General features: G+C 70.2%; 50 protein-coding genes (1 of these 50 running past the window's edge). 21 read left to right on the top strand and 29 right to left on the bottom strand.

Annotation, left to right across the window (positions count from 1 at the left end; genetic code table 11):
- The 3 genes from JM949_RS05795 to JM949_RS05785 all read right to left on the bottom strand — a co-directional run.
- A protein-coding gene (locus JM949_RS05795; protein ID WP_203147409.1) for an RNA polymerase subunit sigma-70 crosses the window boundary here: on the bottom strand, positions 1–173 show its start. Its footprint begins 529 nt before the window's first position; the window shows 173 of its 702 coding nt (coding positions 1–173); the start codon lies at positions 171–173; its stop codon lies off the left edge, out of view.
- A 204-nt stretch (positions 174–377) separates the two neighbouring features.
- The gene (locus tag JM949_RS05790) at positions 378–1,040 is read right to left on the bottom strand and encodes a response regulator (protein WP_407664698.1); all 663 of its coding nucleotides are present in this window, start codon (positions 1,038–1,040) and stop codon (positions 378–380) included.
- A complete protein-coding gene (locus JM949_RS05785; protein ID WP_309232022.1) occupies positions 1,028–2,128 on the bottom strand; it encodes a sensor histidine kinase in 1,101 nt (366 codons plus the stop codon). The genes JM949_RS05790 and JM949_RS05785 overlap by 13 nt, the downstream gene beginning before the upstream one ends.
- A gap of 191 nt (positions 2,129–2,319) precedes the next feature.
- Between JM949_RS05785 and JM949_RS05780 the strand changes: the two genes are divergently transcribed.
- The 3 genes from JM949_RS05780 (at position 2,320) to JM949_RS05770 (ending at position 3,878) form a co-directional block, all read left to right on the top strand.
- Positions 2,320–2,721 carry a DUF6069 family protein gene (locus JM949_RS05780; protein ID WP_203147406.1) on the top strand — a complete coding sequence of 134 codons (402 nt, stop codon included), beginning with the start codon at positions 2,320–2,322 and terminating at the stop codon, positions 2,719–2,721.
- Positions 2,718–3,182, top strand: a complete 465-nt coding sequence (locus tag JM949_RS05775) for a hypothetical protein (protein ID WP_203147405.1) — start codon at positions 2,718–2,720, stop codon at positions 3,180–3,182. The genes JM949_RS05780 and JM949_RS05775 overlap by 4 nt, the downstream gene beginning before the upstream one ends.
- A gap of 84 nt (positions 3,183–3,266) precedes the next feature.
- Entirely contained in the window at positions 3,267–3,878 is a 612-nt protein-coding gene (locus tag JM949_RS05770; RefSeq protein WP_203147404.1) for an SMI1/KNR4 family protein, read from the top strand.
- Positions 3,879–3,908: 30 nt separating this feature from the next.
- Here JM949_RS05770 and JM949_RS05765 read toward each other — a convergent pair whose 3' ends face one another.
- Both JM949_RS05765 and JM949_RS05760 read right to left on the bottom strand, forming a co-directional pair.
- Entirely contained in the window at positions 3,909–4,604 is a 696-nt protein-coding gene (locus JM949_RS05765; RefSeq protein ID WP_203147403.1) for a VOC family protein, read from the bottom strand.
- A 69-nt stretch (positions 4,605–4,673) separates the two neighbouring features.
- Positions 4,674–5,888 (bottom strand): hypothetical protein, encoded by a 1,215-nt coding sequence (locus JM949_RS05760; RefSeq protein ID WP_238432648.1) that lies wholly within the window; start codon positions 5,886–5,888, stop codon positions 4,674–4,676.
- A 137-nt stretch (positions 5,889–6,025) separates the two neighbouring features.
- Between JM949_RS05760 and JM949_RS05755 the strand changes: the two genes are divergently transcribed.
- From JM949_RS05755 to JM949_RS05740, 5 genes are all read left to right on the top strand, one after another.
- Positions 6,026–7,255: a cytochrome P450 gene (locus tag JM949_RS05755; RefSeq protein WP_203147401.1), complete on the top strand. Its 1,230-nt coding sequence runs from the start codon at positions 6,026–6,028 to the stop codon at positions 7,253–7,255.
- The gene (locus JM949_RS05750; RefSeq protein ID WP_203147400.1) at positions 7,252–7,479 is read left to right on the top strand and encodes a ferredoxin; all 228 of its coding nucleotides are present in this window, start codon (positions 7,252–7,254) and stop codon (positions 7,477–7,479) included. The genes JM949_RS05755 and JM949_RS05750 overlap by 4 nt, the downstream gene beginning before the upstream one ends.
- Positions 7,480–7,665: 186 nt before the next feature.
- On the top strand, positions 7,666–8,931 hold the full coding sequence (locus JM949_RS36525) for an AAA family ATPase (RefSeq protein ID WP_238432647.1): 1,266 nt from the start codon (positions 7,666–7,668) through the stop codon (positions 8,929–8,931).
- Positions 8,910–10,505, top strand: a complete 1,596-nt coding sequence (locus tag JM949_RS38975; RefSeq protein WP_309232023.1) for a LuxR C-terminal-related transcriptional regulator — start codon at positions 8,910–8,912, stop codon at positions 10,503–10,505. The genes JM949_RS36525 and JM949_RS38975 overlap by 22 nt, the downstream gene beginning before the upstream one ends.
- A 121-nt stretch (positions 10,506–10,626) precedes the next feature.
- Complete coding sequence (locus tag JM949_RS05740; protein ID WP_255545528.1) at positions 10,627–13,464, top strand: ATP-binding protein; 2,838 nt, start codon at positions 10,627–10,629, stop codon at positions 13,462–13,464.
- Between the two features lie 25 nt (positions 13,465–13,489).
- On the opposite strand, the gene JM949_RS05735 is transcribed toward JM949_RS05740, so the two are convergent.
- From JM949_RS05735 to JM949_RS05700, 8 genes are read right to left on the bottom strand one after another with little or no spacing between them, the layout of a single operon-like run.
- Positions 13,490–14,311, bottom strand: a complete 822-nt coding sequence (locus tag JM949_RS05735; protein ID WP_203147397.1) for an ABC transporter permease subunit — start codon at positions 14,309–14,311, stop codon at positions 13,490–13,492.
- Positions 14,308–15,342, bottom strand: coding sequence for an ABC transporter ATP-binding protein (locus JM949_RS05730; RefSeq protein WP_203147396.1), 1,035 nt, complete (start codon positions 15,340–15,342; stop codon positions 14,308–14,310). Before JM949_RS05730 ends, JM949_RS05735 begins: the two co-directional genes overlap by 4 nt.
- Positions 15,339–16,598 (bottom strand): zinc metalloprotease, encoded by a 1,260-nt coding sequence (locus JM949_RS05725; RefSeq protein ID WP_203147395.1) that lies wholly within the window; start codon positions 16,596–16,598, stop codon positions 15,339–15,341. The genes JM949_RS05730 and JM949_RS05725 overlap by 4 nt, the downstream gene beginning before the upstream one ends.
- Entirely contained in the window at positions 16,595–17,617 is a 1,023-nt protein-coding gene (locus JM949_RS05720; protein ID WP_203147394.1) for a thiopeptide-type bacteriocin biosynthesis protein, read from the bottom strand. Before JM949_RS05720 ends, JM949_RS05725 begins: the two co-directional genes overlap by 4 nt.
- Positions 17,614–20,343 carry a lantibiotic dehydratase gene (locus JM949_RS05715; protein ID WP_203147393.1) on the bottom strand — a complete coding sequence of 910 codons (2,730 nt, stop codon included), beginning with the start codon at positions 20,341–20,343 and terminating at the stop codon, positions 17,614–17,616. The genes JM949_RS05720 and JM949_RS05715 overlap by 4 nt, the downstream gene beginning before the upstream one ends.
- 9 nt (positions 20,344–20,352) lie before the next feature.
- Positions 20,353–20,490, bottom strand: coding sequence for a hypothetical protein (locus tag JM949_RS05710; protein ID WP_203147392.1), 138 nt, complete (start codon positions 20,488–20,490; stop codon positions 20,353–20,355).
- Entirely contained in the window at positions 20,466–21,959 is a 1,494-nt protein-coding gene (locus JM949_RS05705; protein WP_238432646.1) for a nitroreductase family protein, read from the bottom strand. Before JM949_RS05705 ends, JM949_RS05710 begins: the two co-directional genes overlap by 25 nt.
- A gap of 14 nt (positions 21,960–21,973) precedes the next feature.
- Positions 21,974–23,878, bottom strand: a complete 1,905-nt coding sequence (locus JM949_RS05700; RefSeq protein ID WP_203147390.1) for a TOMM precursor leader peptide-binding protein — start codon at positions 23,876–23,878, stop codon at positions 21,974–21,976.
- A 190-nt stretch (positions 23,879–24,068) separates the two neighbouring features.
- Here JM949_RS05700 and JM949_RS05695 point away from each other — a divergent pair, with 190 nt between their 5' ends.
- Complete coding sequence (locus JM949_RS05695; RefSeq protein ID WP_203147389.1) at positions 24,069–24,221, top strand: hypothetical protein; 153 nt, start codon at positions 24,069–24,071, stop codon at positions 24,219–24,221.
- A 241-nt stretch (positions 24,222–24,462) separates the two neighbouring features.
- On the opposite strand, the gene JM949_RS05690 is transcribed toward JM949_RS05695, so the two are convergent.
- The 9 genes from JM949_RS05690 to JM949_RS05650 form a co-directional block, all read right to left on the bottom strand.
- Positions 24,463–26,565 (bottom strand): TOMM precursor leader peptide-binding protein, encoded by a 2,103-nt coding sequence (locus tag JM949_RS05690; RefSeq protein WP_203147388.1) that lies wholly within the window; start codon positions 26,563–26,565, stop codon positions 24,463–24,465.
- Between the two features lie 234 nt (positions 26,566–26,799).
- Entirely contained in the window at positions 26,800–27,948 is a 1,149-nt protein-coding gene (locus JM949_RS05685) for an iron-containing alcohol dehydrogenase (protein WP_407664696.1), read from the bottom strand.
- Between the two features lie 61 nt (positions 27,949–28,009).
- Positions 28,010–28,159, bottom strand: coding sequence for a hypothetical protein (locus JM949_RS05680; RefSeq protein WP_203147386.1), 150 nt, complete (start codon positions 28,157–28,159; stop codon positions 28,010–28,012).
- Positions 28,156–29,616, bottom strand: a complete 1,461-nt coding sequence (locus JM949_RS05675) for an NAD-dependent succinate-semialdehyde dehydrogenase (protein ID WP_203147385.1) — start codon at positions 29,614–29,616, stop codon at positions 28,156–28,158. The genes JM949_RS05680 and JM949_RS05675 overlap by 4 nt, the downstream gene beginning before the upstream one ends.
- 254 nt (positions 29,617–29,870) lie before the next feature.
- Positions 29,871–30,947, bottom strand: a complete 1,077-nt coding sequence (locus JM949_RS05670) for an ABC transporter ATP-binding protein (RefSeq protein WP_203147384.1) — start codon at positions 30,945–30,947, stop codon at positions 29,871–29,873.
- The gene (locus tag JM949_RS05665; protein WP_203147383.1) at positions 30,947–32,014 is read right to left on the bottom strand and encodes an ABC transporter ATP-binding protein; all 1,068 of its coding nucleotides are present in this window, start codon (positions 32,012–32,014) and stop codon (positions 30,947–30,949) included. Before JM949_RS05665 ends, JM949_RS05670 begins: the two co-directional genes overlap by 1 nt.
- Positions 32,014–32,925, bottom strand: coding sequence for a carbohydrate ABC transporter permease (locus JM949_RS05660; RefSeq protein WP_203147382.1), 912 nt, complete (start codon positions 32,923–32,925; stop codon positions 32,014–32,016). Before JM949_RS05660 ends, JM949_RS05665 begins: the two co-directional genes overlap by 1 nt.
- Positions 32,925–33,833, bottom strand: a complete 909-nt coding sequence (locus tag JM949_RS05655) for a carbohydrate ABC transporter permease (protein ID WP_309232020.1) — start codon at positions 33,831–33,833, stop codon at positions 32,925–32,927. Before JM949_RS05655 ends, JM949_RS05660 begins: the two co-directional genes overlap by 1 nt.
- Before the next feature lie 38 nt (positions 33,834–33,871).
- Positions 33,872–35,236 carry an extracellular solute-binding protein gene (locus JM949_RS05650; protein ID WP_238432645.1) on the bottom strand — a complete coding sequence of 455 codons (1,365 nt, stop codon included), beginning with the start codon at positions 35,234–35,236 and terminating at the stop codon, positions 33,872–33,874.
- A 415-nt stretch (positions 35,237–35,651) separates the two neighbouring features.
- Between JM949_RS05650 and JM949_RS05645 the strand changes: the two genes are divergently transcribed.
- The 3 genes from JM949_RS05645 to JM949_RS05635 all read left to right on the top strand — a co-directional run bounded on the left by JM949_RS05645 (position 35,652) and on the right by JM949_RS05635 (position 37,816).
- Entirely contained in the window at positions 35,652–36,305 is a 654-nt protein-coding gene (locus JM949_RS05645; RefSeq protein WP_309232019.1) for a GntR family transcriptional regulator, read from the top strand.
- A gap of 88 nt (positions 36,306–36,393) precedes the next feature.
- On the top strand, positions 36,394–36,963 hold the full coding sequence (locus tag JM949_RS05640; protein ID WP_203147378.1) for a DJ-1/PfpI family protein: 570 nt from the start codon (positions 36,394–36,396) through the stop codon (positions 36,961–36,963).
- Positions 36,964–36,982: 19 nt separating this feature from the next.
- Positions 36,983–37,816 (top strand): alpha/beta fold hydrolase, encoded by an 834-nt coding sequence (locus tag JM949_RS05635; RefSeq protein ID WP_203147377.1) that lies wholly within the window; start codon positions 36,983–36,985, stop codon positions 37,814–37,816.
- 14 nt (positions 37,817–37,830) lie between these two features.
- Here the strand turns inward: JM949_RS05635 and JM949_RS05630 are convergent, their stop codons facing one another.
- The 3 genes from JM949_RS05630 to JM949_RS05620 all read right to left on the bottom strand — a co-directional run bounded on the left by JM949_RS05630 (position 37,831) and on the right by JM949_RS05620 (position 41,035).
- The gene (locus JM949_RS05630) at positions 37,831–38,529 is read right to left on the bottom strand and encodes a hypothetical protein (protein ID WP_203147376.1); all 699 of its coding nucleotides are present in this window, start codon (positions 38,527–38,529) and stop codon (positions 37,831–37,833) included.
- A gap of 80 nt (positions 38,530–38,609) precedes the next feature.
- Positions 38,610–39,137, bottom strand: a complete 528-nt coding sequence (locus JM949_RS05625; RefSeq protein WP_203147375.1) for a hypothetical protein — start codon at positions 39,135–39,137, stop codon at positions 38,610–38,612.
- Between the two features lie 557 nt (positions 39,138–39,694).
- Entirely contained in the window at positions 39,695–41,035 is a 1,341-nt protein-coding gene (locus JM949_RS05620; RefSeq protein ID WP_203147374.1) for an FAD-binding oxidoreductase, read from the bottom strand.
- A 47-nt stretch (positions 41,036–41,082) separates the two neighbouring features.
- On the opposite strand from JM949_RS05620, the gene pdxR reads away from it, so the two are divergent.
- The 7 genes from pdxR (at position 41,083) to JM949_RS05585 (ending at position 51,228) form a co-directional block, all read left to right on the top strand.
- Positions 41,083–42,513, top strand: coding sequence for a MocR-like pyridoxine biosynthesis transcription factor PdxR (gene pdxR / locus JM949_RS05615; RefSeq protein WP_203147373.1), 1,431 nt, complete (start codon positions 41,083–41,085; stop codon positions 42,511–42,513).
- Between the two features lie 903 nt (positions 42,514–43,416).
- On the top strand, positions 43,417–44,655 hold the full coding sequence (locus tag JM949_RS05610; protein WP_203147372.1) for an MFS transporter: 1,239 nt from the start codon (positions 43,417–43,419) through the stop codon (positions 44,653–44,655).
- 42 nt (positions 44,656–44,697) lie between these two features.
- The gene (locus tag JM949_RS05605; RefSeq protein ID WP_203147371.1) at positions 44,698–45,681 is read left to right on the top strand and encodes an Inducer of phenazine A; all 984 of its coding nucleotides are present in this window, start codon (positions 44,698–44,700) and stop codon (positions 45,679–45,681) included.
- A 108-nt stretch (positions 45,682–45,789) separates the two neighbouring features.
- Positions 45,790–47,985 carry an iron-containing redox enzyme family protein gene (locus tag JM949_RS05600; protein WP_203147370.1) on the top strand — a complete coding sequence of 732 codons (2,196 nt, stop codon included), beginning with the start codon at positions 45,790–45,792 and terminating at the stop codon, positions 47,983–47,985.
- Positions 47,978–49,813, top strand: coding sequence for a carbamoyltransferase family protein (locus JM949_RS05595; protein ID WP_203147369.1), 1,836 nt, complete (start codon positions 47,978–47,980; stop codon positions 49,811–49,813). The genes JM949_RS05600 and JM949_RS05595 overlap by 8 nt, the downstream gene beginning before the upstream one ends.
- Positions 49,814–49,822: 9 nt before the next feature.
- On the top strand, positions 49,823–49,993 hold the full coding sequence (locus tag JM949_RS05590) for a hypothetical protein (RefSeq protein WP_203147415.1): 171 nt from the start codon (positions 49,823–49,825) through the stop codon (positions 49,991–49,993).
- Entirely contained in the window at positions 49,990–51,228 is a 1,239-nt protein-coding gene (locus tag JM949_RS05585; RefSeq protein ID WP_203147368.1) for an ATP-grasp domain-containing protein, read from the top strand. The genes JM949_RS05590 and JM949_RS05585 overlap by 4 nt, the downstream gene beginning before the upstream one ends.
- A 25-nt stretch (positions 51,229–51,253) precedes the next feature.
- On the opposite strand, the gene JM949_RS05580 is transcribed toward JM949_RS05585, so the two are convergent.
- Positions 51,254–51,913, bottom strand: a complete 660-nt coding sequence (locus tag JM949_RS05580) for an MSMEG_1061 family FMN-dependent PPOX-type flavoprotein (RefSeq protein ID WP_203147367.1) — start codon at positions 51,911–51,913, stop codon at positions 51,254–51,256.
- A gap of 213 nt (positions 51,914–52,126) precedes the next feature.
- Between JM949_RS05580 and JM949_RS05575 the strand changes: the two genes are divergently transcribed.
- Positions 52,127–53,017, top strand: a complete 891-nt coding sequence (locus tag JM949_RS05575) for a LysR family transcriptional regulator (protein ID WP_238432643.1) — start codon at positions 52,127–52,129, stop codon at positions 53,015–53,017.
- Between the two features lie 86 nt (positions 53,018–53,103).
- Here the strand turns inward: JM949_RS05575 and JM949_RS05570 are convergent, their stop codons facing one another.
- Positions 53,104–53,526, bottom strand: a complete 423-nt coding sequence (locus JM949_RS05570) for a VOC family protein (RefSeq protein ID WP_203147366.1) — start codon at positions 53,524–53,526, stop codon at positions 53,104–53,106.
- A 548-nt stretch (positions 53,527–54,074) separates the two neighbouring features.
- On the opposite strand from JM949_RS05570, the gene JM949_RS05565 reads away from it, so the two are divergent.
- The gene (locus JM949_RS05565; protein WP_203147365.1) at positions 54,075–54,824 is read left to right on the top strand and encodes an alpha/beta fold hydrolase; all 750 of its coding nucleotides are present in this window, start codon (positions 54,075–54,077) and stop codon (positions 54,822–54,824) included.
- 282 nt (positions 54,825–55,106) lie between these two features.
- On the opposite strand, the gene JM949_RS05560 is transcribed toward JM949_RS05565, so the two are convergent.
- Both JM949_RS05560 and JM949_RS05555 read right to left on the bottom strand, forming a co-directional pair.
- Positions 55,107–56,489, bottom strand: coding sequence for a poly(ethylene terephthalate) hydrolase family protein (locus JM949_RS05560; protein ID WP_203147364.1), 1,383 nt, complete (start codon positions 56,487–56,489; stop codon positions 55,107–55,109).
- A gap of 83 nt (positions 56,490–56,572) precedes the next feature.
- A partial coding sequence (locus JM949_RS05555) for a non-reducing end alpha-L-arabinofuranosidase family hydrolase (RefSeq protein WP_203147363.1) occupies positions 56,573–57,671 on the bottom strand: 1,099 nt, incomplete at its 5' end.

The raw sequence follows: 57,671 nt of genomic DNA, 5'->3' as shown, positions 1-57,671 counted from the left end.
TGCGTCATGTCCTGGGCATCCTCGTAGTTCGCGAGCATCCGGTAGCAGTGCACCTGCAACTCACGCCGGTGACGCTCGGTGAATCGTGCGAACCGCGCCGTGTCGCCTGAGCGGACCGCCGCGATGAAGGTGGCCTCGTCGGCGCCCAGCGGTCTAGCGTCGGTCATGGTCATGGATCCTTCCATCGGTGCGAGGGGTGCCACCAGAACTGACGGCGTGGCGGAGGGTTTCTGATCGGTGCAGTCGCTGACACGCTGAGGTAGCCGACCTGTCTCGTGGAACGTGCCCTGTACCGCGCTGGCGCAGCAGGTCGGGGTGGTCGGTCTCACACTGCTCGTCCGGCTGGACCTGCTGGCTCGGCGAGCCGACGAGGCGGGTCAGAGGAGCCGGCCGTCGTGGGCGAGCAGGGCGATCTGGGTACGGTTGTCGAGGTCCAGCTTGGTCAGGATGTGCGAGACGTGGGCCTTCACCGTCGTCACGCTCATTAACAGTTCGCTGGCGATCTCGGCGTTGGAGCGTCCCTGCGCGATGGCCAGTACGACGTCGCGTTCCCGGGGTGTGAGCAGGGCCAACCGTTCGTGCGCCCGCTCGTAGGACTCGGCCCCGGAGGCGACCCGCTGCATGAGGCGGCGGGTCACGCCCGGAGACAGCATCGGGTTGCCGGCGGCCACCGCGCGCACCGCTTGGCTGATCTGCTTGGGCGGGGTGTCCTTGAGCAGGAAGCCGCTCGCGCCGGCGCGGAGGGCTCGCAGCACGTGCTCGTCGGTGTCGAACGTGGTGAGCACGATGATCTCGGGTGGCCGGTGGCGGCGGCGCAGGCGCTCGGTGGCGGTGATGCCGTTGACGCCGGGCATCCTGATGTCCATCAGCACCACGTCGGGCAGGTGCCGGTCCACCGCGGTGATCGCCGTGGCGCCGTCTGCGGCCTCGCCCACGACGGCGATCCCGTCGGCGCCGTCGAGCATCAGCGTGAGCATTCCCCGGACGAGGGGATCGTCGTCGACGATGACCACCCGGATCGGGGCGGTCACGTCGGCCACGGCAGCCACGCGGTCAGGTGGAACCGGCCCGCGGCGTCGACGTGGTGGGCGACGCGACCCCCGGTGAGCGCGGCCCGTTCGGCGAGGCCGATCAGTCCGGTGCCGGCGCTGCCGTTGGCGCCGCTGTCGGGTGTGGTCGGGTTGCTCACCGCGATGCTCAGGCCGGCGCCGGGCGCGCCGCCGAGCACCAGCCGGACCGGCTGCCCGGCGGCGTGCTTGCGGGCGTTGGTGAGTGCCTCCTGTGCGATCCGGTAGGCGGTGCGGCCCACCGTCGGCGGAATCTCGGCCGGCGGACCGAGCGGGTCGTCGACCTCGATCTGTTGCCCGGCGGCCCGCGCCTCGTCGACCAGGCGTGGCAGGTCGGTGAGGGTCTGCCCGGGTGGCGCGTCAGTCGGTGACTCGGCGTCGTCGCTGCGCAGCAGGGTGATGACCTCGCGCAGCTCGTCGAGGGCGTGATGGGCGCTGGCCCGGATCACCCCGGCGGCGGCGCTGAGCCGCTCGGGCGGCGCGTCCGGCCGGTACTCCATCGCACCGGCGGCCGCCGCCAGCAGCGAGAGCCGGTGGGCCAGCACATCGTGCATCTCCCGCGCGATTCGGCTGCGCTCAGCCGCCCGCGCCTCGCCAACCCGTCGCTCCTGCTCCTGCTCGGCCCGCCGGGCCCGTTCCCGTAGCGCCGCCAGCAAGGCGTGCCGGGCCTGCGCCCAGGTGCCCCAGCCGAGCAGGGCGGCGTAGGCGACAGTCATCAGCACCAGCCGCCAGCCGTACGGCAGGCTGGGCACCGGCCGCCAGAACGCCTGCACCGCCTCGCCCGCCACGCCGACCGCCGCCACCGCCGCTGCCTGCCGAAACGGCCTGTTGCGGGCGGTGAAGAGCACCGCGAAGCTGGCCACCGGCGTGGCCACCGCCGACAGCGCGACGAGTAGGCCGGCCAGCACGCCACCGATGCGCGGGTGGCGGAGGACCACCGGAACGAGGATCAGGGCGGTCACTGCCAGCGCGACGTCGAGGCCGATCAGATCGGCGGAGCTGGAACGGGTGGCGGACCACAGCATGGTCGCGACGAGGACGCCGACCGCCACTGTCGTCACGCCCACCGGGACGGAAAGCCACGCCCTCGGCTGCCTGACCTCGCACGTCGCCGCATCCACATCGCGCAGGCTACTGGGCTCGCGGTGGGCCGGACCACCTTCTTTGGTAGTACGCCGGGCCGCCCGGGGACGTACCCGCCACGGCGTCTTGGTCGACGTGTCCGACCCGGCCCGGTCCGCAGACTCAGACCATGACGAACAACATTCTCCTTGGCCGAGCCGCGGTGGCGGCCGGCGCGGTCGTGGTGGCGGTGGCCGAGTTCGCGCTCCTGCACTCGGCGGCCGGCGTCGACCTGGCGGTCCGGTCCGGTAGCTCGACCCGGCAGGTCACGGTGGCCGCGGTCATCGGGGCCGCCGCGGTCGCGGCAGTGGCCGGCTGGGCGCTGCTCGCCTCGCTGGAACGCCTGATCAACCGCGCCCACGTCTGGTGGACCTCGATCGCGGTCGCGGTCCTGCTGCTGTCGCTCGTGGTCGGCGCATCCAGTGGCGTCGGCGGTGGAGCGAAGGCGACCCTGGCGCTGCTGCACCTGAGCGTCGGCGTCATCCTCATCCTCGGCCTGCCCCGGCCGCGTCCGGAAGGGGCGAACCGATGACCGCGCTGACCGTACGCAAACAGGACGGAGCCTTCGCTCTCCACTCCGGTGCTGCGGGGCCGCGCGCCTCGCTGCGTACCGGCTGGACCTGGCGGTGCGGCGAGATCCGCACCGGCACCGGCCGCTGGACGGTCGAACCGACCGGCCGTCGACGCATCGGGTTCATCGCCCGGGGCGAGCACGGGGTGGCGGTGCGGCTCGACCCGGACCGGTCGCACGTGCCGGGGCAGGGCGGGGTGGCCCGCTGGACGCCCGGTCGTTGCGGTGGTGAGCTGGTACGCGACGGGAACCGTCTCGCGGTGCGCCTCCCCGGCCGACTGGGCGGGCCGATCCGCGTCGATGTCACAGGCGAATGGGCCGAGGTGGAGTTGGTGGCGCTCACCGCCTGTTTCGCGCTGATGAGTCGGCGGCGGCGGCGCACCCTGATCATGATGGCGGCCGTCAGCGGGGGGAGTGGGTGACCGCCCGCCCGCCGACAACGGGGGCGCGTGCTCGGACGATGCAACAGATCTCCGGCTTGACGAATGGTTACCTACACTTCGCCAGTGACACCAGTGACGGAGGCGTGGGTTCGGATTGAGGGCTGGTTGCGACGACACCCGCCCGCGAGCATCGATGTGCTGGCCCGACCAGCGGCCCAGGAATCCATCACCGCCGCCGAAGCCGAGCTCGGCCTGTTGTTTCCCGCGGAACTGGCTGAGTCGCTGCGCCGGCACGACGGCCTCACCGAGTGGGCGAACATCCTGCCCGAAGCGACTCCGCTCTCCGTCGCAGGCATCGTGGAGCATCGCCAGATGCGGATGGATATCGCGCCCGACGTCGATGGCTTCGCTCGGCATGGCGCCGAGTCAGAGCCGTGGTGGCATGAACGTTGGCTTCCCTTCGGGGACGGCGACTGCGGTCTTCAAGTCATCGACCTGCGACCCGGACCCGGATTCGCGAGCGTGGGCTGGGCGCCGACCAGCAACCCCGCGGACTTCTCGGACGCCTGGCCGTCGCTGGGGGCGTACCTGACGACGGTCGCCGACGCCCTCGAGACCGGTGGCGCGGTAGGCGTCTGGTGTCCGCACCTGACCATCGATGGCGTGCTCTGGTGGAGCCCGGGGGAAGCAACCGAGCTCAATGGTGAGCCCTTGCGCCCTGCTCCTCAGGGCTGAATAGCCACCCTCGTTGCCGGGCCGTCCGGTCTACGAGTCGTCTCGGCCCTGCCAGGTCGTCACACAAGCCTCGTTACCCTCGGGATCGGCGAGAACCCAGAAGGCGGGAGCATGGGACGCGGATACAAGTCGGCCACCGGCCGTCAGCGCCGCTTCGATCCGCCGTGGTGCCTCGTCGTGCGGGACGCAGATGTCGAAGTGGATGCGGTTCCGGTCCGGGCGTGGCTGATCCATCTGCTGGAACCACATCGCCGGACCCTGCCCGACCGGGTCGACGATCGGATCCTTGGGACCGTCGGCTCCCGCCTCGTCCGTGTAGCCCAGCACGGCCTTCCAGAACGGTCGGACCGCTGCGATGTCGAGCGCGTCGACAGCGATCTCCACGAGCTGGACCGACCGCGGTGCTCCCGTACCAATCTCAGGCTCCGTCCGTAGCCCGACGTCCCGCATGGCGGCGGAGAGTCGATGCGCGAGGTCGATATCGCAAGCGGTGAGCGCCGCCTGATCCAACGACTGCAGGGTCAAGACGACCCGGTCTGGCCGGATATCAGCGCGTAGGTGCCCATCGGCGTCGCTACCGCACGCCGCCACCACGCGCGCCGCCACCTCGGTTGCCTGGACCAGTGAGCCGACGGGGACCGACGTGCGCAACGCGCCTAGCAGATACCGCCATCCCTGGTCGCTGATCGCGTCCGAGGCCGCCCGCCGACTCAGTGCCTGTTCCACGTAGGCATCCTCACATTCACCCCTGACGAGTTTCGTGCGAAGGTTGGCAAACCATGGCGGAAGACCGCGTCACTGCATGGCGGTGGCCGGGGGATGATCGAATGATTCGGGGCAGCGGAAGGTGTACAGCGAGTAGCCACGCCCGATTTGCACGCCGACGGTGTCTGGGGAGGCGGTCGGGTTCTCCTCGGACGGGCGCCAGCTGCAATGCATGCCGTTCCAGTCGCCCGAATCCACAGTGAAAATCAAGGTCATCGTGGTGCCGCAGGCAGCGCAATTCATCGGGTACGGATCGGTCAGTGACCAGTTCGCGTACCCGCCGACCTTCCACCCCGGCGCCAGCGACAAGTCGCTCTGATAGTGGGCGCGGCTCTCGTCTTCGTCGTCATCCCACTCGTCGAGCCGCTCGCGTAGGTCATCGGGGAGCAGATCGGCGTACTGGTACTCGCGGACCTGCTCAGGGTGCACCACGCACGGGACCGGCAGGTACATGTCGCTGATCACGGGCGGCTCGGGAGGCGCTTCAAGCAGCGGGCCGACGCCGACGGCGGAACTGTCGCGCCAGTAGAGGAAGACGCGAGGGCTGTAGTGCCGATCCGAGTGGTCCACCGGGCACCACAGCACCTGGAGCAGGTCGGTGCCGTCCGGACCGGCGTAGTCCGGGACATCTCGTCGGTACAGCTGCGCGACCGGGACCAACGGGATGGGATCCTCGATCAGGTCATCCAGGTCCAGAGCGTCGGCCGCGTCGAGCTCGGCCCGCTCCTCCGCAGTCAGGAAGTCCCCGCCCGGCAGCGACTCCCGGGCGTCTGCGATCGCGAGGATCTCCCGCCTGCGGTGCAGGGCGGCCGGGGTCGTCAGGTTCCATGGCTCGTGCGCCCCGGCGTCGTCGCAGACCGGCCACACCTCGTCGGCCGGCCACAGCAGTGGTCCGCCGACCGAGCTGTCCGTGACGGTCGGAGCGCCGGGTCGGGGATGCAGGCGGGTTGCGGTGATGGAATGTTCCCGCAGTTCGGGGAAGAGCGCGGTGATGTCCAGGGGACGCGGAGGCGTGGTGCGGACCATGGGAGCGGATCCTATGACCCGCGCGGAACCCGCACCGGTCCGTACCAACGGGCACCACATCACCGGTGCCGGCGGTGCGTCCCGAGTCTCTGCGGAGGACCTCGCCGTCGCCGTTTCCGACGAACTGGAGCGCCCGGGCGGGGACAGACACTTCACCGTGGGATGAGATTGCGCGTCCGCGTGCGGAGGCGGGTCGACTGCCATGGCGATCATCGACATCTCTCGCTACGATCCGATACCGATGCATTACTGAGCGTTGATATGTGCTGTTCGCAAGCCCTGGACGCTGACAAGCCGGCACCGCGACGAACGTGGTGCGGCTTGAGGTTCATGGCGTCTCGACGAAGGGAATCCGGATGACGGAGAGCGCGCAGAGCACCGGAAGTCGAACCGTTCCGCCCGCGCGGCCGTACCCGTTCAGTGTGCCCGACCGCCTCGTCGTCGACCCGACCTATGGCGAGCTGCGCGAGAACGAGCCGATGACCCGGGTGAAGCTTCCCTACGGTGAGGAGGCGTGGCTCGCCACCCGGTACGAGGACGTCCGCACCGTCCTCGGCGACGTCCGGTTCGGCCGCGCCCCGGCCGTTCAGCGCGACGAGCCCAGGCTCACCCCGCGCCAGCAGTACAGCGGCATGCTGACCATGGACCCGCCCGACCACACTCGGCTGCGCCGGTTGGTGGCGAAGGCGTTCACGGCACGTCGGGTCGAGGCGCTGCGGCCCCGCACCCAGGAGATCGCCGACGCGCTGGTCGACGACATGGTCCGGCACGGTCCTCCGGCCGACCTGGTGGAGCACGTCGCCACGCCGCTGCCGATCCAGGTGATCTGCGAGCTGCTCGGAGTCCCGTACGCCGACCGCGACCGGTTCCACGTCTGGTCCGAGGCGATCGTCTCGACCACCTCCCTGCCCCTGGAGACGATCCAGGAGTACCTGAACAGTCTCTGGGGCTACATCGGTGGTTTGGTCGCCGAACGCCGCCGCGAGCCCGGGATCGACGACCTGCTCGGCGCGTTGGTGCGGGCCCGCGACGAGAATCAGGACCGGCTCAGCGAGACCGAGCTGGTGGAGCTGGCCGGCGGGCTGCTCGCGGCCGGCCACGAGACCACGGTGACCCAGATCCCCAACTTCGTCTACGTCCTGCTGCACAATCCGGACCAGCTCGCCCGGCTGCGAGCTGACCCGTCGCTGGTGCCGGCCGCGGTCGAGGAGCTGCTGCGGTACGTGCCACTCGGCGTCGGCTCCTCCTTCGCCCGGTACGCCAAGGAGGACGTCGAGGTCGGCGGGGTGCTGGTCCGGGCCGGTGAGCCGGTTCTCGGCTCACTGTCGTCGGCGAATCGGGACGGTAGCGTCTTCGCCGACCCGGACCGCCTCGATTTCGACCGCGGGCAGAACCCACACCTGGGGTTCGGGCACGGCGTACACCACTGCGTCGGCGCGCAGCTGGCCCGGATGGAGTTGCAGGTCGCCGTCGCCACAGTGGTGACTCGCCTGCCCGGATTGCGGCTGGCCGTACCGGACGCCGAGCTGGAGTGGAAGCGCGGCATGTTGGTGCGGGGTCTGCTCGGCATGCCGGTGGCCTGGTGAGTACCGCCTGGCGGATCGGGGTGGACGCGCGTCGCTGCATCGGCACGAGCATCTGCGCCGGTACCGCGCCCGAGCACTTCCGGCTGGTCGACGGCCGGTCCGCGCCGCGGGCCGACGTCGTCGCCCCGGCCGAGGTCATCCTCGACGCCGCCGACTCGTGCCCGGTGGAGGCGATCACGGTCCGCGACGCCACCGACGACCGGCTGATCGCGCCGCAGGAGTGACCTGACATAGAGCCCGGCCGTCTGCAGCGGTGGGCTGGGCAGGTGCGGAAGTTCGGCAGCTCGGCGACGAGGCGGTCGCTCTGCCGCGGCGGAGCGCGACCGCCGATCACCGCGGCTGGCTGACGACAAGATCCCGGATGTGATTGGCTTCCCGTCCGATATGGTCTTGGCGGGGAGGTCGTGCGAATGATTGCCTCGAACGCGGACGTGGACGTGCGCCACGGCCTACTCGGACGAAACGCCGAGGTGGCCCGGATGCGCCAGCTGATGACCGCGCCGGGAGTTCCGGTGTTCGTCGTGGTGACCGGCGAACCGGGCATCGGAAAGTCTCAGCTCCTCGCCACGTTCGCCCGGTTGGCGGCCGACCGGCCGGCGCTCGTCGGTCGGGCCACCGAGTTCGAGCGCAGTGCCCCGCTCGGACTGGTTCTCGACCTGCTCGGCGACGCGGACAGGCACCCGTCTCTGGCGCGCCACGCGGCCCGCATGCGGGCCGCGCTCGCCGCACCGGCCCGGCCGAGCGGTCCGGCCGGCGCGGTGGAGCGGCACCAGTTGCACGGGAAGATCCGCACCGTGCTGGAGACCAGCGCCACGACCTCGCCGCTGCTCCTCCTGCTGGATGACGTGCAGTGGGCGGATGACGCCTCGATCGCGCTGATCGACTATCTGGTCCGGCACCCGCCCCGCGCGTCGGTGATCACCGTCCTCGCCGTCCGTACCGGGCGTCTTCCGGCTCAGTTGATCCGTTCGCTGGCCACCACCCGAGCGTCGGTGGTGCAGATGCCGCTGGGTCCGCTGTCGCCCGCCGACGCCGACCTGCTGCTGTCCGGCCGGCCGGCAGCCTACCGGCGGCGGCTGTACCAGGCCGGTGGCGGCAACCCGCTCTATCTGGAGATCCTGGGTCAGCTTCCCCCTCGGGTGGTGGAAGAGTTGGGCAGCCGGACACCGGTCACCGGTGACGGCGGGCAGGCCGCGGTCGGGCTGGACGTCTTGATCGCTCGTGACCTGCAGTCCCTGAGTGGCTCGTCGCGACTGGCCGCGCACGCCGCGGCGGTCACCGGCGCCGAGTTCGACGCCGCGCTCGTCGCGGCGGTGGCCGATGTCCCGGAGGAGCAGGCGCAGGCGGCGCTGGACGAACTCGTGACACGCGACGTGTTGCGGGTCGCGGACGGGCAGCTGACGTTCCGGCACCCGCTCGTGCGGGCGGCCGCGTACCAGATGGCGGGGCCGGCCTGGCGAGCCGCCGCGCACGGCCGCGCGGCGGCGTACCTGACCCGGCAGGCGCACCGCTGTACCGCCGGGCGGAGCACCTGCGGCACGCGGTGCGCCCCGGTGACCTGGCCGGGGCGGAGTTGCTGGCCACGGCGGCGGCCGTGGTCCTGGAGACCGCCCCGGCGACGACGGTCTGCTGGCTGCGGACGGCGTTGCGGGCCATGCCGGACGGTGCTGCGCTGACCGAGCGGCGGGCCGAGCTGAGCCTGCTGCTGGCGAACGCGCTGATCAGAACGGGACAGCTCGGCGAAACCCGGGAGATCCTGCACTCCCTGGTCGCCGGCGACAGCACGTTGCGGTACCGGGCGGTGGAACTGCTGGCGGTCACCGAACGGGCGGTCGGTCAACTGGCCGAGGCCCGTGCGTTGCTCGGCGCCGCGCTGGTTCAGGCCGATGTGGACGGCAGCGACGCCAGAGCCGGCCTGCTGGTCGAGTTCGCCGCCACCGAAATGCTGCAGGGAAACTGGCGCGCCGGAGCCGAGCGGGCCAGCCAGGCGGTCGCGCTGGCCGGTACCGGCACGCGACCTGGCATTCCGGCCGCGGCTACCACGTTGCTGGCGCTCAGCGAGCTCTATCAGTGTCGATTCAGCCGGGGGTACGCGCTGCTGGAGGAGGCGCGCCTCGGTGTTGACGCGCTGACCGACGTGCAACTTCGCGACGATCTGGGCATGGTGGCGGCGCTGGCCTGGGCCGAGTTCCTGGTCGACCAGCACCACGACGCGCTGCGGCACGTGGAGCGCGGTCTGCGGATGGCGCGCAGCTACGGACGTACCGCCCACGAGGTGTCGCAGCTCTACCTGGTGCGGTCGATAGTCCACGCCCGCACCGGACAGGCGGCGCTGGCGCTGGCCGACGTGGAGGACGGTGAGGAGACCGCCCAGCACATCGACAGCCCGGAGTTGCGGGCCTTCACCCTGGCGCTCAAGTCCCGGCCGCTGCTCTGGCAGCAGGGTGCGGATGCGGCCCTGCCGATCCTCGCCGAGCTGCGCCAACAGCGGAGCATCCGCTCGGCGTGGTGGCGCGGGATCGCCGATCAGCACCACGCCGAGGTGCTCTACTTCGTCAACCAGATCGGTGCCTGCCGCGACCTGTTGGCCGAGCGGGTGAGCGCCGAACCGGCTGGGTTGGGCCCGTACGCGCCGTCGGTCTACGCGCTCCGGTCGCAGGCGGAGGTGGCGTGCGGTGATCTCGCGGCCGGTTGGGAGTGGTACGAGCGCGCGGTGGCGGTTGCGGAAACCGGGGCGCCGCCTGCCCAGTTCGGCTGCGTGGCACGCAACCAGGCGGTGTTGTACGCGGCCGAAGGCCGGTACGCGCAGGCCCGCGCGGCGGGCATGAACGCGGTCGAGCAGTTCGAGGCCGTCCGGCTGCCCCTCGGCGAAGGGCTTGCCCGGACGGTGGTCGCCGATATCCTGGCCCGCTCCGGCGACCAGGCGGCGGCGAGAGACCAGTTGGGTCGGGCCCGCGAGGCGTTTGACGGCTGCGGCGCGCCGTGGCTCAGCAACTGGGTCGGGCGTGAGCAGCGTCGCACCGGGGCGCGCCAGCCCCGTGAGGCTGACCGGGACCGGTTGTCCGGCCGCGAGCGTGAGATCGCCGAACTGGTGGCCCAGGGTTTGACCAGCCCGCAGATCGCCGGCCAGCTGTTCCTCAGCCCCCGCACGGTGGAGTCGCACCTGAACCGCATCTTCGCCAAGCTCGGCGTGAGCAGCCGGGCCGCCGTCGCACGGATGGTCACAGCGGAGTCGACCGCTGGTCAATGACCCGTCAGACCACTGTGGACGTTGTGTTGCGTAGTCTTGCGGATGTTCGCTACCGGGTTGGACCGGCAGCCTCTCTCCTGTGGATCGCCCGCGTTGGGCCGAAGAACGGGGACAGGCTGAGATGGGGCAATTGGTCGCACAAGATCGGTTGGTCGGCCGTGAGGACGAGCGCGTCCTGTTGGAAAAGACAATCGCCGAACCACCCCGTCGCTCCATTGTCGTGACGGTCGAGGGTGACACCGGAATCGGGAAGAGTCGACTTCTCGCCGAGTTCATGGACACCGCGATCGAGCGCGGCTATGCCGTGCTACACGGCCGCGCCAGCCAGTTCGAGGTGGGGCTGCCCTTCGGCCTGCTCCTCGACGCGCTGGCCGGGGACGGACCGCGGCACTTCGACAATCGACGCCGTCCCGAGTGCGAGCCCCTGGTGCAGCTCGCGCACTCGGTCGGCGCTACCTGGCGTACCACCGGCGCCGCACCGGCCGTCCTTGACGCCGAACGTCACCAGCTCTATCGGACCGTACGGGAACTGCTCACCGAGACGGCTGGGGGCGGCGGCCTGGTCGTGGTGCTCGACGACGTGCACTGGGCCGACGAGGGGTCCGTCGAACTTCTGGACCACCTGGTACGCCACCCCGCGGACGGTCCGGTCATCTTCGTCCTGGCCTACCGCAGCGGGCAGTGCCCGGTACGGCTCGCCCTGCAACTCGGCCGTGCTGAGCCCGTGCCGACCCGGCTGGTCCTCGGTCCGCTCTCGCCGTTGGCGGTTGACGCCTGGCTCCCGGAGATCCCGCCGCACCGACGCCGGGTGTTGTACGAGGTCAGCTGCGGCAACCCCCTCTATCTGGAGATCCTCGCGGCCGGCACGGATGAGGTCGTGTTCGACGCCGACTCCGCGCCGGCGGTGGCGGACCACCGCGTCGCAGCCGCCCTCGACGCGCTGATCAGCGCCGAGCTGTGCGTCCTGTCCGGCGCGGAGCGGCTGACCGTGCAGGCCGCGGCGGTCGCCGGAGAGGACTGTGATCCCGCGCTCGTCGCCCGGGTCGCCGGGGTCTCACCGGCCGTGGTGATCACCGCCCTGGACGGCCTCGTCCGGCGGAGGATCCTCCAGCAGGCGGACGGTCGGATCGTGTTCCGTCATCCGTTGCTCCGAGCGGCCGCCTACCAGAGCGCCGGGGCGGCCTGGCGGATGGCCGCGCATGGCCGGATGGCCCGGCACCTGGCCGAGGAGGGCGCCGGCCCGGTCCGGCAGGCGCAGCACCTGGAGCACTGCGCGCGCGCCGGAGCCGAACAGGCCGCCGAGGTGCTGGCGGCGGCGGCCGAGGCAGCGCTCGACAGTGCGCCCGGCACCAGCGTCCGCTGGTTGCGGGTCGCGCTGCGGATCATCCCCGAGCGCGGCGACACGGCCGACCGCCGCGCGGCTCTGCAACTGACGCTGGCCCGGGCGCTGATCATCTCCGGCAGTCTGGGCGAGAGCCAGCAGATCCTGCACGAACTGATCGGCGAGGCACCGAGGTACCGGTGTGCGGCGACCGAACTGCTGGCGGCGACCGAACGGATGCTGGGCCGCGTCAGCGAGGCGCGGGCGTTGTTGTCCGGCGAACTGTCCCGGTTGGAGGACGCCGGCGCCCGCACGGAGGCCACCTTGCGTCTGGAGTTGGCGACCACGGAGATCCTGGCCGGACGGTTCGCGGACGCGGCGGACAACGCGGCCCGGGCGGGTGGGTTGGCCGAGCGGGACGGTCGTCGTGGGATGGCCGCCGCGGCGAGCACCCTGCTGGCCCTGGCCTGGCTGCTCGACCGGCGGTCCGGAGCCGATGCCGGCGGGCAGCTCTCCCGTGCCCAGTGGGCCGTGGACGGCCTCGACGACGGGGCACTACGCGACGTGATCGACCTTGTCCCGGCGCTGGTCTGGACGGAGCTGTTGGGCGAGGCGCAGGACGCGGCGCCACGGCACCTGGCGCGGGGCTTCCGGGTCGCCCGAAGGTACGGCCGCGGCCACGTCCTGCCCGAGCTGTACCTGGTGCGAGCGGTCCTGCACGGCCGGCTCGGTGATCTGCGGCAGGCGCAGCGTGATGCCGAGGATGCCGAGGAGATCGCCGGGGCAGTGGGCAGCGACGAGCTGCGACGGTTCGCGATGGCCATTCGGGTGCCGTTGCTCGTCTGGCGCGATGGCCCCGCCGCAGCCGCCGCACCCCTTGCCGAGCTGCGGGTCAGCGAACCGCTGCGCTCGCCATGGTGGCATTCGATGGCCCGGGTCGGGCTCGCCGCGGCACTGATCGAGTTGAGCCAACCGGAGCCCGCGCTGGCGCTGCTACTGGACGACGGTGTGCCGGTGGCGACCGCGGAAGGGTTGGCCCTCGCGGCCCGGGCCCAGGTGCTTCGCGGCGACCTCGCCGAGGCTGAGAAGCAGTTGGCCCGAGCCGCCGAGTCGGCGCAGCGCAATGGGTTGCGCGGTGAGACGGCGACGGTCGGGCAGGCGCGGGCGGAGTTGTTGGCGAAGCGCGGGGACCTGGTGGCGGCGGTGGACGCCGCCCGGCTGGCGGCCAGCTCCGCGGCGCTCACCCATCAGCCACTGCGGGAGGGGCAGACCCTGGTGACCCTGGCCACGATGCTGCATCACGCCGGCGACCTGCCGGGCAGCCGGCAGACCCTCGCGGTGGCCAAGCAGCGACTCGGATGGTGCGGGGCGGACTGGCTGGTGGGCCGGGCGACCAACCTGCAGCGGCGGTTCGCCGCCGCTCACCCCCGCTCTCGGGAGGACCGGCCAGACCCGTTGTCCGCGCGGGAACGGGAGATTGCCGTCATGGTCTCCGAGGGACTCAGCAACCGCGCCATCGCCACCCGGTTGTTCCTCAGCACCCGGACGGTGGAGTCGCACGTGGCCCGGATCTTCGTCAAGCTCGGTGTACCGACCCGCGCCGCGTTGGCGCGGCATGTCTCGCTCGCCGATCGCTGACCTCAACCCGGGCGACATCGCCGTCTCAGCCAAGATCGCGGCGGCGGAAGATGACCAGAGCGGTGGTGAGTGCGACCACCGTGTATCCGGCGAGCACCGCGGCGGCGACCGGGCCGCTGGTCACCGGATCCACCCCGAATCCGCTGGCGCCCAACGCGGCCGCGACCGAACCGGAGCTGGTGCTGAGCAGGATCGAACCGACTGCGCCGAAGAGGGGTATGACTGCGCCGAGGCCGTTCACCAGGTTCTCCACCATGAGGGTCCAGAGCAGCCCGATGCCGATCGCGGCGGCCAGGTTGCGGGTGGCCAGGGCGAGGGTGAATCCGACCGCACCCCACGCGGTCACGATCAACCAGACCGAGACCAACGCGACGGCGAGCCTGCCCGGCCCGGGCCACCGGATCGCCTCGCCCTCCGCCGCGGCGATCGCTGCGCTGCACAGCGCGCTGAGCGCGATCGTCAGCACCGACAGGAGTAATAGCACCAGGACCAGCGCGAGGAACCTGCCGAGCAGGAACGCGGTCCGGTCGGCGAAACGCGCCAGTACGGTGCGGGAGCTTCCCCACCGCTCGTCGCCCCCCGCGACCAGAGCCCCGAGGATGAGCATCACCGGGCCACCCCACATCGGCAGCGCGCCCACCACCGTACGGTCCGCGCTGGCGGGCAGCAGACTGGTCAGTAGTTGTCGCAGCTCGTCCGGGGACTCCCCGGGCACGGATCGGTAGACGATGTACGTGATCAGGTAGACGAAACAGATGATCTGGAGCGCCCAGACCGCGGTGAGTACCCGGAGCGCCGGTCGACGGCGGAGCGTGAAGAGCGCTCCGCGTAGGCTGCGTGCCGTCATTCGCCACCGTCCTTCGGGTCGACACGACGAGCACCCGCACCCGGCGCCGTCGGCCCGGCGGGAGGCGACCCGGCACTGGTGGTCGGGCCGGTCAAACCGAGGAAGACATCCTCCAGCGAGCGGTGTGCCACGGTCAGCTCGCTGACCCGGACCCCGGCGAGGACCAGCGTCTCGTTGATCTCCGCGGCCCGGTCCCCGGGGATTTCGAGTTCCAACAGGTCACCGTTGGTGCGGATGGGGCTGAGGCCGGGGACGGATCGCAGGCGGGCCAGCGCGGTCTCCACCGGCTGCGCCCGGACCGACACCAGGCCCGGCCCGCCGAGCTTGGCCTGGAGCTGAGCCAGGCTCCCCTCCATCACCAGCCGCCCGGCATGGATGATGCCGACCCGGTCGCAGACCTGCTCGACCTCGTCGAGCAGATGACTGGAGAGGAACACGGTGCGCCCCCGCGCGGCGAGCGCCCGGAACAGGTCGCGCATGGCAACCATGCCGGCCGGATCGAGCCCGTTGGTCGGTTCGTCGAGAATCAGCAGTTCAGGATCATTGAGCAGGGCTGCGGCCACCCCGAGCCGCTGCTTCATACCCAGGGAGTACGTGCGGAAGGGGTGGTTCGCCTGCGCGGTCAGTTCCACCTCGGCGATGCCCGCGTGCGCCTGAGCATCGTCGACTCCGAGATATCGGGCCAGCAGCCGGAGGTTGTCCAAGCCGGACAGGTGAGGCTCGAACGCGGGCGACTCGATCAGGCTGCCCACCCGGGCCAGCGCGCGCGGATCACCGAGCGGACGACCGAGCACCCGGCCGGTGCCGGCACTCGGGCGGACCAGTCCGACCAGCATGCGCATCGTGGTGGTCTTGCCGGCGCCGTTGCGCCCCAGGAACCCGTAGACCTCGCCCGGATTGACGGTCAGCCGCAGATCGCTGACGGCTCGGATGTCCGGCGGGTAGGACCGGGTCAGCCCATCCGTTTCGATGACCGGCGCGGTGCGGGCGGCGGAGGACGTCCGGCCCGGGGCCGTACCGAGGGCGCTCATCCGGCCTGCTCTGGTTGACCTGCGGCGAGCCGGGCGCGCCGGCGCCGGAGGTACCGGATGAGAAGGGTGAGCCCGACCGCCTCGGCGGCGAGGAGGGTCACCGCGGCCGGCGGGTTGACCCACCGGCTGAGATTCACGTACCAGGCCGTGAGCACTGCCACGGACAGCGTCCCGGCAAGCAGGATGACGGTGAGCCCGTACAGCACATGGATCGGACGGTCCCGGCCCCGGAAAGATTCGAGGCCGCGCCGGCGCAGCAGCGCGGTCCAGAACCGGTACGTCTCCTGGCGCAGGTCGAGCATCCCGACCGCGTGGTTGAGCATGAAGTACCCGTCGAGTCGCAGCACCGGCAGCAGGTTCAGCAGCACGGTGAGCGTGCCGTACAGCAGCAGCGAGCCGGCCAGCGCGTGCGCGTGGCTGCCGGGCGTGCTCAGCAGCCAGCCGACGGTGAAGGGCACCAGCGCGACAAGGTTCACGAAGACCCCGGCGAAGGCGGTGTAGACCCGGTGTCGGCGGCGGGCGAACAGCACCACGTCGTCGGTCTTGCAGTAGGGCGTGAGCAGGGGAAACCGCCACAGGACGCCGAGTTCGGTGGCCGCTCCGCCGAACCGACGGCAGGTCAGCCCGTGCGCGACCTCGTGCAACGCGATCACCAGCCAGGTGGTGGCGAACGACACCGCGGCGAGCGGGTGCCCGATGTTCATCCGGGACGCGGCGTACAGATCGCCAGCTCTGCTGACCGCCAGCACCACGCAGACGGCAGCCGCGACCAGCGCCGGCACCACGAACCAGGGCGAATACCACCAACCCAGCCGCGGCGCCAGCCAGCGCAGGAACCGGTCGGGGTTCACGATCGGGAACCGCGCGTACCACAGCCGGCGCCGCCCCGAGCGGCGCTGCTGGTCCGCGCGGTCCCGCAACTCGACCAGCTCGACGTCGTCATCGACCACCGCACCGGCCTCGGTCTGCTCGACGAGCAGTTGTCGGCGACGGAACATGTCGAGCAGCGCCGTCCAGTGTGCGGAACCGAGCCGGCGGCCGAACCGGTCCGCATACGCCGTCTCGACCTCCGCCCTCGTCTGCCGTCCATCCAGCTGGGAGAGGAGAAAGAACTCGCGCCCACCCAGTTGGTAGAACCAGCCGGTACGCGGATCCTTCACGAAGTGCACTGTGCTGTCGCCCCGACGCAACGGGGCGCCCAACACGATGTCCGCACGCACTCGCGGCGGCAGCTCGTGGAGGCCGGGAACGGTCATGCCGTCACCGCCTCGGCCTCGGTCAACGCCCGCTCCATCAGGTACGACAGGTAGATCTCGTCGAGGATGCTCGTCCCGATCCGGTTGTTGGTCATGTGCACGTACGAGCTGAGGAGCACTGTGAACGCGATGTCCGGGTCGCTGACGGTGGTCGGTTCGCTCTGGCCGCGCCGCCCGAACACCAGCTGACCCGTCTCGGCGAGCCGGACCACCTCCTCCCGCAGGAGCAGCGCGTGGCGAGCCCAGTCGCGTTCGAGGGCGGTCAGTCCGGGGTGGGTGGAGTCCCGGCTGCCGTCGCGCAGCCGGGCCAGATGTGCGCCCAGCCCGACCGCCACCCGATCGAAGCCCGCGTCGAAACGGTCGTGGTGGGCGTCGCTGCTCTCCTGGTACAGGTTCTCCCAGAACCGGCGGTAGTCGGCGAAGAACCGGGCCACCCGCAGGGCGTCGCCGAGGAAGGCGAAGCACAGCACCGCCGCGAACCGTGCGGAGCTGCCCAGCCGGACCGAGCTGACGTGCATGTTTGTCGTCGCGAGCAACCGCAGGACCAGATCACTGGAGACCTCGAAGTGCCGTTCGGCCAGTTCGACGCCGGCCGGGCCGCCGTACCTGTCGTACTCCGGCTCGTAGGGCTCCAGGTGCACGCTGTTGTTGGCGCGGAGCGGCATCTCCTCCAGTTGGCCGTACCTCTCCCGCCACTGTTCCTCGCCGTACTCGGCGAGGAACAGTTTCCGGTACACCTCACCGGCGTTGGCAGTCGACGCGTCGTAGAGGGCTGGCCGGTGCTTGAGGAAGGCGCCGATCGCCTCCTGTGCCACGAGCTGGACCTCGGCCGACGCGGTCTCGTCCGTCGGCAGCAGGCGCAGGCGCACGTGCGGACCTTCGAGCCAGTAGCGGATGAAGAACCAGCGCCGCAGCAGCCCCCGGCCGCGCAACTCGGACACCAGGGGCTCGACGCACTGCGACAGCAGTGGATCGCTGTTGCTGGCGTAGTGGATGTGCAGGCTGATCCACCTGGTCATCGCGCCTCCCGAGGGGTTGCGTTGAATGCGAGGACGAGTTCGCTGACGTGCGCGCCGTCCCGGTCGGTGAGCCACTGTTGACAGTGGTCCGGCAGCATCTCCGTGAAGACGAGGCGGTTCTCCGCGGCCCGGGCCACGGCCGTCAGTAGGTTCAGCGAGAAGTAGCTGTCGAAGTCGATGTAGAGCGGTTTGTGGGTGCCGAAGGACGGGGCGCTGCCGGCCGCCCCGCCGAGGGCGTCCGGGGTGACGAAGACCCGCCGGGGCAGCCCGTGCCGGCGCCGCCAGCGGGCCCACGCCAGCATCGTCTGGCTACCCGGCGCGTCGGCGGCGGATGTCGGGAGGCAGTCCGGGTGGGCCTTCCACATTCGTCGCTGGAGCACGACATCCCGGTAACGGATCCGCGGATAGCCCACGATGCCCCGGTCGGGCAGCGGCACTGTGGTGCCGGCCCACAGGTCGATCGGGGCCATCCCGGTGGGGGAGAAGGTCATCAGCACCTGCTGGATCTCGGGCAGCGCCATCGGTAGCAGGAAGCCCAGGTAGACCGGGACCACCTCGACGCCGAGCCGGCGCGAGCGGAGCACCAGTCGGTCCTGGGTCGGGTCGTCGTACAGCACCAGGTCATCGATGGCGATCTGCTCGTCTGCGGGGCGTGAACTGATGTCACCCGGACAGACCAGCTCGTACGGGGTGGCGGCCGGGTGCAGGTTGAGGTTGGTGTCCTCGTGGCCCCCCTTCAGCTCGGCGAAGACCACCCCGTGCGGTTGGGCGGCGGACAGGCCCCGGGCCAGCAGGTCGCCGTCGTCGCCGCCGAGCCACCGGGCGAACCGGGAGAGCATCAGCGCCGGCCCGGTGAACGCCTTGTTGACGACGCCGAGCGGGCCGTCCGTCGTACGCGCCAACTGGAGGAAGAAGCCGTGCGCCTCGACCGGTCCGAGCGTGGCGGGCACCCGCTCGCGCAGCTCGGTGAAGAATTCGTCGTCGAGGACCAGTTCGGTGGCGTCCGGCGGTAGCGCCGCGTATGCCGCGTTGACCAGGCGGCCGGCCGCCTCGCGCGCGTCGTCCAGTGCGTCGATCTCGGGTAGCTGGAACGTGTTGGCCTGCGGGACGTACCGGTTCTCCCGGTCGAACGGGCGGCGGCGCAGCTGGCTGCTGACGAAGTGGTCGAAGAAGTCGTCCAGGTACTCGTGGGCGAACGTGAGCAGGTCATCAGTGTGCCCGCCGGCACCGTACCGGGCGCGGAAGTATCCCTTGGTGACCAACCGCCGGCTGAGCTGGACGTCGAAGACCGGCAGGACGCCGGCGACCACTGACAGGTCGGCGGTGAGCCGGCCCCAGGAGCGCCGGTCGGCGGTGACCCGCGCGGGCAGCACCACGTCCTCGTACAGGAGTGTCGCGGGCAGTGTGACGTCCGGTTGGTCGAGGTCGGCATGGGCGCGCACCAACTCGGTCCCGACGGCGTCGAGCAGGTCGCGCCGCCGGTGCAGGCCAGCGGCGGGGTACGCGCTGAGGTGGTGGTCCACCGCGTCGAGTCGGTCGGCCAGCAGGTGGGCCCAGGGCTGGTCCAGGTCGCGCAGTGCCGACCGGAAGCCGGCCAACGGGTCCGGATGGTGGATGTCCACCCGTAGCGCGGGTGCCACCAGCAGACCCAGCCGCAGCAGATGGTCGAGGTAGCGTTCGACGTCGGTCGGGCTGCGGGTGCCGGGGGCGAGCCCGACGAGCGCGTCCACCACCTGCCGCAGCGGCCGCGTCCGACCATTGCCGAGCAGGCCGGTCAGATCCCGCATCAGTTCGCTGGTCGGCAGGTGGAACAGGCTCTCGTGCACCCGGCTCAGCTCCATCGCGCCACCGGTCCGGCTCGCCCTCGCCTCGCGGCGCAGGTACGACAGTCGTTGCGCGCCGGAGCGCAGCCCGGTGACGAGTCGGACGGGAAGCTCGGACCGGATGTCGGCGCGGGCGATCACCGCGTTCGCCAGCCGACCGAGCGTGGCTACGTTGAGCCGGACGTGGTGCTGCTCGCCGGCGTGCTCACGGACCAGCCGCAGCGCGGCTCCGGAGCCGTCGTCGAAGGACCCCTCGCAGACGGTGGTGAAGGTGGAGAACGGGCTGGTCTTGGTCGCCGCGCGGTAGACGTACTCGAGCAGGGAGCGTTCGACCCGACGGGCGCGTTTGTTCAGCGGCGCGTCCCCGGCCTCAAGATAGCGGGGCAGTTGGCGGTCCAGGGTCCGGGAGGAGAGCAGCAGCCCGTGCCGCAGCGCCGGTTCACCGGCGACATCGCGCAGCGCGGACCGCCGGACCGGCCACTCCAACGCGAACAGGGCGTCCCCGGCGGCCAGCTCGTCATCGAACCGGTGCCGGGAGTCCAGCCAGTCCCGGTACTCCGCGCTCACCTCGGGCGCTCCCGCCGCCAGGACTGCGGTGGCCGCCGAGGGGTCGCGAGGCCGCCGGTTGTTGAACACCTCCCGGCGCAGGTTGATCAGCGGTGTCCGCAGCGCCGAATCGGCAGGCTGGGCGGCGACGGCGGCGGCGAGCAGATCGGCGATCCGTTCGCCGGTGGCGAGCAACTCCGCCTCGATGTCGACCAGGCGGTTTGCCCAGGCCGCGGTGCGGGGGAAGGCCAGCCGCTCGGTGGTGTCCAGCGGGAGCCCGCCGATCCGGGCCAGGAAGCTGTCAGGTGTGGCGAACTCGGGCCGCTGGCCACGACGGTCGGGTGCGGTGACGGTCATGCTGCCTCCTCAGCTCGGCTGTGCGGTGCCGGTCGGCGGGGCGACCGGGTAGTCGAGGCCGCCGTGAGCTGGGCGGTCGTGTCCGATCAGGGTGAACAGCAGGGTTCGGTGACCGGTGCCGGTCAGTCCGAGCGCCTCGTCCAGCACCTGGTTGTCCAGCCCGAGGACGGTGCCGCACCCCACCCCGAGGACGTCGCCGCCAGGTAGGTGACCTGTGCCGAGCTGCCGGCGACCGCGTTGAGCAGTCGGTATCCGCGCGGGCCGAAGTGGTCGAGCGCCTCGGCCAGCCGGCCGGAGATGGCGAGTACCGCGGCGACCTGCTCCATGTTGTAGTTGTTGAGTTCGTAGGCGCGCTGGAGCAGCCCGGCCATCGGCTCGACCCGTACCGGTGTGAGTCGATGCCCGGCGGGCTCGTAGGTGTAGCTCCCGGCGGGAAGCCCGTCCACGTCGTTGACCACCGCGTGTAGCCGGGCGAGCGGTGCCGGGCCGGTCAGGTCGGTGGGGAAGGCGAGACCGGCGGCGGCGCAGCGCAGGATCCCGCCCAGCTCGGCCGCGGTGAGCCGGCGGCCCCGGCTGAACTGGCCGAAGCTCGACCGCCTGCGGCGTAGCGCCGCGCTCAGGTCGGTCCGCCACCGCTGGGCCGGGAGTTCGGGTAGGGCGAGCCCGGTGCCGTGCGGGGCGGGTGGCGGCTCGACCGGCAGCGCCGCCGGTCGTGCTTCGGTGGTCAGCAGTGTCGCCCGGTGCACAGGCGCCAGCAGTTCGGGCTGGAAGGCGCGGCTGGACCGTTCGAAGCGGGCCGCCCGCACCGCCGCCGCGGCCGGCGGATTGCCGGTCGGCGGCGGCCCCGGCAACGGTACGACAGCCAGCGCGCTCTCCGACTCGGTGACCAGCCCGAGCCGCGTGTTGATCGTCTCGTCGGCGAACCAGAGCACCGGTCGCAGCTGCCGGCCGAGGCCTCGGCCGATCAGCTGCCAGGACCCGAGCAGCGCACCCAGGTCCTGGGTGACCACGTGGTAGCAGAAGTTGTGGTATTTGTAGGCGTTCTTCCAGAACCGCACCGTGACCACCAGGAACTGGTCGGCCCGTTGTCCGCCGGTGTCGCCGAGGCAGGCGTCACTGATGGCGCTGGCGTGGTCACCGTTGGCCAATCGCTGCCAGGCCCGGTGCGCGGTGTGGAAGTGGTAGACGCCGGGGCGGGTCGGGGCACCGGCACCGGCAACCCAGTAGATCTCCAGTGGGTACATGCCGCCGCCGGACGCGGTGCCCCGACTCCAGGTCGCTTTCGGATAGTGCGTCTGGGTGAGCAGGTCCTGGTTCCAACTGGCGGCCACCCGCCGCTCCTGGACCGCGTACGCGAGGCTGGCCAGCGTGCTCACCTCGGCCGCTGTCCACGGCCTGTCGGTGTCGTCGCCGGCGGCGAGCAGGTCGGGCAGCCGGCCCAACTGGCGGGCCGACCAGCGCGGTGCGGCGAGCATCGGTGCGCCCGGGTAGGTGGTGTTCTTCGGTGGGGCGTCGGACCAGTCCACCTCGAAGCCGGGAGGCGTGAGGGGCTGGCTGTACCGCCGGAAGACGGCCTCGGCGTACTCCCGTACGACCTGCGTGGACTCTTCTGTCATCGGGTACGCCTGTCTCACGGGAAGGGGTGTGGGTGGAGGTTCGCGGTGGCGCGGGTGCGCTTCAGCCAGGTGGCCAGTCGCGGATGGTGCAGCGCCCGCTGGCGGGCCCAGCCGAAGTCGATGGGGAGCAGCCCCGGGGCGACGACCGCGCTGGTGTGCACCCCGCAGAGGCGCTGTTCCGGGCAGGTCTGGTCGACCACGAGCACGTCGGTGCCGAGCGCCGCAACCTGGTCCACGACGTAGCGCAGATCGTCGGTGAGATCGTGGTTGACCGGTCGTTCGGCGAGCCAGTCGTCGTACAGCTCCGCCATGCCGCGCAGGGGCGGGTCGGCGAAGAGGAAGGCGGCGTGTTCGGCCATCTCGGGCAGGCCGTAGAGCAGCGCGTGATGGCGCAGCTCGGTCAGCCGCTCGTAGTTGGTGGCCATCGGGCGGACCTCGTCGAGGGTGGCGGTCACCCGTTGGGTGAAGCCGGGCACGTACGACGCGGTCTCGCAGAGCGCGGCCCGGACCGCGTCCTCGGGGTCGAGTGAGCTGCCGGCGGCGAAGCAGAGGTTGCCGATCCCGCCGTCGCGACGTACCGCCACCGCCATCACCACCGGCACCGGCAGGTCCATCCGGAGGTCGAAGAGGCGCACGTCGTAGCCGAAGAGGTTGATCCGTTCGCGCATGAACTGGACCTCGGGGCTGCGGACCGTACGGATGTCGATCTCCGGTACGGTCCGCCCCGTGTACCAGGTGAGGAGGAAGGCGTCCCGTTCGATCAGTTCCAGCAGCCCGTAGAGCGCGGCCTCCTCCGGGCAACTGCCGCTGGCACAGCCGTTGGAGCACTCCTGGACGAAGTTGTCCTCCCCACGGTGCCGGTCGAGGTAGTAGACGAGCTGTTCGGGTACGAGTACCGGCCGCAGATCGCGCAGTGACTGACCCCAGACCCAGCGCATCGACAGCTCCGGGTGGAACGGCTGGGCGTGGTGCGACTGCTCGTAGAAACCACTGCGGTAGCTGCCGCACTCGCGTGGGTCGAGCGCGTTCGGGCCGAGGTTGGCGTAGCTGTCGTGGACGCCTACCGTCCGGGCCCGTGGTTGCTGGCCGGCGTACCGTTCCAGGCCCTCCAGGATCCCGGCGCGTTCGCTCTCGGCATAGCTGTCGGCGTGGCCGCTCCACCAGGAGTCGTGCAGGTCGTATTTGCTGCGGATTCGGAACAGTCCGCTGACCGGGGCGGTGGCGCCGAACTGGTAGACGCGCGTCGCCGAGGTGCCGAGCGGGCCGCAGACCCGGTCCACGTAACCGTGCAGGCGATACTCCTCGGTGCCGCGCAGCCGGTACCGGTCAGGCGCCGGCTTCGGGCGGGCGACGAGGGGCCGATCCGCGTGCTCCGCGGTGTCCGCGACCGGCGTCGCGCACCGGGGGCAGAGTGAGTCGGCGATCAGGGTGTGCCGTCGTACCACGGCGGTGTCGAGGGTGACCTCGTACACCGGTGCCGTGCCCGGCGCGGTCGGCGGCTGCGCCAGCAGGTGGCTGGCGACCTGCCAGAGCCGGCTCAGGGTGGTCGGTAGGAGGGCCGCCGCGTCGACACCGCCGGTGCCGCCCACGCCGTGTGCCCCGTTGGCGCCGGCCACGGCCACTCGTTCGAGCGCGCGCCGCTCGGCCATCGGCCGGGTCTCCTGCCAGCGTCGCTCCAGGCAGCGCACGCACGGGGGGATGTCCGAACCGACCGGCCCGACGAGCGCGGTGTGACCGTAGAGCCGTACCGGTAGCAGGACCTGGCTTGTGGGCTGCGCTGGAGACACCGGCCCGGTCAACCGATCGTCCAGACCCAGCACGTCGACGTCGACGTCGTACGGTAGCCCGCGCGCCTGCTCCGACAGGTACCTGGTCACCGTCTCCACCGGGGTGGAGAGCTGGGCCGTGCTGGCGGTCATGGGCACCGCTCCTCACATCTCGACGGGTCGGCTCTGGTAGGAGATGACTGGTCCGGCCGGGCTGGCCGGACCAGTCGCCGCCTTGTCGGGGGATGGCAATCAGGCGGAGTGGGTTGGGACCACCGAGTAGGGCACCCGGCCGGTATTTTGTGGTCGATGGTGCTGTCGGGGTGTTGCCCCGCGACGGGCGGTGGTCGAGACCGCCCGTCGCGGTCAGCCGCAGCTAGAGGTGCTGGAGCTGGTGCTGCAGCAGCTGGACGTCGAGCAGGAGCAGCAGCTCGAGCAGGAGCAGCTCGAACTACAGGAACCCGCTTCCTGGTCCGGGAAACCGGCCAGGTCCTGACCGACCTCGGTCAGGTCGAGAATCTCGAAGGTCTCGGCCTCGATCTGGAGGAGCTCGTCTTTCAGCTGGTTGGTAAGCATGTGTCACCTCCCTTCCCGTACGGGTGCCCTACCGGGTGGTCCCTCACCGATGGGTGCGCTGGTCATCCGCCGCCCATCCGGATGCTGTCGGCGGCGTCGGTTTGTCGCGTGTCATCAGCGGTGCCGCTGGTTCGGTCGCCAGTGCCGGCGTACCGCCCGCACTAGCGACCGCTGATCAACACCCGTCCGCAGTGGTAGCCGCCGATGGCCGCGACGTCGGCCGGGGTGGTGGCGACGAACAGGGCGTCGTGTCCGTGGTCGTTGAGGTGATCGAGCAGTGCCGCGCGACCTGCCGGGCCGACTTCGGCGTGCGGTACGACGGTCGGTGTGAGCACCGGAGGCAGGTTGGCGATGAGCGGGTCCCCGAGGTCGACCGGCTCGTCGTGGTAGGTGGCGACCTGCACGCTGCCGAGCAACTGCGTCAGCGCGTGTCGGACCGCCTCGGCGCGATCTTCGCCGACGCCGACCCGCCACCCAGACTCGTCCGGCTGGTCGAGCCCGGCCAGTACCACCGGCACCGGCCCGTCATCCACGAGTCGGAGCACCGGGGCGTGACCGAGGTGTCCGAGGCAGTCCCGGAGAAAGGCCAGCTGGGTGTCGTCGCCCAGCGCGGCCGGATCGAGCGCCGCGACCGGGGCCTGGCCCCGAAGCAGGCGTTCCAGGCACTGGTAGGCGAGCGCGTTGCGGAGCCCGGCGTCGGCCGCCGAGGTCGGGTCGTTACCCACGCCGATGCCGGCCGGGCCGACCTCGAAGCCGCACTCCCGGTTCCACGAGGTGTTCGGGAAAGCCGCTGCGGCGGGTACGTACCGGGGTTCCCCCGTCACCAGCGAGATCGCCCGGATCCAGCCGGTCCGCTCATCCGGCCCGGTCGCCCGCAGCCCTGCCCAGGTGGCGAGCTGCTCCGGCCGGATCGTTGGCGCGTCGAGCTCGTCCGACCGGGTCACCCGGGTCGGCACGGCGGCGAGCAGGTCCGCGTAGTGGCCGACGGCGACGCGGATGGCGGACATCCGGGCGCGGAGGACCGTCTCGACGTCGAAGGCGACGAATTCCCGTGGCACGCCGCCGTACCCCGCTGGTGGGGCGACCCGTAACCGTCCGGTGGGCAACGGGGACTGGCGCAGTTGGTCGTCGGTGAACTCGGAGAAGATCCCGGTCCGGGGGTCGATCAGGCCGGCCAGCCGCTCGTAACGAGACTGCTCCGACTCGTCCGGGTCGGGTGGCTCGGCCGCCAGGCCGCTGCCGGCACAGGTGGGGCAGTGCGGATGGGCGATCAGCCGAGAAAGGCTCGCCTCCAGGGTCACGGCTTCCTGCACGACCACCGCGCCCCTGGTCTCCGGCGGGAGCGCGCCGGACAGCTCGCGGAACACGTCGAACGCGGCGGCGTTGCCGATCATCCGGCTGACCGTTCCGGTGACTGCCGACTGGTCCGGGCTGATCGGCCCCAGCGCGATCGCCCGCCACGTGTCGGCGGCCACCGCCGGTGGATCGTTGGCGGCCAGCCGTAGCTGGGCGCAGGTCCAGCAGCCGGCGGTCGCCGGGCCGGCGAACGGGCCGAGTACCGCGCGCTGCCCGCGTAGGACGGCCGGCAGGAATCGTATGCCGGCGGCCCGGCAGCGTCGGGCTAGTTCGGCGACGAGTGCCAGATCGGCCTCGTCCGCGCAGTAGACGACGACGTCGGCGTCGTCGAAGCTGTCGGTGACTTCGACAGTGGCGTCCATCGCGGACGCCTCCGCCTCGATGTCCCGGCGGTACGGGTCGTCGGCTGCGGGGCCGGAGAGTCGCAGCGTGCCGAGGCCGTTGCGGAGCAGGCCGGTAGCGAGCGCGTGCAGCCCTTCGCCCGCCCCGACTGCCACCACCCGGGCGCTCCGGTAACTCAGGAATCGCGCGACCGGGTCATCGGCGAAGTGGCCGAGGAACGCGATCTGGTCGGCGAAGAGCGCGGTCAGTGCCGGTGGCAGCGCGGCTTCCGGTGGCGGTGCGAAGTCGTGGGCCATGCCGCGATCGATCAGGGCCTGCACCAGGTTGGCGACGGCGACCGACTGCGCCTTCGGTAGTCCCGCGCACAGCTCCGACACGCTGTGGTCGCCGGTCAGGTAGGGGCTGATGGTGGACATCAGCCGGTAGGTCGACGAGCCGCGCAGCAGCATCGCGGCCTGGGCGCTGCGGACGTAGACGCCCTCCTCGCTCGGCAGCCAGACCACGTCGCCGCGCAGGCGGGGCCGGGCGTCCAGTCCGGTGGCGCCCAGCGACCCCGGGTCCGTCATCTGATCTCCCAAGCGTCGATCTCTGCGGGACTCTGACAGCACGGACTCTTCGTGACGCCGATATCGAGCGTCAAGGAATCCGGGGCGGATTCAGTAGTTCTCCCGATGCTGTCCGTCACCGCGTCTCGACGATCGCGAGTGATGGGTTTGCGCGGTATTGTCGGATCGCCCGCCGGGACGTGAGCCGGCAGCGCACGGCATGATCCGACGAACGATCATCCGGGGCGGATCGAGTCAGGGGTGTCGGGTCCGGTCCCCAGCCCAGGCGGCTTCGAGGATCGCGGTCAGGCTGGCGGTGTCGGTCGGGCCGGGATGGTTCTGGATCAGGCGGGTGACGCCACTGGCCATCTCCGCGAAGCGCGGGAGGTCGGCGCGTGCCACGCCGATGTCCGCCAGGGTGGCAGGGATGCCGATGTCGGCCAGGAGCCCGTCGAGCCAGCTGAGGAACGTGTCCGCGGCCTCGGCATCCGAGGCGTCGGTCACGTCGAGCCCGCACACCCGGGCGAGGATGGCCAACCGGTCGCCGACGGCATCCCTGGCCGCGTCCAGCGCGTAGGGCAGGAGCAGCCCGACGCCCAGGCCGTGCGGCGTGTGTGTGGCCGCGCCGATGGGGTACTGGAGCGCGTGCGGGGCCGCGTTGCCCGCGTGGGAGAACGCGAGCCCGGCGAGCATGGACCCGTAGGACATGTCCGCGCGCGCGTCCGTGTCGCCGCCGTCCCGGACCGCACGCCGCAGGCTACGGGCGATCCGCTCCGCGGCCAGCAACGCGTAGTGGTCGGTGATCGGGTTGCGGCCGAGGAACACCTGCTCCACCGGGTCGCGCGGTCCGTGGGGCCGGGGTCGCGCGGTGTAGCTCTCCACCGCGTGACAGAACGCGTCGATGCCGGAGTGGGCGGTGACGGTCGCCGGGCAGCTGTAGGTGAGCTCGGGGTCGACGATGGCGAAGTCGGGCACGATGTGGACGCTGGAGACCCCCACCTTCAGCTCACGGTCCGGGTCGGTCAGCACCGATACCGGTGTCAGCTCGGAGCCGGTGCCGGAGGTGGTCGGGACCGCGACGAGCGGAACCGTCGGCCCCGGCACCCTCGACTCGCCGTAATAGTCGCGCGGCGTCCCACCGTGGCGTCGGATGACGCCGACGATTTTGGCGAGGTCGATCACCGTGCCGCCGCCGATGGCGAGGATCACGTCGGCGTCCACCCTGGCGGCGGCCGAGACGGCCACTGCGACATCGGCGAGTGGCACGTCCGACGTCGCGTCGGAGAACACCTCGACGACCTCGACCTTCTCCCGCACGGCGGCCACGATCTCGGCCACGCCCGGCTGCCCGAGAAGAACCTGGTCGGTCACGATGAGGACGCGCGAGCCACTTTCGGCCACCACTCGTGGGATGTTCTGGGCGACCCCTTCGCCCACTATCAGCTGGCGTGGTCCGCGGACGGTCTCAAGCATGTCGGTGCCTCTCTGGAACGTCGGCGGCGATGTGCGGGGCGGACGTCCAGGTCAGCTGCGAGACCGGGACGGCGTCGGCGAGGTTGGCCGCCCGGGTGGCGTGGGCGCGCGCGCCGGGCGGCCGGAGCAGCAGGCCGGTCACGGTAGGTCGATCGCCGCGTAGGTGAGGTCGAGGTACTCACGGATGCCCTCGTGCGACCCCTCCTTGCCGATCCCGGACTGCTTCACGCCGCCGAACGGAGCTGACGGATCCGATATCAGCCCCCGGTTGATGCCGATCATCCCGGTGTCCAGCCCCTCGGTGAACCGGAGCGCCCGCTGGAGGTCACTGGTGAAGACGTATCCGACCAGGCCGTGCTCGGTGTCGTTGGCCTTCGCGATCACCTCGTCGTCGGACGTGAACGAGATGATCGGCGCCACCGGGCCGAAGATCTCCGTCGCCAGCATCCGCGCGTCTTCGGGCACGTCGACGAGGACGGTGGGCGGGTAGAAGTGCCCCGGCCCGGCCGGACGCTCGCCGCCCACCAGGACCCGGGCACCGCGATCGACAGCGTCGGCGACGAGCTCGTCGATCTTGGCGACCGAGGCCTCGTCGATCAACGCCCCGACGTCCACGCCGTCGTCGAGACCATGGCCCACCGACAGCGCGCCCATCCGCTCGGCGAAACGCGCCGTGAACTCCTCGCGCACCGGCTCCTCGACGTAGATCCGGTTGGCCGCGATGCAGGACTCCCCGATGTTGCGCATCTTGGCCACCATGGCGCCGTCGAGCGCGACGTCCAGGTCAGCGTCGGCACACACGATCAGGGCCGCGTTGCCGCCCAGCTCCATCGAGGTGCGCAGCACGTTGTCCGCAGCCTGCCTGAGCAGCACGCGCCCGACCTCGGTCGACCCGGTGAACGACAGCTTGCGGGTCCGACTGTCGGCCAGCAGTGCGGAGACCACCTGACCGGAACGCTTGGTGGTCAGCACGTTGACGACACCCGGCGGAACGCCGACCTCCTCCATGACGCGGGCCAGGAACAGCATGGTGAGTGGCGTCTGGGCCGCCGGCTTGGTGATCGTCGTACAGCCCGCGGCCAGCGCAGGAGCGATCTTGCGGGCACCCATGGCCAACGGAAAGTTCCAGGGCGTCACGAAGACGCACGGTCCGACCGGCTTCGGCACGGTGAGAATGCGATATCCACCTGCGGGAGCGACGCTGTAGCGCCCCTCGACGCGCACCGCCTCCTCGGCGAACCAGCGGAAGAACTCGGCGCCGTAGGCCACCTCCGCCCGAGCCTCGGCGAGCGGCTTGCCCATCTCGAGCGTTATCAGCCGGGCGAGCTCCTCGGATCGCTCGGTCAGCGCCCGGTACGTCGCGGTCAACAACTCCGACCGTTTCCGGGGCGGGGTCGCCGCCCACTCCGCCATTGCCGTGCTCGCCGCGTCCAGCGCGGCGAGCCCGTCAACGACGTCGGCGTCCGCCACCTCGGCGATGGTCTTGCCGGTGGCCGGGTTCTCGACGGCAAAGGTGGCTCCGCTCGCGGCGTCGCGCCAGGCGTCGCCGATCCGGAGCCGCCGGTGCTCGGGGGCCAGGGCGTTCATCGGGTCACTCATTGCGTCGCCTCCTGTGATCCTTCGTGCTGATGTCCGGCGTGCCCCGGCGATCGCGCTGGGCGCGTAGACGGACGAGTCACCCGCCCTCGTCGGGGACGAGGCTGCCGAGCGGGTCTGGTCCTGGCCGCGGGCCGACGCCCCGCGCCAGCGATCGCCACGCCGTCTCAGCGCCGTCAGGCCGTGCTCGCCGGTGACGGGTCGCCGAGGCTCGACTGCCACCTGCGGGCGCATGTCGCCGTCGCTGCCCGGCGCGGTTACCGCCCAACCTCGGACAGCGACAGCCCGGTGTCCGCGTCGAACAGGTGCGCACGGTCCAGGTCGACGGTGACACGTAGCCGCTCGCCGGGCGTACCGGTGACGGTGGGTCGTGCCTTGACCTTGAGAATCTCCCTCCCCACTCGGACGTCGACCACCGTGCGGTCACCGAGCGGCTCAAGCCCGTACAGCTCGCCCGACAACGACGCGTCCCCACGCTGCTCGACGGAGAGATCCTCCGCGCGCAGGCCCAGCAGCAGCGCCCGACCGTCCTCAGCCGTGGCCCAGCGGGGCCGCGGCAGCGTCCAGCCGTCCGCACCGACCAGACGATCTCCCTCGGCGTGGCAGGCGAGCAGGCTGATCGGCGGGCTCCCGACGAATCCTGCGACCCACTTGTTGGCGGGACGCTCGTACACCTCGGTCGGCGTTCCGACCTGTTGCACAGTGCCCTCCTTGAGGATCGCGACCTGGTTGGCCATGGACAGCGCCTCGACCTGATCGTTCGTCACGTAGACGAAGGTCGCGCCGAGGCTCCGGTGGATGCGGGTGAGCTCGGTGCGCATCTCGACGCGGAGCTTGAGGTCGAGGTTCGTCAGCGGCTCGTCCATCAGGAACGCGCGGGGGCGACGGACCAGCGCCCGGGCCAGGGCGACCCGCTGCATCTCACCGCCCGACAACTGCGCGGGTCGACGTTGCAGCAGACGTTCGATGTGCAGCAGGCTCGACATCTGCTCGACGGCGGTGGCGATCTCGCTCGCAGAACAGCGGCGTGCCCGCAGCGGCGAGGCGATGTTCTCGTACACAGTGTGTCGCGGGTAGAGGGCGTAGTTCTGGAAGACCATGGCCAGGTCGCGTGCGGCCGGGGCGTCAGCGGTCGCGTCCCTCCCGTCCAGACGCACCGACCCGGCGTCAAGCTTCTCCAGGCCGGCGATCGCCCGTAGTGTCGTCGTCTTGCCTGCCCCGGAGGGTCCGAGCACGACGAAGAACGAGCCGTCCGGCACGTCCAGCGTCACCCCGTCCAGGGCCTGGACCTTGCCGAAGGACTTGCGCAGCCCGTGCGCTGCCACGGTTCCCATCAGGCCACCAGCTCTTCCGTGCGCACGTCGTAGACCGCCGGGGTCCCGCCGCTGTGCCGCAGCCCGACCTTTGCGTCAGCGGCGAAACGATTGGTCGGTGGCATCCGGACCCGGACGTCACGCTGGCCGCCGTGGTCGACCACGTAGATGATTTCGTCGCCCAGCCACTCCGCCGAGACCACCCGGGCCGGGATCGAGCCTTCCGCCCCTGGCGCGGTGACCTCCAGCGCCTCCGGCCGGACGCCGGCGACCAGGCGACGGTCGCGCGGCAGGCCCGGCGGTGGGGTGAGCACCAGTCCGCCCTGCCCGTGCAGCTTCCCGTCGGCCACCTCCACCTCGATCAGGTTCATCGGTGGGGAGCCGATGAACGCGGCGCAGAACAGACTCGCCGGACGGTCGTAGACCTCCAGCGGGGTGCCGATTTGCTCGACGCGGCCCTTGTTGAGGATGGCGATCCGGTGACCGAGCGACATCGCCTCCACCTGATCGTGGGTGACGTAGACCATCGTCGCCCCCAGCTCTCCCTGTAGGTGCTTGATCTCCGTGCGCATGTCCGCCCTCAGCTCCGCGTCCAGGTTGGTGAGCGGCTCGTCCATGAGGAATGCGCGCGGTCGCCGGACCAGGGCGCGGGCGAGCGCGACGCGCTGCTGTTCCCCGCCGGACAGCTGGCGCGGTCGCCGGTCCAGGAGCGGACCGAGCCGCATCAGCCGGGCGGCCTCGTCGACCCGCGCGTGCACCTCCTGCTTGGGCAGCCCCTCGGCCCGCAGCGGGAACGCCAGGTTGTCGCGGGTCTTCAGATGCGGGTAGAGAGCGTAGAACTGGAACACCATGGCGATGTCGCGCTCGGCGGGCGGCAGGTCGTTGACCAGCGTGTCGCCGATCCGGATGTCACCGGTGGTCTGCCTCTCCAGGCCGGCGATGGCCCGCAGCGTGGTCGTCTTGCCGCAACCCGACGGGCCGAGCATCACGAACAGCTCGCCGTGGCCGATGGAGAGGTCCACCTGATCAACTGCGACGGTCCCGTCCGGGTAGCGCTTGTGCAGGGCGGTCACCTCGATCCCGGCCATCAGCGTCGCACCGCCCCGAGCGTCACACCGGCGATGAGGTGCCTGCGCACCAGGTACGCGAAGACCAGCACCGGTAGGGCGAACACCACGGAGGCGGCGGCCACCAGACCCCAGTCGGTGGTGGTGCCGCCGATCAGGCCGGCGATGGCGGGTGGTGCGGTCCGGACGCTGTCGCTGGAGGTGAGGAAGGTGGCGAACACGAACTCGTTCCACGAGAAGATGAGTGCGAAGACCGCCGTCGCGGCGATGCCGGGCACGAGCAGGGGAAGGGTGAATTTCCAGAACGCCTGCAACCGGGTGTAGCCGTCGAGCATGGCGGCATCCTCGTACTCCGCGGGCACCTCGTCGACGAACCCCTTCATCATCCAGATCGTGAACGGGACGTTGAAGGCGGCGTAGATGAGGATCAGGCCGAGCTTGTTGTCGATGAGTCCGACCTGGCGGTACATGAGGAAGATCGGGATCACGACCACCACGGGCGGCATGAAGCGGGTGGACAGGATGAAGAACAGCTGGTCCTTCTTGGCCTTCACCGCGAAGCGTGAGTAGGCCCAGGCCGCCGGCACCCCCAGCACGGTGGCCAGCACCGTGGACACCCCGGCGACCACCACGGAGTTGAGGAACGAGACGGAGAGGGCCGAGCGACCGCCGTCGGGGGCGACGAACACGTCCCGGTAATGCTCCAGCGTGACCGTGAAGTCGAAGAACTTGGCCGGGATGGCGTAGACGTCCCGGTTCTCCTTGATGGACGTCTCGATCATCCACAGCACCGGGAAGAGCATCACGACGGCCAGCACGGTCAGCAGCGCGACCTCCAGCGCGGAGCGGCCCCGGCCGCCGAGGCGGCGCGCGGGGGGCGGGTTGTCCCGGGCCGGACCGGTGGAGACGGCCTCGTCGACGGAGACGGCCATCAGCCCTCCTTGAGCTTGTTCAAGTAGCGCAGGTAGAACTGCGTGAGGACGATGACGACGAGGACCATGAGAATCCCGTACGCCGAAGCGGTTCCGGTGTTGAAGCCGAGGAACGCGACCTTGTAGATGTGGAACGACAACGTCTCGGTGGAGACACCAGGGCCTCCGTTGGTGAGGATGTAGACGAGGTCGAAGAGCCGGAACGCCTCGATGGCCCGGAACATCACGGCGATGAGGAGCAGCGGCCACACCAGCGGAAGCGTGATGGTGCGGAACCGGAACCACTCGGACGCCCGGTCGATCGAGGCGGCCTCGTAGAGGTACTTGGGCACCGCGCTGAGACCGGCGAGTGCGATGAGCATGATGAACGGTGTCCACTGCCAGGTGTCGACCACGATCAGGGAGATCAGTGCCGTCCGCTGTCGGGTCAGCCACTCCACCTGCCCCAGACCGACCGAGCTGAGCATGCTGTTGACCACGCCGAACTGCGCGTCGAGCATGAATCGCCAGAACAGCCCGACCACGACCGGCGACAGCATCATCGGCACCAGGAACAGCGTGGTCAGCACTCCTCGCCCGTGCGTGCGTCGGGAGATCAGGTAGGCGATGCCGAATCCGAGCACTGTCTGCAGGCCGACCGCGCCGATCACGTAGATCAGCGTCGTCAGGGCCCTCGTGTGGACCTGCGCCGAGGTCAGGATGGCGGTGTAGTTCCCGAACCCGATGAAATTGGCGGGCCCGCCGCGGGTGGCCGAGTAGTCGGTGAAGGACAGGTACAACGACCACAGCAACGGGAACACCGACATGGCGAGCAACAGCAGCATCGCGGGGGAGATGAAGGCCACGGCGAGCCCGCGGTCGCTCAGCCGGCGGGACCGACCCGGTGCAGGTGGCGTCGCGGACACCACCTGCCCGGGGTGGTCGGTCGTCAGAGGGGCGGGGTCTTTCACAGTCCGCCGCCACCCTTGCGGTTGCTGGAGTCGAGCACGCTCTGCTGCTCCTTGGCAATGTCGTCGAGCGCGTCCTTCGGCTTCTTCGCGCCGTTGAGGGCCGCGTTCACGTTGGTGTTCTCGATGTCGACGAGGCGCGCGTACTCGGGCACGTTCCACATGTCCCGCATCCGCGGCACCGAGTCGGCGTACACCTTGTTGAACGGCCCGGCGTTGAGGAACTCGGGCGACTGCAGCGCGTCCGTACGCGATGGCACGCCACCGGCCGCGGCCCACTTCTTCTGGACGTCAGCCCGCTCGAACCACTTCATGAAGTTCAGGGCCTCCGCCTGGTTCGCCGCGGCGGAGTAGGCCGACACGTGCATCCCCATACCGCCGAGCGGGACCAGGTTCGTCTTCTGGCTCGGCAGCGTGGCGAAACCCAGCTTGTCGAGAATCTGCTCCCGCGTGGTGCCGAGCGTCGACTGCTTCGGATCGAGCAGGCCGCCGCTCGCGGCGATCCAGTTGAACGCGATGCAGGCCTTGCCCTGGGCGACCGCCGCGTTCACCTCGTCGATGAACCAGTTGCCGGAGCCCTTGGCGGTCAGCGGCTTCATCTTGTTGACCAGGACGTCCATCGCCTCCTGGCCCGCGGCGTCGTTGAGGACGCCGTCGATCTTGCGGTTCTTGGCGTCCCAGAGGTTGCCGCCGTAAACGCCGTTGACAGTGTTGTAGGTGACGGCCGCGGCGTCGGAGCCGTTGGCCTGGTGGAAAGCCAGCCCGCTGACGCCGGGGTTGTCCGCCTGGCACTTCTCGGCGGCTGAGATCATCTGGTCCCAGGTCTGCGGTGGCTTGTCGCCGATCAGGTCCTTGCGGTAGATCATCGTCCAGGTGTCGCCGAGCAGCGGCAGGCCGTACAGGCTGGCGTTCTCGTCGCGCTTGCCGGTCTCCGCCTGCGGGAACTGGCCGTACGCCGCCAGCAGGTACGGGTTGTAGGCCGTGACCTCGATGTTGTTCTTGACGAAGTCGGTGAGGTCGAGGATGTTGCCGTTGGTCACGGCCTCGCCGATGTGTTGCGAGTCCAGGATCGCGATGTCGAAGTCGGTCTTGCGCGCGGCGAACTGGGTGAACATCGCGTCGTGCCAGTTCGCGTTCGGCACGGTGTTGACCTTGATGGTCGCGTTCGGCCGCTCCTTCTTGTACTCCGCGTTCGCGAAGGTTTCCAGTGCCTGGGCGGGGGGCCAGTCGAACCAGATGAAGCTGAGGGTCAGCGGGTCCTTGGTGAGCTCCGGGATGGTCGCCGGTGCCTTGGGGGCGCTCGCCTTCGCGCCGTCGTCCTTGCCATCGCCGCAAGCCGCCACGGTCGTGACCAGCAGCAGCATGGCCGCCGCCGCCAGGTGTACCTTTCGACCGGGAACGGATGTTCGTCCTGTTCGCTTCGGATACCGCATATTCTCGCCTGCTTTCCGGGTGGGGACTTCTAGGGCCTCGCTATGTGCTTCGCCGAGCGGTTGCTGGGTTGTTCAGGCGTGTTGCCGGGCTGGCGCGGGGATCGAGGTACAGCGATGGTGGGCGGTTCCGCGATGGTGCAAAATGGCGGGCTTCCGTCACTTTTCCTATACGATCCGGTGGGGGCGTCAGCATGTCGCAGCGTTGTGACTGATGTCAACAGGTTCCCGGGGACGCAAGAAAGGACCTCACGTCACGATGGACGACGAAGCGACGATCGCGCGGGGCCGTAGGGCCGTGCCGGGCGGAACGCCGCCGGCACGAGCTGGCGGCCGGCTTGCCGACGAGGTGTACGACACGCTGCTCGGACAGCTGATGTCGCTACGGATCGAACCTGGCTCCCGCGTCACGATCGACGTCCTGGCGCGAGAGCTGGGGGTGTCGCAGACGCCGATCCGAGACGCGCTGAACCGCATGGAGGCCGAGGGCCTGGTCGTCCGGGTGCCGCATGCCGGCTATCGCATCCCGCCCCAGATCACCCGGCACCGATTCGAGGACATGCTCGAGGTCCGCCTGCTCCTCGAGCCGGCGGCGGCCCGCAGATCCGCCGAACGCGCCTCATCCGCGCAGGTGGCCGGTTTGCGCCGGATGTTGGCGGAGATGGCGGAGCTGGAGGGGGGCGACGCGCCCACCGCCTACGGCGCCTTCGGGCTGCGCGACGCCGCCTTCCACGATCTCGTCGCGGTGAGCGCGGAGAACCAGGTCATCCGCGAGACGCTCGCTCGCCTGCACAGCCACGTGCACCTCTTCCGGCTGCACCATGACACCCAGGTCACGCACCTGGCGATGGCCGAGCACGAGGAGGTGGTGGCCGCGATCGCCGCGCGTGACCCCGACGCGGCCGCCTACGCGATGCGTCGACACATCCTGCGGTCCGGCGAGCGTTTCCGACGATTGTTCGACGAGGCGGGGGACGCGAATGGAATGGCGGTAGAGGCTTGACGGGCGGGCTGGGCCGAGGAATGCTAGCGCAATCCGATCGGATCGGATTGGATCCATCCCAGCCGCCCCCAGACGCGAGGAGAAGCAGGTGCCCAGAGCGCTGCTCCTGACCGGTGACGCCGCCGAGGAGCTCGACACCATGTATCCCTACTATCGCGTGCAGGAGGGCGGCTGGGACGTCGACGTCTCGTCACGGACGATGCGTGACGTGCAACTGGTCATCCACGAGTTCGACCCCAACTCCGACGCCTACGTGGAGAAGGACGGCCGGAAGCTGCCGGTCGACGTGCCCTGGGCCGACGTCGACGTCGAGCGCTACGACGCCCTGATCATCCCCGGTGGACGTGCCCCCGAGTGGATCCGGACCGACGCCGACGTCAGGCGCATCACCGAGCACTTCTTCGCGCGCAACCTCCCGATCGCGCTGGTGTGCCACGGCGCGCAGGTACCAGCGGTGTACGGGCTGCTGAAGGGCCGCAAGACGGCATGCTTCCCGCCCATCACCGGTGACATGGAGAACGCGGGCGCGACGGTCATCGACGCTCCCGACGTCGTGGACGGCAACCTCGTCTCCTGCCGGGGCTGGCCCGACATGCCGCAGTTCGGCAGGGCGATGATGGAGGTCTTCTCCAAGTCCGTCAACCCCGCGTCGGCATGAGCGCACCTGGCCTGCCCCGGTGACGGCACTTCGGACCGTCACCGTCGACGGCTCCTCCGTCCACGTCCTGGAGAGCGGCGCCGGGCCCGCGGTGCTGATGCTGCACGGCTCCGGACCCGGCACGACCGGGTCCGGAGCCTGGGCATCGACGGCGCAGGCGCTGGGCACGTCCTGGCACCTGCTGGCTCCTGACCAGGCGGGGTTCGGGCGTACACCTCTCCCGGCGGGCTCCCGGGGTGGGCTGCGGCTCTGGACGGAGCAGGCCGCAGGCCTGATGGACGCCCTCGGTATCGCGTCCTACGCCGTGGTGGGTCACTCCATGGGCGGCGCCGTGGCGTTGGCGTTGGCGGCCGCGCGCCCCCAGCAGGTGACCCACGTCGTGGCGGTCGCGACGATGGGCGCCCCCGGGGCACCGCTCTCCGCCGACCTCGACGCGATCTGGGCCGCCCCCGCCGGCCCGCTCGGCGCACGGGACATGCTCAGTCGCCTCTTTCTCGACCAGGCGCTCGTGACCGATGCGGCCGTCGACGCCCGGGCGGCCGCGATGCGAGCGGGGGCGGACGCGTTCGCGTCGCTGTTCCCCCCACCTAGGGCGCGGTGGGTCGACGACCTCACCCTCTCGGCGCAGACGCTGGGCGCGATCCGTGCGCCTGTGCTGCTCGTGCACGGTGCCGAGGACCGGATCACCCCGCTCGAGACGGCGGCTTTGCCCCTGCTCGCACACCTGGCCGACGTCCGTCTGCACGTGTTCGGCCGATGCGGGCACGTGCCGGCGATCGAGCACCCGCACGAGTTCAGGCAACTGCTGTCGGGCTTCCTCCGCCGACGCCGCGGCGATGGTTCAATTATCTGACCGGATCCGTCCGGTCAGCCGATCCATCTCGTCATGTCGAAAACGACCGGAGCGTAGTCGTCGTTCGCCTCAACCCTTGGTTGAGCCACCAGCGTGTTCGTGCGGATGACCGAGGCTACCTCTTGCGGAAAGGTTCCCCCGCTTCCGGGGCGTATGCCGCCCCGCGATTCCACGAGGGGCAGGTCGAGCCCGTACATCTCGCCCGAGGCGGTCAACCTGATATAGACGCGGCACCGCCCGTCGCCGACAAGCATGAAACCGGCGCACGAGTAAACATCCTCGAACCAGGGGAATCCGCCACCATGGATGAATATGCTGAGCATGCCGAACAGGTTCTGGTCGTACCACGCCAGGCCGCGCGTCGAGTCAAATCCAGCGTCCAGGGCCGATACGATGAGGTTGCCGTGGCTGTCACGGAACGTCGGCACATCGGGTGCGGACTGCCAGGAATCGAGGGACGACGCAGCCACTCTCATCCACTCGACAGCGGCATCCACATCGAGTTCGCCGTCGCCGGCCAGTAGTTCGAACTCAAAGCCTGTCCCGTGAGTCATCGTGGTGTCGGGACAATAGAACACCCGAGCCTTCTCGTCTCCGACTCGAACCAGGCCGCGGAGTTGTGGCCCGCCATTCGGCAGTGAGCCCGGTGGAGCCATCACCAATGGCGCGGCATGTCGAAGCAGCCGTCCAAAGGTGGCGTCCACCGAGCTCACCGCTCCTCCGTTCCTGTCCCGCCGGCTCAGCTACCCGGTACTGTTGCCGCGGGTCCGTGGCTCAGGCTACCGGAAGCGACTCAGGAGATCTGGTTCACCCAGCTAGGGCACTTGGTCACGCCTTCGCAGTAGGCGGTGATCGTGCCGACATTGCGGCCATCAGGGGTCACGTACCTACCGTCATCGGTCCTGCTGGCCGCTTGGGTGACGATACGGACCCTAATCTTGATCGACCCATTCGACAGGTCCGTCAACAGTGCCTGGTATTCGATGTGGGAGCCCTGATCGACAATAGGCCTCGTGGTGTTGGGAATTACCCGGAAGGGCGCCATGGTCGTCAGGTTGTGCCGGGAGGCGTAGTGCGAATAGCCGAGGTTAGCATCGCCGAATCGAGTAGGAACATATGTTCCTCGCCCGTCTGTCTGAGCCCAGAGCGCCTGGTGCCAAGGAGTCCCGCCCACGGGGTCACGCTGGGGCGCCGCACCACCACTACTGTCGGCCGTCCGCTCCTCAGGGGCGGCGCGCAACGCTCCATCATCGGAAGAAGCCGGGGCTCCAGTGGCGATTGCGTCGCTGCCGAACCTGGCGGCATACTCGTCATGACTCAAGAAGGCCACGGTGGTTTCCGGCGGCGAGGCGGCTTTTGGGGCGCCAGACGCCGCGGATTGCAGAGACACCGCGACGGCGGTGACGGCGACAGCTGCGGCGAGAGTGCGTGACGGAACCGCGTTGAATCTCCGACTTCCCTGTCCCACGAAACAGCTCCTTAGGCCAAGCAATTGGTTGATAAACATCCTTGCGCGTCGCCATGGTTTCGTGCCACCCCTTGACATTGGCGAGAATGGATGGAAGGATTCTCGCGAATAACTGCGTCGTTTCATCGCTGGTGGCGTGCGTCCTCGGCAAACCTCAAAGCGAGGATGGTCTGGACGATCGGGGTGGGGCAGCGGGGCAGCGGTGAAGCTCCGTCAGGATTTCCAACCCAGTGCTTCGGCAGGGTCCGTTCTGGCCTGCGGTGCCGTGTGGTCTCGTCCGTGGGCGCGGCAAGTCATCGCCGCCCAGTCTCATGCCCTGTCCGGAAAGGACTGCGCGATCCACCTCCGACGTTTCTTCGGCGAGCACAATGGGTGGCGATAACACAAGAGAGCCCGGGGCGCCGACCGCGCTACCGGCGGTGCGGCCGGATGTTGTGGTTGAGGTGGAAGGCGTTCTGCGGATCCCAGACGGTCTTGAGCGCGGCCAGCCGGGCGAGCTTGGCGGCCGGGTACGCCCGGCTCACCCCGCGTTGCCCCTCGTCGGCGGCGAGCGAGTTGACGTAGACGCCGTGGGCGTACGGGTCGAGCGCGGCTCCGGCACTGCGAGCCGCTGCCATCCGCTCGTCGTCCTCGGACGGCTCGGTCCAGCGGGAGCCGGCACCGTACTCGAACATGGTGCCACGGTGACTGAACGCGGCGTCGGCGTCCGCGACGTCGGCGATCGCCCCACCGTGGGCCTGCAGGCCGACGCCGGGCAGGTGGCTGCCGGCGGATAGGTCTCTCGCGCCGCGCAGCAGGAATGCCTCGATCGCTGCGGTGGGGAACTGTTGCAGGTAGTGCGCGCTGGAGTACCGACGGTAGGCGTGGCCGCCGGTGGTGTCGTCGCGTTGCTGGAGTTCGAGGTATGACGGAGTGGTGACCCGTTCGGCGACCGGACGCCCGAGTGCGCGCATCGCCGGCAGCAACCGGCGAGCTGGTGCGGGGTCGCCGACCCAGACGAAGCCGACGGTGGCGATCGGGCCGCTGGGCGTGCTGTGCACGTCGGCGGTGAAGGTCGCCTGCCGTGGCGCGACGGCGTTGAGGTCCCGCCAGCCTTCGAGCACCGGTACGGCGTCCTCGGCGCGGAAATCGAACTCGGCGACCAGGGTCTGCGTTCCGGTGTGGTGCAGTTGGAAGTCGAAGTCGGTGACGATGCCGAAGTTGCCGCCACCGCCGCGCAGACCCCAGTAGAGGTCGGGGTGCTCGGTTCGGCTCGCGGTCACCACCCGCCCGTCGGCCGTGACCATCGTGTAGGAGACGACGTTGTCGCAGGCCAAGCCGTGTTGGCGGGCGAGCCAACCCATGCCGCCACCGAGGGTCAGGCCGCCGACCCCGGTGTGCGAGACGTTACCCGCGGTCGTGGCGAGACCGTATGGCTGCGACGCCCCGTCGAGCGCGCCCAGCAGCGCGCCGCCCTGGACCCGGGCGCGCCGCCGGACCGGGTCCACCCGGACGGCGTTCAACGCGGTCAGGTCGATCATCAGGCCGTTCGCCGGAACAGCGAGGCCAGCCACGTTGTGCCCGCCGCAGCGCACCCCGATCTCCAGGTCGAGTTCCCGGGCCAGGCGCACCGCGGTCACCACGTCGGTGACGCTCGCGGGCCGCGCGATCATCCGCGGGCGACGGTCGATCATGGCGTTCCAGACGGTGCGCGCGGCGTCGTAGTCCGGGTCGTCCGGGGTGAGGAGGCGGAGGTTGGTCGCTGTCGTCATACGGCTGAGCCTGCCGGAGATCGGTACCCCCGTTAAGGTCCTATTGCATGGGCCGCACCAGGACCAATTCGAGTACGGCGACGGACCTGCTCATTGCTGTCGACCGGTCGGCGGCCGAACCGCTGCACCGACAGATCGCCGCCTCGATCCGGGGCGGCATCCGGGCCGGCCGGTTGCGTCTCGGGACGTCCCTGCCACCCACCCGCACCATCGCAGCCGATCTTGGGGTGTCGCGCGGCGTCGTGGTCGAGGCTTACCAGCAACTCGTCGCCGAGGGCTACCTCACCAGTCGGGCGGGCGGCTACACCCAGGTTGCGGTCGAGTTGGTTCCGACGCCGGTGCAGCGCCGCGTCGGGGACCGGCCGGCGGCCACGATCGACTTCGGGTACGGCCGCACCGACGTGTCGTCGTTCCCCCGGGCCGCCTGGCTGCGTTCGGTACGCACAATCCTCACCACCGCGCCGAACGAACACTTCGCCTACCTCGACGGGCGTGGCGTGCCCGAACTGCACGCAGCCCTGGCCGACTACCTCAACCGCGTCCGTGGCACCTCGGCCCGCCCGGAGAACGTGGTGATCTGCAATGGCTACGGCCAGGGCGTCGCACTGCTGATCCAGGTACTCGCGGCGCGCGGCGCCCGCCGGCTGGCCGTCGAGGATCCGTCCCCGGACGACGACGCCCGCCCCGTCGCGGCCGCCGCCGGCCTGGACGTGATCGGCATCCCGGTCGGGCCCGATGGCATTCTCGTCGAGGCACTGGAACAGACCGATGCGGACGCCGTCGTGCTGACGCCCTCGCACCAGTGGCCGACCGGCGGTGTCCTGTCGGCCTCCGCGCGGGCCCGGGTGATCGACTGGGCCCAGCGTCGAGGCGCCGTGGTAATCGAGGACGACTACGACGCGGAGTACCGCTACGACCGCTCGCCGATCGGCGCCATGCAGGGGCTGGCGCCGGAGACCGTCGTCTACTGCGGCACGGCGAGCAAGACCCTGGCGCCAGGGCTGCGGCTCGGCTGGCTGCTCGCGCCGTCACACCTGGTCGACGAGATCACGGCGGCCAAGGTGCTGGCCGACCGCGGCTCTCCCGTCATCGACCAACTGACCTTCGCCGACTTCCTCAACCGCGGCGAGTTCGACCGGCACCTGCGGCGCATGCGCCCGATCTACCGCCGCCGCCGGGACACCCTCCTGGCCGCACTGCGCACCCGGCTGCCCGACCTGGAACCAGTCGGTGTCGCGGCCGGCCAACACGTCGTTACCTGGCTCCCGCACGACCTCGACGAGGCTCCGGTCGTGGCTGCCGCCGCCCGGCGCGGACTGAGCGTGCAGGGCGTCTCCCGGTACCGACTGAGCCCCGCCGGACCCGGCGGGCTGATCTTCGGCTACGCCGCCCTCACGGAACGCTCCATCACCGACGGAGTGGCTGCCCTTGCCGACGCGGTTGCGGAGGTCCGTGCGCAGCGCAGCCGGAAGGCCTGAAGGCCGAAGCCGCTCACCGGAGCGACGTCGACCCGCAGCTGCGGGCGAGCACCGTCCGTGCGCAGCGCGGTCCCACCACGGCCGCCGGGTGTGGTTGCGTGGACCGGCCGGCGACATTTCGTCCTGGCAGGCAGAACCGGTGGCGAGGTTCGCCAGGACTGCTCGGAGTGGTGGCGTTCAGCGGCCCCGCATTGTGCACTTTCGGAGGATGGTCGGTTGGCTTGAGTGAGACAACATGCCACCCGGTCACGGTAGTCAACATTGCGTCAGGTGACGTTGCTCTCTTCGCCAGCGACATTCTGCCGTCGCCGTTAATTGAGGAGATGTGCCTTTCGAGCCCATCATCATCCATGAGGTGCGCAGGGGAAGTTGCCGAAGTGTCCCGGCCAGAATGGCGGAGCGCGGAACGTGTGACCGAGCGGCGCGTGACCAGGGAGGGCGGATGTCCTTGGTGGACGCGTCACGATTAGGGTCGCGCTGGGTCGACGTCGAGATGCGGTGCCTGCACTGCCCGGGTCTCGGTGTCGGAAGCATGACAGGCGGCGACGGCACCGAGGGCGGGGCCGGAGTCTTGCATGGAAATTCAAACGCATCAACCCTGATGTGAAATTTTTAATGGGTTTTCAGGTCCGCTGTTCCGCACTTGTCCGGCTCCGCACCTTGAATGCCGCGAAACGCTGAGGTGTCCCACAGGTTGGCGATTGACAAACGCCCACCAGATGTTGCCGGCCATTCGTCTCACTCCCCGAGAACGGGGCCAGATGGCGAAGAACCATGCGCTAGTTTCGATGCGGCGTCGAACTGGTCTTTCCGGAGGGCGTGGCTTTCCGTCTTCCTCGGAGCGACGAGGCTCCCTTTTCCGCTATTCGGTTCCGGAACCTCAGTCGGCTTGGAGGATGGTCCTTGCGCGCATTGTCCGGGGTCATCCCGCCTGACCGTGACCGGCGCGTGCTCGCGCTGGTCACGCTCGCCGCCACGATCGGAAAGGGCATCTTCCTCACCGCCGGCGTCCTGTTCTTCACCCGCGCCGTGCACCTCCCGGCGGTCCAGGTCGGTGCCGGCCTCAGCATCGCCGGCCTCATCGCGCTGCTGGCCGGGGTGGCCGCCGGACACCTGGCCGACCGGCGCGGCGCCCGCGAGTGCTACGTCGGCGCGCTCGGGATCGGCGCCGCCGCCACCTTCACCCTGCTGTTCGCTCGCGACTTCTGGTCGTTCCTGGTGCCGGTGACGGTGGCGATCGCCGCGCAGGCCGCCGGCATGGTGGTCCGCGGGCCGGTGATCAACCAGATCGCCGGCGCCAAACCACAACCACTGCGCGCGTACGTCCGGGCCACCACCAACGTCGGCATCGCCCTGGGCGCGGCCCTGGCCGGTTGGGCGGCGCAGCGCGACACGGTCGGCGGGTACCGCTGGTTGATCGTCGCGAACGCCCTGATCCTGCTGGTCGCCGCGCTGACCGCGGTCGCCCTGCCGCACGTGCCCCCGGCCGGCGCGCAGCACCCGGGCCAGCGCTGGACCGCGGTGCGCGACCTGCCCTACCTGTCGCTGGCGGTGCTCGACGGGGTGCTGTCCATCCAGTACCGCATCCTCACCGTCGCGATTCCGCTGTGGATCGTGGTGGCCACCGGTGCGCCCCGCTGGCTCGTCTCGGCCGCCGTCGTCCTCAACACCGCGATCATCGTGCTCTTCCAGGTACGGGCCAGTCGTAACGTCGACACCCCGCAGCGGGCCGGCCGCACCATGCGCCGCGCCGGGTTGATGTTCCTGCTGGCCTGCGCGCTGATCTCGTCCGCCGCGGGCGCGCCCGGCTGGGCCGCGGCCACGCTGCTGCTCACCGGCATCGTGGTGCACACCGTCGGCGAGCTCTGGCAGGCGGCCGGCGGCTTCGAGTTGTCCAACGAACTCGCGCCGAAGCACGCGGTGGGTCAGTACCTAGGTGTCTTCGGCATCGGCATGGGACTGGCCGAGTCGTTCGGACCGGTCCTGCTGGTCAGCCTCTGCATCGAGTGGGGCCGCCCCGGCTGGTACGTGGTCGGCGCTCTGCTGGCCGGCGCCGGGCTGCTCGTCCCGCCGGTCGTGCGGTGGTCGCTGCGCACCCGGATTCCGGTCACCCATCCCGAACCCAGTCTGTCACCCGGCTGAAAGGACGTCATGACCTCACATCGCGCCACTCTGACGCCACAGATGCTCAAGTACGCCGAGAGGTTCGACGACCGCGCCGAGATCCGCTGGATGCCGTACCTCATGTACTTCCATCCGACCGACCACCGGTCCTCGGTGGTCAACACCGACCGGCTGGGCTTCCGGATCGCCGAGGGGCCGGGCGCCAGGGCGTCGGCCGGCGGCAACGTCCCGGACGGCCCGGTCAACGTGATCGCCGGTAGCTCCACCGTCTTCGGCATCGGCGCGTCGAATGACGGGGCCACCCTGGCCTCCCGCCTCTGGCACCTGCAGGGCGCCGACCGTCCCTGGCTCAACTTCGGGGGCCGCAGCCACAATTCGACGCAGGAACTGCTGCTGTTCACCCTGTACCGGCACCTGCTGCCGCGGATCGACCGGATCGTGTTGCTCTCCGGCTTCAACGACCTCGGGCTGGCCCGGCTGCCGCGCTGGATGCAGGGTGATGACGGCGCCTTCTTCAACTGCCACGAGTACTACGAGCAGATCGACCAGCTGAAGATTCGTCAGCGGCGGGAGGCGGGCGCGTCTCGGCGTGAGGCCAACCGGGTCACCGACCGCAGCGCGGCCGACCTGGCGGTGCCGGACCTCGACACGCAGATCGCCGACGCCGTCGAACGGACGGTCCGCCACCTGGACACCTGGCGGCTGCTCGCCGCGGGCCTGGGCGCGAAGCTCACGTACGTGCTCCAGCCGTTGGCCCCGTGGGTCCGGGAGAAACCGGCCCCCGAGGAGGAGCTGATCTTCGGCGAGCTCGACCAACTCGCGAACTTCGGCAAGGCGTACGGGGACATCTCCCGGATGGACGTGGGCCGCAGGTACGCCGACGAGCTCGCCCAGGGATGCCAGAAGCTCGGAGTTCAGATGTTCGATCTGAGCCCGCTGCTGGCCGACGCCACCGCCGCCGACGAGTGGCTGTTCGTCGATCGCATCCACTTCACCGACCACGGACACGACGTCGTCGCGCGACTGCTCGACGCCAATCTCTAGGGGGACAAGACCATGAAGTGGCTCAGCGCTCTCTTCCAGCGGGTGTTCCGGCGTCGCCAGAAACGCGGCCAGGACTCCACCATCTACCCGATGTTCTGAGGTGACCCAATGGCTGTGCCCACGCTGACCAGCGCGGCGCCCCGGCACGGGCCGGCACCGGCCTGGCTGCGCACCCTGTACGCCGACATGACCGACCCGGAGTGCGAGGTGGCCCCGCAGGCCGTCGCCGACATCCACACCGAACTGCACCGCGTGGCCGGGCCGGTGGTGGACGATTTCGATCTCGAGACCGCCGCCCGGGAGGTGCGGACCTGGTCGGACCGGGAGGCCGAACGCTACCGGCGACTGTGGGACGACGCCGAACCCGACGACGACGGCCGGGACGTGCTGCTGCGCCGCGCGGTGCTCGGCTGCGCGCCGCTGGGCCTGGTGGCCGGCGCCTGGCTACAGTGGCTGACCAGCATGGCCGAGGCGGACGACGACCTCGCCCTGGTGTGCCTGCGGCTGTACGCCGGGGATGTCGGCGCCGGACACGCCCGCGACTCACGGGGCCACGCGTTCCTCGCGCTGCTGCGGGACCTCCGGCTCGCCGACAACGCGAGCCCGGTCGCCGGGATCGCGCTCGACCAGCGCATCGCCGACCGAGCCTTCTACCTGCCGGCGCTGCTGCTGCTGATGAGCCGACGCCCGGAGGAGCTGCGCCCGGAGATCCTCGGCGCGGACCGCTGCCTGCGGGCGGTTGGGCTGCCGCCGCCGCTCGCCAGTGCCCGGGCCGCCCTCCCGCTGCCCTACTGGCAGGCGCTGGACCTGGGTTCGGCGCACGGCCCGGAGTCGGTGACCGCCACCGAGCTGTCGGCTGCCGCCGCCGGTCGGTGCGACAGGGACCGGGTCGCGCTCGGCTTCCGCTGGGCGTTCGCCGCGGTCCGGGTGTGGCACGCGCAGGTGCGTTCGGAGCTGCTCCGGTCCCTGGATCCGGCCGAGGAGATGGCCGAGCTGGTGCGCGTGCGGGCCCGCGAGGGGGCGGTGTACCACCAGTCGTTCCCGCTTGAGGGCCGGCCGCTCTCGCAGTGGATGACCGAGGCGCAGACCGACCCGTGGCCGCTGCTGAGGGCGCTGTCCCGCAGCAAGCTCATCCGGCCCGGCAGCCCCGACCGCAGCCCGCTGATCACCGGCCTGATCGGGGAGCGGGGCGCGATGTTCCGCGTCTTCGCCCCCGAGGACGTGGTGGTGGTCCGGCGCTGGGTGGCCAGTCTGGACGGCGCCGAGATCGCGGCCGGCACGGAGGCCGACGCGTCAGCGGCCACCGACACCGACTCACACCGCGCGGCCGGGGAGCCACCGGCGCCGCGTTGGCGGGTCTACCGCTCCGCCAGCTCAACGACCGGCAAACCCGACCTCCGTACCGCCTACGCGCTGCTGCAACGCCGGACGATCACCCCGGAGTTGCGGCGCTATGCCGTCGAGTACGTGCACGGCTGGCTCGGCCGCGCCGGTCATCGGATGGCGGAAGCGGAGGTGATGCTGCCGCAGCGATGGCCCGCCGAAGGGCTGCGGCCGTGGCTGGCCGCACAGCACGAGCGGCACGCGGCCGGATTCGAGCGGAGCGGTGCCGACGCCCTGCCCACCCGGGAGGAGCTGATCGAGTCGTCCGTGCAGCTCGCGCCGCTCACCATGATCGACGGGGCCTGGCTGCAGGGGTTCACCGACTACGAACTCGCCTCCTCGCCGATCGGCTTCTCCCTGTTCGAGACGTACTGGGACGAGCTGGGCAACGGCGAGCCACGGCTCAACCACCCGCTGATCTACCGGCAGCTGATCGCCGGCATGGGCCATGACCTGCCGCCGACCGGCACGCTGGAGTTCGCGCGCTGGCCCGGCTTCGCGGAGCGTTCGTTCGAGCTGCCGGTGTACTGGCTCAGCATCGGGCGCTTCCCGCGCACGTTCCTGCCGGAGATCCTCGGGCTGAACCTCGCGATGGAGCTCTCCGGCGTCGGCGGCAGCTACCGGCGGGCCCGGCTCGCGCTGAAGAAGTACGGCTTCGACACCCGCTTCGTCGACCTGCACAACACCATCGACAACGTCGCCACCGGCCACTCCGCGTGGGCGGCCGACGCCATCAACACGTTCATGGCCGCCGGCTCGACGTCCGGCGAACCGGCCCTGCGCGATGCCGCGTGGCCGCGGATCCGCCGCGGCTTCCGATCCCTCAACCCGCCCAACGGCCTGATGGCCCGCTGGGCCGCCGGGCGGGCCAGACGCACCAGCCGCCGCAGCCAGAGCCGGGAAGGCGCACACGATGACTGACCTCGTCCTCGGGATCTCTGCCTACTATCACGACAGCGCTGCCGCGCTTGTCGACGGCGGCCGACCGATCGCCGCCGCGCAGGAGGAACGGTTCACCCGCCGGCGCCACGACCGGTCCTTTCCGGCCCGCGCGGTGCAGTACTGCCTCCGCGCGGCGGGGGTCACCCTCGACGACGTGACGGCGGTGGCGTACTACGAGGACGCCAGCCTGAAGTTCCGCCGGGTCCTGGCCACCTATCTCGGTGCCGTGCCGCGTGGCCGGCAGTCCTTCCAGGCCACTCTGCCGCCGTGGCTGAGCTGGAAGCTGCGCACCCCGCGCCAGGTGGAGCGCGAGCTCGCGGCGCTGGGCCTCGGCACGGTGCCGCCGATCTCGGTACGCAAACACCACGAGTCCCACGCGGCGTCAGCCTTCTTCCCCAGCCCGTACGAGTCGGCCGCGGTGCTCTGCATCGACGGGGTCGGCGAGTGGGCCACGACCACGCTGTGGCACGGCCGCGGCGACAGGCTGGACCAGCTCGCCGAGCTGCGCTTCCCGCATTCGCTCGGGCTGCTCTACTCGGCGTTCACCTACTTCTGCGGATTCAAGGTGGACTCCGGGGAGTACAAGCTGATGGGCCTGGCGCCGTACGGGCGACCCCGCTTCGCCGACCGGATCCGAGAGAAGCTGATCGACCTCAAGCCGGACGGCACGTTCAAGCTCGACATGCGCTACTTCGAGTACCACCGTGGCCAGGTGATGACCGGCCGTGGCTTCGAGCGGCTCTTCGACGGCCCGCGGCGCTCGCCCGAGGGGGCGTTGACCGAGCGCGAGTTCGACCTGGCCGCCTCGGTACAGCAGGTCACCGAGGAGGTCATGCTGCGGCTGGCCGCCACGGCTCGCGAGCTCACCGGGGAGCGGCGGCTCTGCCTGGCCGGCGGGGTCGCGCTGAACTGCGTCGGCAACGGCAAGCTCGCCGAGGCGGGGGTCTTCGACGAGATCTGGATCCAGCCGGCCGCCGGGGACGCCGGAGGCGCGCTGGGTGCGGCGCTGGCGGTCACGGCGGAGCGCGGGGCGCGGCGCGAGCACCTCGCCACCGGCCGGGACGCGATGGCCGGGTCGCTGCTCGGCCCGGCGTACAGCGATGCGGAGATCGGCGCCTACCTGGACGGGCACGCCATCCCGTACCGGCGGATGGAACGGGACGAGCTCAGCCGTACCGTCGCGGAGAAGCTGGCCGACGGGGCTATCGTCGGCTGGCACCAGGGCCGGATGGAGTTCGGGCCGCGTGCGCTCGGTGCCCGGTCGATCCTCGGCGACCCGCGAAACCCGGACATGCAGTCCACGATGAATCTGAAGATCAAGTTTCGGGAGTCGTTCCGGCCGTTCGCGCCCGCGGTGCTGGCCGAGCACGCCAAGGACTACTTCGAGATCAACCAGGAGAGCCCGTACATGCTGCTGGTCGCCGGGGTGGCCGACCAGCATCGGCTGGAGGTGCGGTCGGGCGGCGAGCGTACCGGGCTGGATCTGCTGAAGGTGCGGCGCTCCACGATTCCCGCTGTCACCCACGTCGACCACTCGGCGCGGGTGCAGACCGTCGGACCGGACGTGAACCCCGCGTTCCACGCGTTGCTCGGCGCGTTCAAGGAGCACACCGGCTGCCCGGTGCTGGTCAACACCTCCTTCAACGTGCGCGGCGAGCCGATCGTCAACACCCCCGCCGAGGCGTACACCTGCTTCATGCGGACCAACGTCGACTACCTGGTGATCGGTAGCTTCCTTCTCGACAAGGCCGAGCAGCCGCCGTGGACCGCCGACGACAACTGGCGTACCGAGATCCCCCTGGACTGAAGGAGTCTGATGCGGAACTTTTTGCTCGCCGTGGTGTACCTACTGGTCGTGGTGCCGGCTGGGTTCGTGGCCCGTCTCGTACGGGATCCGCTGGACCGGGCCGTCCGCCCCGAGCAGGACAGCTACTGGCACTACACCCCGGTCGGGCGCGCCGCGGTGACCGGGAGCGTGACCCGATGACGTTCCTCGCGTTCGTCGAGAGCAACATGACCGGTACCGGCATGCAGGCGCTGCGCCTGGCCCACGAGCGCGGCCTGCGGATCGCGTTCCTCACCTCGGACCTGGCCAAGTACAACACCGACCCGGACGCGGCCCGGACCATCAGTGACCTCGCCGACGAGATCGTCGAGTGCGACACGCAGAATCCCGACGTGATGGCGAAGGCGCTGCGCGCGCTGCCCGGCACGGTGGGCGGCGTGATGACGGTGATGGAGTACTTCGTGCCGGTGACCGCGGCGACCGCTCGTCGCCTGGGTCTGCCCGGGCTGGATCCGGCCGCCGCCGACATCGCCCGGGACAAGGGCCGGTGCCGTGTGGTCTGCCGCGAGGCGGGGGTGCCGGTGCCCGGCTTCCGATTTGTCGACTCCGCCGCCCTGCTGGACGAGGTGCTCGACGAGATCGGCGTACCCTGCGTGATCAAGCCGGTGGACGAGTCGGCCAGCATCGGTGTGACGCTGTGCCACAGCCGGGAGCAGGCGCACACCCGGATGACCGAACTCGTCGCCTCCCGGACCAACTCCAAGGGGCAACCGCGGGTGCCGGGCGGGCTGGTCGAGGAGTGCCTGTTCGGGCATGAGGTCAGCGTGGAGACGTTCACCGCCGACGGGCGCACTGTGGTTCTGGGGGTGACGGACAAGCTGCTCGGCCCGGTGCCGTACTTCATCGAGCTGGGTCACACGTTCCCGTCCGGCCTACCGAAGCAGGTGCGCGAGGCGGCGGTCGACGTGGCGTTGGCGGCGCTGAACGCCATCGGGTTCGACTTCGGCCCGGCGCACACCGAGGTCAAGCTGACCGATCGGGGACCGGTCCTGATCGAGGTGAACGCCCGGGCCGGCGGCGACTTCGTCCCCGATCTGGTGCGCCACGCCACCGGCGTCAGCCTGCTCGACCAGACCATCGTCGCCGCGACCGGCAACCGTCCCGAGCTGGCACCCACCAGCCAGGGCGGTGCCGCGATCCGGTTCCTGGCCGGGCGGAGCGGTACGGTCGCCGCGCTGCCGGACACCGCCGTCCTGGCCCGCTTCCCGGAGGTGGTCGCGTCCCGGATCAAGGCGGTCCCCGGCCAGCGGACCACCCACCCGCGGAACAGCCACGAGCGCCTGGGCTATGTGATCACCAGTGCCGACTCGGCCCACCAGGCGGCGGTGGCCGCCGACGCGGCCGTGGCCCAACTGGCGCTGACCTACGAACCCTGACCCCGGCTACCGCACGGCTGTGCTGTCACTCGTACCGGTACTTCAGCGAGTCCGCCTCGGCCTGCTCGATGTCGGCGATGGTCAGCTCGGGCATCCGCAGTTGGGCAAGCGTCACCTCGGCCGAGGTCGGCTGGGCGTCCGCCGGCAGCCACTGCTCCGGGTCCCAGGCACCGCTGCGCAGCAGCGCCTTCGGGCAGTGCGGGTAGACCTCCTCGATGCCCAGCACCAGCGCACTGGCCGGCGGCTTACCCACGGCGGTCAGCTGGGACAGCAGGTCGGGGCGAGTGGAGACGCAGGCGCGGCCGTTCACCCTGAGCGTCGTGGTGCGCCCCGGGATGACGAAGAGCAACCCGGCCCGGCCGGTGCCGACGACGTTCTGCAGGCTGTCCAGACGTTTGTTGCCGGTGGCGTCCGGTATCGCCACAGTCCGTGCGTCCAGAACGGCGACGAACCCCGCGGGGCCGCCGCGCGGGGAGACGTCACAGTTGCCGCTGGCATCCACTGTGGCGACCAGGACCAGCGACGAGCAGCCGATCAGCCGCCGGGTCTGCTCGGTGAGTTCGGTCATCTGCTTGCGCACTGCCGCGTCGCTGGGAAGTTCGTAGGCCCGGCGTAGCTCCTCCTGGTCGGAAACCGCGTCCAGGCGCAGCTCGTCGAAAGCACTGGCGGCAGGGGCAGGCGTCATGCTGCCGACCCTAATCGACCGCCCACCCGCATCCCTGCCCACGTCCTGCTCGCGACACCGGTCATCCTGATCTCCCTGATCCGTCCGTGGGCGGACCGACCCTGCGCACGCCTGCCGGCCAACTGGCGCTGAGCTGGTCGGACGGCCGGCGAGCCGCGAGTCGACGAGTGGATAGGGCCGAGTGGCAGGGGCAGGCATCTCGCGAACGGGAACATGGTGGAACTGCGCGACATCGAGACCATTCTGGTGCTCGCCGAAGAGCTGCACTTCGGTCGGACAGCGCAGCGACTGCACGTCACCACAGCGCGGGTCAGCCAGACCATCAAGCAGCAGGAACGCCGCATCGGTGGCCTGCTGTTCGACCGCTCCACCCGTGTCGTCCGGCTCACGCCGCTTGGCGAACAGCTGCGCGACGACCTGCGGCCCGTCCACGCCGACCTGCTGGCGAGTGTCAAACGGGCCCGGCGGGTCGCGCAGGGCATCACCGGCACGCTCCGCGTGGGCATAATCCCTTTCAACACGTACGACCTGCGCCCGTTCTGGGACACGTTCCGCCAGCGGCACCCGCAGTGGTCGTTGCAGATCCGCCGGGCCCCGTTCGTCGATCCGTTCGCCGCGCTACGTGCGGCGGAACATGACATCCTCGTCGCCTGGCTGCCCGTGAACGAACCGGACCTGACGGTGGGGCCGATCCTCTTCGGCGACCGGCGGATCCTGGCGGTGTCGACCGACCACGAACTGGCCCGACGGCCATCCGTGTCGCTGGAGATGCTCGCCGACTTCCCGAACGGAACGGGGCAACGCCTGCCGGACTACTGGGAAGACGCGTACCTGCCGTTTCAGAGCCCACGCGGCCATGCGATCAAACGTGGCGCAACCGTCGGTAACAGCGACGAACTCATCCATTTCGTCGCCCTCGGCGAAACGGTCCAGGTCTTCCCCGTCCACGTGACCGACCACTGGGCCATGCCGGACGTGCGGTGGTTGCCCATCACCGACCTGCCCCGCCTGGATTACGCCCTGATCTGGCGCACCGAGACGGAGACCGAGATCATCCGGTCGATGGCACGGGTCGTCGACGAGCTGTCCCCGCTGTCCCGCTAGTCGCGCTGACCGTCAACGTTGGCCGGGTCGCGGTTCAGCCGGAGCGGTTGTCCCGCCGAATGCCGCAGCTCCCGATCGGCACACCGTCAACCGTCGGCCAGGCCGTTGTCGGCGAGCCACTGCGGGTCCGGCGCCACCATCTGCAGCACCTCCACCAGTAGCCCGTCGGGGCCGGCGACCTGGAATCGGCGCTGTCCCCACGGCTCGGTCACGAGCGGCAGGACCACCTCCAACCCAGCGGAGCGCAGCCGTTCGAACTCGGCGTCAACGTCGGCGACCAGGAACGCCAGCATCGTGCCGACCACCGCCTTGCCCCGGGTCGCCTGCGGCCACGATTCGTGGTCGCGCTGCACGAAGTCCAGGCTGACCGTTGGATGATCGGCGTGCTGGGTGTTCACGTACCAGCCGAGGTCGACCCCGACCTTGAACCCGAGATGTTCGGTGAACCACGCCGCGCTCGCCGTCGGGCTGCCCGCGGCGATCGCCATCCCCATCATCGAAAACTCCATACCTGCCCTCATCCTGTTCCTTCGACGGGCACGGCCCCGCTCTGCTCAGAGCGTGGCCCGAGACCGGCTGGCGACCTCCGCGCCTGATGCCACAAGCGTCCGGCACCCACCGGTCCCGGATCAACGACGATTTCGCACCCGAGCCGTCAAGCCGTAGTTGATAATCGATCGTGCGGTGGGCGGCTCTGACAGAGCACCCGACGGGGTTGTGGCGCGGCTCGTCGAGTGGATCATGCCGGTGGGCCCCGGCGGAGCAGGCCGGACCCGTCCGCTCAGCAAGGTGCGCACATTGGTTCGAGCGCCCCGCCGGCCGAACGGACCGTCCTCGCCGGTGGTTGCGGGGTAGCGGGCCGCCGATCGGTTGTGGGGATTCGCCCGGCTTCTTCAATCTCGCTGACAGAAGTCTCGTTCGTGCCGGATATTGGTGCTGTACCGGAATCCCAGTCCCGGTGTGACCGGCAGCGAGACGCCCATCGAACGTTCTCGCCGCGTCCGGTCTGTGCCTCCACGTCCAGCACCCGACAGGATTTTGCGGAAGGGGATGCCGAATGAACACTGCTCCTGACACGTCCGGCCAGGGGGCAGGGCTACCCACTATCGTGCTCGTGCACGGGGCGTTCGCCGACTCGTCAAGCTGGCATGGGGTGATCGCTCACCTCAAGCGGCGAGGCTACCCGGTGATGGCCGTGGCCAACCCGCTGCGCGGTGTGCAGCAGGACGCCGCCTACGTTCGCTCTGTTGTGGACACCGTGGCTGGTCCGGTCGTGATGGCCGCTCACTCGTACGGCGGCGCAGTGATGACGGAGGCCGCGGATGGTGCCGCCAACGTGAAGGCTCTGGTGTACGTCGCCAGCATCAGCCCGGAGGTCGGCGAGAGTGTGGTCGGCCTGATCATGGAGCATCCCGGAAGCCAACTCGGCACCTCCATCAAGATGGTTCCGTTCCCTCTCGCCGACGGCGGCACGGCCATGGACCAGTACATCCAGCAGGACAAGTACCCGGCTGTGTTCGCCGCTGACGTCGCCCCCGACGTCGCCGAACTGATGGCGGTCACCCAACGGCCGGCCGCGGAGAGCGCCCAGACCGGGGCGGTGACCAAGGTCGCCTGGAAAACCATCCCGTCGTGGACCCTGGTCACCACGCAGGACCGGGGCATTCCGCCGGAGCTGCAGCGCTTCATGGCCCAACGGGCCGGGTCCACCACGGTCGAGATCGACGCGTCCCACGCCGTGGCGGTCTCTCAACCCGGCCCTGTCGCCGACCTCATCGACACCGCCGCCCGCGCCACCACCGGCTAGGCGTTCTGTCGCCCGGGCAGGCGTAGAACCTGCTCTCGCGCCGCAGTGTCCGGCCCGGACGGGCCGGACGGGCCCACCGCCCACCGACCGGGCGCTGAGGACCGACGTCGGGGCGGCGACCGGAGTCGCGTTGATCGATCCGACGAGCGGGCAGGCTCCGCTGTCGCGCCGAGCCTGCCCGCCGTTGTCAATCCGGCCTGTTCCAGCTGGGTCGGATCTCGTGCCCAGCCCTGTCGGTCCGCACGCTCTCGAACGACGCGTTCGGTGAATCAGTCATGATCATCAAGCGCGGGGCGTGAGCCGGAATTGTTGGTTGGTTTGTCCGTGGCAGTCGTAGAGCTGGATCTGGGCGCCGTTGGCGGTGCTCCAGGCGTCGAGGCATCGTCCGGACTGGACGTTGCTGATGGTGCCGTTGGAGTTGAGGTTCCACTGTTGGTTGGTTTGGCTGTGGCAGTTGTAGATCTGTACCGCCGCGCCGTTGCCGGTGCCGGCCGCGTCCAGGCACATGTTGCCGTACACCTGTAGTTGTTTGCCCGAGGTGTAGGTCCAGGTCTGGTTGGTTTGTCTGTTGCAGTCGTAGAGCTGGACCCGGGTGCCGTTGGTGGTGGCGGCGTTGGGTACGTCGACGCACCGGCCGGACTGGGTGCCGACGATCTCGCTGGCCGAGCCGGGCGGGGTGGTGGGCGGATCAGTGGGCGGGTCGGTGGGCGGGGTGGTCGGCGTCGACGGCAGCAGCGGGCAGGTGCTGCGGTAGGTGACCACGCCGCTGTTGTCCAGCAGCGGACACAGGAACTGGCTGTACCTGGTGTCGTTGTCGACGAACATCTTGACGAACGGCAGCATCGTCCGGACCATCACCGGGTTCGACCGGCCGACCATGAACCCGTGGTCCGCGCCGGCGACCTCCACGTAGACGCTCTCCGTCGTGGTCGGGAGGCTGTTGTACAGGCCGGTGGCGTAGGACGGGGTGACCACGGTGTCCGCCTGCCCAGCGAAGATCATCGTCGGCACCCGGTCGTTGGCCAGGTTCGACGACGGCGAGTACGGCGCGATGCCGACCACTGCCTTCAGCGACGGACGCCGGATGGCCGCGCTCAGCGCTCCACCGCCGCCCATGGAGTGACCGGCGACGGCCAGCCGGGTGGGGTCGACCCGGTCGCGTACCGGGCTCTGCTGGGTGAGGTAGTCCAGCGCGGCGAGCAACTGGGTGCCGCGGGCCGTGTCGAAGTCGTTGCGGCTGTTGGTCTCGATGCCGATCACGACGAAGCCGTGCGAGGCCAGCCACGGCCCCATCCAGGCCAGCTCGGCGGAGAACAACGCGGTGTAGCCCGGCGAGATGGCGATGGCCCCGAAGGTGCCCTGGCTGGTGTCGGTCGGGTAGTAGATCCGGCCACCGTTGAAGCCGTACCCGGTCGGGACGCTCACCGACGTGTTGGCGAAGGGGCCGTTGACGGCGGTGACGCTGGTCCGGGTGGGGTCGGGGCCGCGCTGGTACGGGTTGTCGGCGGCCGACGCCGACCCGGTCGCCACGGTCACGGAGAAGAGCCCGACGGCGGCGGCGATCCCGGCGGCGACGAGTTTGAGCAACCGCCCGCGGGGACGGGGGGACGGCCGGTCGGCAGTGGTGTTCCCGGCGGGCGGGGGGCGGTACGTGTCTTCTCGCACTGTCGGTACCTCCTGGTGGTGGGGGAGCGAGGGGCGGGCGGCTCGATCTGTGCGAGCCCGCCCGCCCCGGGGATGTCCGGACGTCAGCGTTGCAGCGTCAGCAGACCCGGCCGGTACGGCAGCAGGCCGTAGTCACCGCCGGAGCTGGGAGAACGCCCCTGGTAGAGCAGTTGCAGGTTGCAGGCGTCCACGGTCATCGTCTGATCGGCGTTGGTCCGCAGCAGCTCACCGTGGCTGATGTCGTTGGTCCAGCTGGCACCGCTGTTGGCCTTGCCGGCGAACGGGTTGCTCTCGGACGTGGCCTGTGGCGTCCACGTGCCACCCAGGCTGGTGGCCGTGAACGACCGGAAGTAGCGACCGTTCGAGCCGATCGCCTCGACGATCATGAGGTACTTGTTCAGGCCCTGGAGCTTGTAGACCTGGACGGCCTCGAAGAGGTTGTTCGTCGAGTCGGTCATGATCGTCGTGTAGTTCGAGCCGAAGCTGCCCGGGAAGTTCCCGATCGGCATGCTGGCCCGGTAGATCCGGCCGTTGTCACCGGCGAAGAACAGGTACATGTTCTGGTCGTCGCCGATGATCGCCTGGTCGATCGGGCCGGTGCTGGAGTTGGAGATGCTTCCGGTGAACAACGTCTGCGCCGACGACCATCCGTTCGGGTTGGTCGGGTCGCTGGAGGTCCGGTACGAGAACGCCGGGCCGCCCCACTGGTAGGCCAGCACCCAGATGTTGCGCGGCGCGAAGTAGAACAGCGACGGCGCGACAGTCGCGGAGTTCATCGCGTTCTGACTGGCCGAGCCCATCTGCGAGTAGTTGCTGAAGAGACCGAAGTTCATCGAGCCCCACGTGGTGCCGGTGTCGTGCGTGGTGGCGTAGACGAGCTGCTGGCCGTTGTACGGCGCGACGGTGAAGTCCTTCAGCGAGACCCAACCCGATCTCGGCTGCGCCAGCGCGCCGGTCGAGGACCAGCGGTACGAGGAGGGCAGGTCACACGTGCCACCGGTCGGCGGCGGAGTCGTGGGCGTCGGCGTCGGCGTCGGGGTGCCACCGCCGACGGAGTTGAGCCGGAATTGCTGGTTGGTTTGGCCGTGGCAGTCGTAGAGCTGGATCTGGGCGCCGTTGGCGGTGCTCCAGGCGTCGAGGCATCGTCCGGACTGGACGTTGCTGATGGTGCCGTTGGAGTTG

Source organism: Micromonospora tarensis, from assembly GCF_016803395.1.
GTDB lineage: Bacteria > Actinomycetota > Actinomycetes > Mycobacteriales > Micromonosporaceae > Micromonospora > Micromonospora tarensis.
This window is presented reverse-complemented; position numbering and strand designations above follow the sequence as displayed.

Excerpts from the sequence above, each read along its gene's own strand:
- JM949_RS05675 (WP_203147385.1), bottom strand. The coding sequence starts at position 29,616 with ATGAGTGACCCGATGAACGCCCTGGCCCCCGAGCACCGGCGGCTCCGG.
- JM949_RS05715 (WP_203147393.1), bottom strand. The coding sequence starts at position 20,343 with ATGACCGTCACCGCACCCGACCGTCGTGGCCAGCGGCCCGAGTTCGCC.
- JM949_RS05570 (WP_203147366.1), bottom strand. The coding sequence starts at position 53,526 with ATGGAGTTTTCGATGATGGGGATGGCGATCGCCGCGGGCAGCCCGACG.
- JM949_RS05755 (WP_203147401.1), top strand. The coding sequence starts at position 6,026 with ATGACGGAGAGCGCGCAGAGCACCGGAAGTCGAACCGTTCCGCCCGCG.
- JM949_RS05580 (WP_203147367.1), bottom strand. The coding sequence starts at position 51,913 with ATGACGCCTGCCCCTGCCGCCAGTGCTTTCGACGAGCTGCGCCTGGAC.
- JM949_RS05740 (WP_255545528.1), top strand. The coding sequence starts at position 10,627 with ATGGGGCAATTGGTCGCACAAGATCGGTTGGTCGGCCGTGAGGACGAG.
- JM949_RS05575 (WP_238432643.1), top strand. The coding sequence starts at position 52,127 with ATGGTGGAACTGCGCGACATCGAGACCATTCTGGTGCTCGCCGAAGAG.
- JM949_RS05705 (WP_238432646.1), bottom strand. The coding sequence starts at position 21,959 with ATGACAGAAGAGTCCACGCAGGTCGTACGGGAGTACGCCGAGGCCGTC.
- JM949_RS05665 (WP_203147383.1), bottom strand. The coding sequence starts at position 32,014 with ATGGCCGGGATCGAGGTGACCGCCCTGCACAAGCGCTACCCGGACGGG.
- JM949_RS05725 (WP_203147395.1), bottom strand. The coding sequence starts at position 16,598 with ATGACCGTTCCCGGCCTCCACGAGCTGCCGCCGCGAGTGCGTGCGGAC.
- JM949_RS05605 (WP_203147371.1), top strand. The coding sequence starts at position 44,698 with ATGCTCAAGTACGCCGAGAGGTTCGACGACCGCGCCGAGATCCGCTGG.
- JM949_RS05775 (WP_203147405.1), top strand. The coding sequence starts at position 2,718 with ATGACCGCGCTGACCGTACGCAAACAGGACGGAGCCTTCGCTCTCCAC.
- JM949_RS05730 (WP_203147396.1), bottom strand. The coding sequence starts at position 15,342 with ATGAGCGCCCTCGGTACGGCCCCGGGCCGGACGTCCTCCGCCGCCCGC.
- JM949_RS05650 (WP_238432645.1), bottom strand. The coding sequence starts at position 35,236 with ATGCTGCTGCTGGTCACGACCGTGGCGGCTTGCGGCGATGGCAAGGAC.
- JM949_RS05620 (WP_203147374.1), bottom strand. The coding sequence starts at position 41,035 with ATGACGACAGCGACCAACCTCCGCCTCCTCACCCCGGACGACCCGGAC.
- JM949_RS05670 (WP_203147384.1), bottom strand. The coding sequence starts at position 30,947 with ATGGGAACCGTGGCAGCGCACGGGCTGCGCAAGTCCTTCGGCAAGGTC.
- JM949_RS05760 (WP_238432648.1), bottom strand. The coding sequence starts at position 5,888 with ATGTCGATGATCGCCATGGCAGTCGACCCGCCTCCGCACGCGGACGCG.
- JM949_RS05585 (WP_203147368.1), top strand. The coding sequence starts at position 49,990 with ATGACGTTCCTCGCGTTCGTCGAGAGCAACATGACCGGTACCGGCATG.
- pdxR (WP_203147373.1), top strand. The coding sequence starts at position 41,083 with ATGGGCCGCACCAGGACCAATTCGAGTACGGCGACGGACCTGCTCATT.
- JM949_RS05700 (WP_203147390.1), bottom strand. The coding sequence starts at position 23,878 with ATGACCGCCAGCACGGCCCAGCTCTCCACCCCGGTGGAGACGGTGACC.
- JM949_RS05590 (WP_203147415.1), top strand. The coding sequence starts at position 49,823 with ATGCGGAACTTTTTGCTCGCCGTGGTGTACCTACTGGTCGTGGTGCCG.
- JM949_RS05690 (WP_203147388.1), bottom strand. The coding sequence starts at position 26,565 with ATGACGGACCCGGGGTCGCTGGGCGCCACCGGACTGGACGCCCGGCCC.
- JM949_RS05780 (WP_203147406.1), top strand. The coding sequence starts at position 2,320 with ATGACGAACAACATTCTCCTTGGCCGAGCCGCGGTGGCGGCCGGCGCG.
- JM949_RS38975 (WP_309232023.1), top strand. The coding sequence starts at position 8,910 with ATGCCGGACGGTGCTGCGCTGACCGAGCGGCGGGCCGAGCTGAGCCTG.
- JM949_RS05660 (WP_203147382.1), bottom strand. The coding sequence starts at position 32,925 with ATGGCCGTCTCCGTCGACGAGGCCGTCTCCACCGGTCCGGCCCGGGAC.
- JM949_RS05595 (WP_203147369.1), top strand. The coding sequence starts at position 47,978 with ATGACTGACCTCGTCCTCGGGATCTCTGCCTACTATCACGACAGCGCT.
- JM949_RS05600 (WP_203147370.1), top strand. The coding sequence starts at position 45,790 with ATGGCTGTGCCCACGCTGACCAGCGCGGCGCCCCGGCACGGGCCGGCA.
- JM949_RS36525 (WP_238432647.1), top strand. The coding sequence starts at position 7,666 with ATGATTGCCTCGAACGCGGACGTGGACGTGCGCCACGGCCTACTCGGA.
- JM949_RS05565 (WP_203147365.1), top strand. The coding sequence starts at position 54,075 with ATGAACACTGCTCCTGACACGTCCGGCCAGGGGGCAGGGCTACCCACT.
- JM949_RS05720 (WP_203147394.1), bottom strand. The coding sequence starts at position 17,617 with ATGACCAGGTGGATCAGCCTGCACATCCACTACGCCAGCAACAGCGAT.
- JM949_RS05735 (WP_203147397.1), bottom strand. The coding sequence starts at position 14,311 with ATGACGGCACGCAGCCTACGCGGAGCGCTCTTCACGCTCCGCCGTCGA.